The organism is Blautia sp. 1033sp1_1033st1_G9_1033SCRN_220408, from assembly GCF_040929965.1.
Taxonomy (GTDB): Bacteria; Bacillota; Clostridia; order Lachnospirales; family Lachnospiraceae; genus Blautia_A; species Blautia_A ammoniilytica.
This window is the reverse complement of record NZ_JBFKZO010000001.1, coordinates 346,028-403,698: the sequence shown is the minus strand read 5'-3', so window position 1 is coordinate 403,698 and position 57,671 is coordinate 346,028. Positions and strand designations below refer to the sequence as shown.

General features: G+C 42.8%; 46 protein-coding genes, 1 tRNA gene, 1 pseudogene and 2 riboswitches (2 of these 50 running past the window's edge). Of the genes and pseudogenes, 12 read left to right on the top strand and 36 right to left on the bottom strand.

Annotated features, from left to right (window positions below; all coding sequences use genetic code 11):
• Both AB5916_RS01830 and AB5916_RS01825 read right to left on the bottom strand, forming a co-directional pair.
• Positions 1-31, bottom strand: the 5' portion of a protein-coding gene (locus AB5916_RS01830; protein WP_158422423.1) for a cytochrome c biogenesis CcdA family protein. The gene continues 659 nt to the left of window position 1, outside the view; only the first 31 of its 690 coding nucleotides appear in the window; the start codon lies at positions 29-31; the stop codon falls past the left edge of the window.
• Complete coding sequence (locus tag AB5916_RS01825) at positions 3-527, bottom strand: shikimate kinase (protein ID WP_368189020.1); 525 nt, start codon at positions 525-527, stop codon at positions 3-5. The genes AB5916_RS01830 and AB5916_RS01825 overlap by 29 nt, the downstream gene beginning before the upstream one ends.
• Positions 528-721: 194 nt before the next feature.
• On the opposite strand from AB5916_RS01825, the gene AB5916_RS01820 reads away from it, so the two are divergent.
• Positions 722-2,362: an ABC-F family ATP-binding cassette domain-containing protein gene (locus tag AB5916_RS01820; RefSeq protein WP_158422425.1), complete on the top strand. Its 1,641-nt coding sequence runs from the start codon at positions 722-724 to the stop codon at positions 2,360-2,362.
• Between the two features lie 141 nt (positions 2,363-2,503).
• Here AB5916_RS01820 and AB5916_RS01815 read toward each other — a convergent pair whose 3' ends face one another.
• From AB5916_RS01815 to AB5916_RS01785, 7 genes are all read right to left on the bottom strand, one after another.
• Complete coding sequence (locus AB5916_RS01815) at positions 2,504-3,340, bottom strand: hypothetical protein (protein ID WP_368189019.1); 837 nt, start codon at positions 3,338-3,340, stop codon at positions 2,504-2,506.
• A gap of 48 nt (positions 3,341-3,388) precedes the next feature.
• Positions 3,389-3,865: a Cys-tRNA(Pro) deacylase gene (ybaK, locus tag AB5916_RS01810; RefSeq protein ID WP_368189018.1), complete on the bottom strand. Its 477-nt coding sequence runs from the start codon at positions 3,863-3,865 to the stop codon at positions 3,389-3,391.
• An 88-nt stretch (positions 3,866-3,953) separates the two neighbouring features.
• Positions 3,954-4,826, bottom strand: a complete 873-nt coding sequence (locus AB5916_RS01805; RefSeq protein ID WP_368189017.1) for a DUF4203 domain-containing protein — start codon at positions 4,824-4,826, stop codon at positions 3,954-3,956.
• Positions 4,827-4,844: 18 nt separating this feature from the next.
• Positions 4,845-6,065 carry a transglutaminase domain-containing protein gene (locus AB5916_RS01800; RefSeq protein WP_368189016.1) on the bottom strand — a complete coding sequence of 407 codons (1,221 nt, stop codon included), beginning with the start codon at positions 6,063-6,065 and terminating at the stop codon, positions 4,845-4,847.
• 54 nt (positions 6,066-6,119) lie between these two features.
• Positions 6,120-7,634, bottom strand: coding sequence for an ATP-binding protein (locus tag AB5916_RS01795; RefSeq protein WP_368189015.1), 1,515 nt, complete (start codon positions 7,632-7,634; stop codon positions 6,120-6,122).
• Between the two features lie 5 nt (positions 7,635-7,639).
• Positions 7,640-8,977 carry a VWA-like domain-containing protein gene (locus tag AB5916_RS01790; RefSeq protein ID WP_368189014.1) on the bottom strand — a complete coding sequence of 446 codons (1,338 nt, stop codon included), beginning with the start codon at positions 8,975-8,977 and terminating at the stop codon, positions 7,640-7,642.
• 12 nt (positions 8,978-8,989) lie between these two features.
• Positions 8,990-9,871 (bottom strand): leucine-rich repeat domain-containing protein, encoded by an 882-nt coding sequence (locus tag AB5916_RS01785; protein ID WP_368189013.1) that lies wholly within the window; start codon positions 9,869-9,871, stop codon positions 8,990-8,992.
• Between the two features lie 95 nt (positions 9,872-9,966).
• Between AB5916_RS01785 and pduL the strand changes: the two genes are divergently transcribed.
• Positions 9,967-10,605 carry a phosphate propanoyltransferase gene (gene pduL / locus AB5916_RS01780; protein WP_368189012.1) on the top strand — a complete coding sequence of 213 codons (639 nt, stop codon included), beginning with the start codon at positions 9,967-9,969 and terminating at the stop codon, positions 10,603-10,605.
• Positions 10,606-10,698: 93 nt separating this feature from the next.
• On the opposite strand, the gene AB5916_RS01775 is transcribed toward pduL, so the two are convergent.
• Positions 10,699-12,831, bottom strand: a complete 2,133-nt coding sequence (locus AB5916_RS01775; protein ID WP_368189024.1) for an NlpC/P60 family protein — start codon at positions 12,829-12,831, stop codon at positions 10,699-10,701.
• Between the two features lie 207 nt (positions 12,832-13,038).
• Positions 13,039-13,623, bottom strand: coding sequence for a zinc dependent phospholipase C family protein (locus AB5916_RS01770; RefSeq protein WP_158422435.1), 585 nt, complete (start codon positions 13,621-13,623; stop codon positions 13,039-13,041).
• 402 nt (positions 13,624-14,025) lie between these two features.
• On the opposite strand from AB5916_RS01770, the gene AB5916_RS01765 reads away from it, so the two are divergent.
• The 6 genes from AB5916_RS01765 to AB5916_RS01740 all read left to right on the top strand — a co-directional run bounded on the left by AB5916_RS01765 (position 14,026) and on the right by AB5916_RS01740 (position 19,028).
• Complete coding sequence (locus tag AB5916_RS01765) at positions 14,026-14,712, top strand: helix-turn-helix domain-containing protein (RefSeq protein ID WP_368189010.1); 687 nt, start codon at positions 14,026-14,028, stop codon at positions 14,710-14,712.
• Positions 14,713-14,909: 197 nt separating this feature from the next.
• Positions 14,910-15,365 (top strand): transposase, encoded by a 456-nt coding sequence (locus tag AB5916_RS01760; RefSeq protein ID WP_368189009.1) that lies wholly within the window; start codon positions 14,910-14,912, stop codon positions 15,363-15,365.
• 76 nt (positions 15,366-15,441) lie between these two features.
• Positions 15,442-16,644: a tyrosine-type recombinase/integrase gene (locus AB5916_RS01755; RefSeq protein ID WP_368189008.1), complete on the top strand. Its 1,203-nt coding sequence runs from the start codon at positions 15,442-15,444 to the stop codon at positions 16,642-16,644.
• Positions 16,641-17,606, top strand: a complete 966-nt coding sequence (locus tag AB5916_RS01750) for a tyrosine-type recombinase/integrase (protein ID WP_158422699.1) — start codon at positions 16,641-16,643, stop codon at positions 17,604-17,606. Before AB5916_RS01755 ends, AB5916_RS01750 begins: the two co-directional genes overlap by 4 nt.
• Complete coding sequence (locus tag AB5916_RS01745) at positions 17,596-18,621, top strand: tyrosine-type recombinase/integrase (protein ID WP_368189007.1); 1,026 nt, start codon at positions 17,596-17,598, stop codon at positions 18,619-18,621. Before AB5916_RS01750 ends, AB5916_RS01745 begins: the two co-directional genes overlap by 11 nt.
• Positions 18,622-18,797: 176 nt before the next feature.
• Positions 18,798-19,028 carry an IS3 family transposase gene (locus tag AB5916_RS01740; protein ID WP_334298004.1) on the top strand — a complete coding sequence of 77 codons (231 nt, stop codon included), beginning with the start codon at positions 18,798-18,800 and terminating at the stop codon, positions 19,026-19,028.
• Between the two features lie 229 nt (positions 19,029-19,257).
• Here the strand turns inward: AB5916_RS01740 and AB5916_RS01735 are convergent, their stop codons facing one another.
• From AB5916_RS01735 to AB5916_RS01715, 5 genes are all read right to left on the bottom strand, one after another.
• The gene (locus tag AB5916_RS01735) at positions 19,258-19,404 is read right to left on the bottom strand and encodes a Uma2 family endonuclease (protein WP_368189006.1); all 147 of its coding nucleotides are present in this window, start codon (positions 19,402-19,404) and stop codon (positions 19,258-19,260) included.
• Positions 19,376-19,885: an SHOCT domain-containing protein gene (locus AB5916_RS01730; protein WP_368189005.1), complete on the bottom strand. Its 510-nt coding sequence runs from the start codon at positions 19,883-19,885 to the stop codon at positions 19,376-19,378. The genes AB5916_RS01735 and AB5916_RS01730 overlap by 29 nt, the downstream gene beginning before the upstream one ends.
• Positions 19,886-19,911: 26 nt before the next feature.
• Entirely contained in the window at positions 19,912-20,262 is a 351-nt protein-coding gene (locus tag AB5916_RS01725; RefSeq protein ID WP_368189004.1) for a hypothetical protein, read from the bottom strand.
• Between the two features lie 335 nt (positions 20,263-20,597).
• On the bottom strand, positions 20,598-20,750 hold the full coding sequence (locus AB5916_RS01720) for a hypothetical protein (protein WP_368189003.1): 153 nt from the start codon (positions 20,748-20,750) through the stop codon (positions 20,598-20,600).
• Positions 20,751-20,893: 143 nt separating this feature from the next.
• Positions 20,894-21,526: a hypothetical protein gene (locus AB5916_RS01715; RefSeq protein WP_368189002.1), complete on the bottom strand. Its 633-nt coding sequence runs from the start codon at positions 21,524-21,526 to the stop codon at positions 20,894-20,896.
• An 83-nt stretch (positions 21,527-21,609) separates the two neighbouring features.
• Positions 21,610-21,689, bottom strand: a riboswitch (cyclic di-GMP riboswitch).
• Positions 21,690-22,278: 589 nt separating this feature from the next.
• On the opposite strand from AB5916_RS01715, the gene AB5916_RS01710 reads away from it, so the two are divergent.
• Entirely contained in the window at positions 22,279-22,509 is a 231-nt protein-coding gene (locus AB5916_RS01710) for a helix-turn-helix domain-containing protein (protein WP_368189001.1), read from the top strand.
• Positions 22,510-22,785: 276 nt separating this feature from the next.
• On the opposite strand, the gene AB5916_RS01705 is transcribed toward AB5916_RS01710, so the two are convergent.
• The 6 genes and pseudogenes from AB5916_RS01705 to AB5916_RS01680 form a co-directional block, all read right to left on the bottom strand.
• A complete protein-coding gene (locus tag AB5916_RS01705) occupies positions 22,786-23,535 on the bottom strand; it encodes a PBECR4 domain-containing protein (protein WP_368189000.1) in 750 nt (249 codons plus the stop codon).
• Between the two features lie 535 nt (positions 23,536-24,070).
• The gene (locus AB5916_RS01700) at positions 24,071-24,286 is read right to left on the bottom strand and encodes a hypothetical protein (RefSeq protein WP_368188999.1); all 216 of its coding nucleotides are present in this window, start codon (positions 24,284-24,286) and stop codon (positions 24,071-24,073) included.
• Entirely contained in the window at positions 24,283-24,786 is a 504-nt protein-coding gene (locus tag AB5916_RS01695; RefSeq protein ID WP_368188998.1) for a hypothetical protein, read from the bottom strand. Before AB5916_RS01695 ends, AB5916_RS01700 begins: the two co-directional genes overlap by 4 nt.
• Before the next feature lie 567 nt (positions 24,787-25,353).
• Positions 25,354-26,295: a homoserine O-succinyltransferase gene (gene metA / locus AB5916_RS01690; protein ID WP_368188997.1), complete on the bottom strand. Its 942-nt coding sequence runs from the start codon at positions 26,293-26,295 to the stop codon at positions 25,354-25,356.
• A gap of 215 nt (positions 26,296-26,510) precedes the next feature.
• Positions 26,511-28,475 (bottom strand): NAD-dependent DNA ligase LigA, encoded by a 1,965-nt coding sequence (gene ligA / locus AB5916_RS01685; RefSeq protein ID WP_368188995.1) that lies wholly within the window; start codon positions 28,473-28,475, stop codon positions 26,511-26,513.
• A gap of 88 nt (positions 28,476-28,563) precedes the next feature.
• Positions 28,564-29,217: pseudogene (locus tag AB5916_RS01680) on the bottom strand (pseudouridine synthase); the annotation flags it as partial.
• A gap of 218 nt (positions 29,218-29,435) precedes the next feature.
• Between AB5916_RS01680 and AB5916_RS01675 the strand changes: the two are divergent.
• Positions 29,436-30,827 carry a polysaccharide deacetylase family protein gene (locus AB5916_RS01675; RefSeq protein ID WP_368188994.1) on the top strand — a complete coding sequence of 464 codons (1,392 nt, stop codon included), beginning with the start codon at positions 29,436-29,438 and terminating at the stop codon, positions 30,825-30,827.
• Positions 30,828-30,936: 109 nt separating this feature from the next.
• Here AB5916_RS01675 and AB5916_RS01670 read toward each other — a convergent pair whose 3' ends face one another.
• The 9 genes from AB5916_RS01670 to AB5916_RS01630 form a co-directional block, all read right to left on the bottom strand.
• The gene (locus AB5916_RS01670) at positions 30,937-31,860 is read right to left on the bottom strand and encodes an SH3 domain-containing protein (RefSeq protein ID WP_244092915.1); all 924 of its coding nucleotides are present in this window, start codon (positions 31,858-31,860) and stop codon (positions 30,937-30,939) included.
• A gap of 54 nt (positions 31,861-31,914) precedes the next feature.
• Positions 31,915-31,986: transfer RNA gene (locus AB5916_RS01665), tRNA-Arg, on the bottom strand.
• A gap of 194 nt (positions 31,987-32,180) precedes the next feature.
• Positions 32,181-33,758 (bottom strand): Na+/H+ antiporter NhaC family protein, encoded by a 1,578-nt coding sequence (locus AB5916_RS01660; protein ID WP_244092917.1) that lies wholly within the window; start codon positions 33,756-33,758, stop codon positions 32,181-32,183.
• A gap of 190 nt (positions 33,759-33,948) precedes the next feature.
• A riboswitch (Lysine riboswitch) is annotated at positions 33,949-34,137 on the bottom strand.
• Between the two features lie 61 nt (positions 34,138-34,198).
• Positions 34,199-34,990, bottom strand: coding sequence for a hypothetical protein (locus AB5916_RS01655; RefSeq protein ID WP_368188993.1), 792 nt, complete (start codon positions 34,988-34,990; stop codon positions 34,199-34,201).
• A 10-nt stretch (positions 34,991-35,000) separates the two neighbouring features.
• On the bottom strand, positions 35,001-36,044 hold the full coding sequence (locus AB5916_RS01650; RefSeq protein WP_173727078.1) for a DUF6077 domain-containing protein: 1,044 nt from the start codon (positions 36,042-36,044) through the stop codon (positions 35,001-35,003).
• A gap of 1 nt (position 36,045) precedes the next feature.
• Entirely contained in the window at positions 36,046-38,334 is a 2,289-nt protein-coding gene (locus AB5916_RS01645; protein WP_368188992.1) for a xanthine dehydrogenase family protein molybdopterin-binding subunit, read from the bottom strand.
• Positions 38,331-38,807 carry a (2Fe-2S)-binding protein gene (locus tag AB5916_RS01640; RefSeq protein ID WP_368188991.1) on the bottom strand — a complete coding sequence of 159 codons (477 nt, stop codon included), beginning with the start codon at positions 38,805-38,807 and terminating at the stop codon, positions 38,331-38,333. The genes AB5916_RS01645 and AB5916_RS01640 overlap by 4 nt, the downstream gene beginning before the upstream one ends.
• Complete coding sequence (locus AB5916_RS01635) at positions 38,785-39,615, bottom strand: xanthine dehydrogenase family protein subunit M (RefSeq protein ID WP_368188990.1); 831 nt, start codon at positions 39,613-39,615, stop codon at positions 38,785-38,787. Before AB5916_RS01635 ends, AB5916_RS01640 begins: the two co-directional genes overlap by 23 nt.
• Before the next feature lie 20 nt (positions 39,616-39,635).
• Positions 39,636-41,363 carry an alpha-glucosidase gene (locus tag AB5916_RS01630; RefSeq protein WP_368188989.1) on the bottom strand — a complete coding sequence of 576 codons (1,728 nt, stop codon included), beginning with the start codon at positions 41,361-41,363 and terminating at the stop codon, positions 39,636-39,638.
• A 339-nt stretch (positions 41,364-41,702) separates the two neighbouring features.
• Here AB5916_RS01630 and AB5916_RS01625 point away from each other — a divergent pair, with 339 nt between their 5' ends.
• Complete coding sequence (locus AB5916_RS01625) at positions 41,703-42,299, top strand: AAA family ATPase (protein WP_368188988.1); 597 nt, start codon at positions 41,703-41,705, stop codon at positions 42,297-42,299.
• Between the two features lie 193 nt (positions 42,300-42,492).
• Here AB5916_RS01625 and AB5916_RS01620 read toward each other — a convergent pair whose 3' ends face one another.
• From AB5916_RS01620 to AB5916_RS01610, 3 genes are all read right to left on the bottom strand, one after another.
• Entirely contained in the window at positions 42,493-43,653 is a 1,161-nt protein-coding gene (locus AB5916_RS01620; protein ID WP_368188987.1) for a DUF362 domain-containing protein, read from the bottom strand.
• 32 nt (positions 43,654-43,685) lie between these two features.
• Complete coding sequence (locus AB5916_RS01615) at positions 43,686-45,041, bottom strand: sodium-dependent transporter (protein ID WP_368188986.1); 1,356 nt, start codon at positions 45,039-45,041, stop codon at positions 43,686-43,688.
• A 211-nt stretch (positions 45,042-45,252) separates the two neighbouring features.
• Positions 45,253-53,685, bottom strand: coding sequence for an Ig-like domain-containing protein (locus AB5916_RS01610; RefSeq protein WP_368188985.1), 8,433 nt, complete (start codon positions 53,683-53,685; stop codon positions 45,253-45,255).
• Positions 53,686-54,155: 470 nt separating this feature from the next.
• On the opposite strand from AB5916_RS01610, the gene AB5916_RS01605 reads away from it, so the two are divergent.
• The gene (locus tag AB5916_RS01605; protein ID WP_368188984.1) at positions 54,156-55,961 is read left to right on the top strand and encodes a helix-turn-helix domain-containing protein; all 1,806 of its coding nucleotides are present in this window, start codon (positions 54,156-54,158) and stop codon (positions 55,959-55,961) included.
• Here AB5916_RS01605 and AB5916_RS01600 read toward each other — a convergent pair.
• Both AB5916_RS01600 and AB5916_RS01595 read right to left on the bottom strand, forming a co-directional pair.
• Positions 55,882-57,546, bottom strand: coding sequence for an alpha-glucosidase (locus AB5916_RS01600; protein WP_368188983.1), 1,665 nt, complete (start codon positions 57,544-57,546; stop codon positions 55,882-55,884). The two genes, AB5916_RS01605 and AB5916_RS01600, sit on opposite strands and share 80 nt — an antisense overlap.
• Before the next feature lie 71 nt (positions 57,547-57,617).
• Positions 57,618-57,671 carry the end of a TPM domain-containing protein gene (locus tag AB5916_RS01595; protein ID WP_173727067.1) on the bottom strand. 771 nt of this gene lie beyond the right edge of the window, so 54 of the gene's 825 nt are visible here — the last part of the coding sequence; its start codon lies off the right edge, out of view; it ends in the stop codon at positions 57,618-57,620.

Genomic DNA, 57,671 nt, shown 5'->3' with positions numbered 1-57,671 from the left:
AATTAGTTATGGTTTCCAATATTCCATTCATTTATAATCTCCTCACATATCTGTCTGTCACTTTTTCCATCGGTTGCTATCTGATAATCTGCAGCAGCCTCATATTTGGGGCGGCGTGCTTCCATCAGTTCTTTAATTGCCTCTACGGACTTTTTCCCTTCCAGAAGAGGGCGGTCGTGATTATTTTTCACACGTCTTAAAATGGTTTCCGGCTGAGCCGTAAGAAGAACTATTTTCCCATTTTTCTTCATGATCTCTACATTTCGAGGCTGCATTACTGTTCCTCCTCCACAGGAAACCACCACATTTTCCTGATCCTGGATCTTCTCAAGAAATTCCGTTTCTTTTTTGCGGAAATATGCTTCCCCTTTCTCTTTAAAAATCTGGGATATCTTCATTCCTTCTTCCACTTCGATCTGGCGATCCATCTCAATTTGCTTCATATTATAATACCTGCAAAGGCATCTGGCCACTGTGCTTTTACCAGTCCCCATAAACCCGGTGAGATATAGCTGTCCTGTTTTCATTTTTTATCAACTCCGTTCGTAAATTACCCTGTTTTCCAGGTCAGGCTTTCACACATTATAGCAGTGGTTTATTTTTTTGTAAAGAAATGCATAGAAAAACCAAAATAATTCTTACAAAATTCACAGTTTACGATAGGAAGGAAATCGGCTATACTAGAGAACAGTGAGCAAATCGACTATATTCGGAGGTAAATATGATTTCAGCAAATAACATCACACTGCGTGTTGGAAAAAAAGCGCTTTTTGAAGATGTAAACATCAAATTCACAGAAGGCAACTGTTACGGTCTGATTGGTGCCAATGGTGCAGGAAAATCCACATTCCTTAAAATCCTTTCAGGACAACTGGAGCCCACCAAAGGAGATGTGGTGATCACACCTGGTCAGAGGCTTTCCTTCCTGCAGCAGGATCATTTCAAATATGATGCCTATCCTGTACTGGATACTGTAATCATGGGAAACGCCCGTCTTTATCAGATCATGAAAGAAAAAGAAGCCATTTATGCAAAGGAAGACTTTACAGATGAGGATGGTATCCGTGCCAGCGAACTGGAAGGTGAATTTGCAGAAATGAATGGCTGGGAAGCAGAATCTGAGGCAGCTACCCTGCTGAACGGACTTGGTGTAGATACAGAGTACCATTATTCACAGATGGCTGATCTGAACGGAAGCCTGAAGGTGAAAGTTCTTCTTGCCCAGGCATTGTTTGGTAATCCGGATATCCTGCTTCTTGACGAGCCTACCAACCACCTGGATCTTCCTGCTATTGAGTGGCTGGAAGAATTCCTGATCAATTTTGATAATACGGTAATCGTGGTATCCCATGACCGTTATTTCTTAAATAAGGTATGTACCCAGACTGCTGACATTGATTATGGCAAAATCCAGCTTTATGCAGGTAACTATGATTTCTGGTTTGAGTCCAGCCAGCTGCTGATCAAGCAGATGAAAGAAGCAAACAAGAAAAAAGAAGAAAAGATCAAAGAGCTGCAGGAATTTATTTCCCGTTTCAGCGCTAATGCTTCCAAATCCAAACAGGCTACTTCCAGAAAACGTGCTCTTGAAAAAATCCAGCTGGATGATATGCGTCCTTCCAGCCGTAAGTATCCATATATTGACTTCCGTCCAAATCGTGAGATCGGTAATGAGGTACTAATGGTAGAAAATCTTTCCAAGACCATTGACGGCGTAAAGATCCTTGACAACATCTCCTTTACTCTTGGGCGCAATGACAAAGTGGCTTTTGTAGGTGCCAATGAGCTTGCCATCACCACCTTCTTCAAGATCCTTACCGGAGAGATGGAGCCTGATTCCGGTAATTATAAATGGGGTATTACCACCTCCCAGGCATACTTCCCTAAGGATAATACCCAGGAGTTTGACAATGATCTGACCATCACGGACTGGCTGACCCAGTATTCTGAGATCAAGGACGCTACCTATGTCCGAGGCTTCCTTGGACGTATGCTTTTCCCAGGAGAAGACGGTGTAAAACGTGTCCGTGTTCTTTCTGGTGGTGAGAAGGTTCGCTGCCTTCTTTCCAAAATGATGATCTCCGGTGCCAATATCCTGCTTCTGGATGAGCCTACCAACCATCTGGATATGGAGTCCATTACTGCACTGAATAACGGACTGATCAAATTCCCAGGTGTGATCCTTTTCACTTCTCATGATCATCAGTTCGTAGAAACTACAGCCAACCGTATCATGGAAATCCTTCCAAATGGTACATTGATTGACAAGATCACTACCTATGATGAATATCTGGCAAGTGATGAAATGGCTAAAAAGCGCCAAGTATTTACTGTGAATGAAGCGGACGCATCTGACAACTGATCTTCCCTGCTGCACTGACAGCTACAATATCAAAACCAATCTTGAAATCACAAAAGAGGAAACTGCATCTGCAGCTTCCTCTTTTATAATGTAGCATATGATAATACAGACAGGATCTTCAAAAGCCTAATACAATGATGCTCATCTTACCTGAACCTTCATTCCAACATAATCAGATGGATAACAGAAAGTAATTGATGTATTCACACTCTGGATCCAGTTGGTTGTACGCTTCGGTGCATTCATCAGCAGATAGCGAAGACTGGAATACGTATTGGTGTATGCCTTGTTCCGGCTGTAAGAACTCATCAGCTTGCCCTTATAGTATACACGGTATGCCACTGCACTATTCTCAAAAGTGTACTGCTCAAAGGAATTATTGCTTCCAAGAGTACGTCTTGCAACTGTACCTCTCTTTGCAGACATAATCACAGGAGCACCTGTAAGGTTACTGCCGGTCATAGTGAAGTTCACACTTCTGCCCTTAGCTGCCTTCACAAGTTTCATCGGACGGTGGGATGCTCTCTGTTTCACAAAAGAAATCCCCGCCTTGCCTGACTGCGTGGTATAATCCACACGGATCGTCACACTTCCCCGATTAACACGGATACAGGAAAGCATTCCTGAATTACTGCCCGCACTTTGTTTGATAAATGTACCAGCTGCGTTGTTCACATAAACGCCCTTATTCGTGCTGCGCACCATATACTCGGTAGGCTGACTGCTCTTGCCTCTTGGGTAAGATGCGATCACTGCATCGTATCTGGTTCTTGTATTGGCCGGAGTCACATAAACCGTATAGGCTGTGATCTTGTTGGTGCCAATGCTTTTGTTCAGCACATGATAGGTCTGTCCTGCAGATATGGTAAGAGTAGCTCTTCTTCTTGTGGCTGCTGATGCAGGTACTGTTGCTGTGATGATCGCAGCTGCTGCTATCAGCGCTGCCGCAAACCATTTAAAAACTTTCTTCTCTCTCATTTTGCCTCCTTAGCCGCCTTTTACAGGCCTTTTTGATTTTCATTCTCCTTACATGGTTATGGGAGCAAGCTTGCCTCCTGTAACTTTCAGAAGTCCCTCCAAAGGTGCTTTCAGTGTAAGACCGATCCTGCCGCCACTAATATATATCTCCTGAAACTCACCGGCAGACTGATCAAATACCACCGGATAGGGCTTCTTCATCCCGATAGGACTGCATCCGCCTCTTACATAGCCGGTGATCTTTGTGATATCCTTCACATGAATCATATCCACTGCCTTCTCGCCAACAGCCCTGGCTGCAGACTTACGATCCACTTCTGCTTCGATAGGAACCACAAATACATAATACCCACCGCTCTTGCCTTCCATTACCAGTGTTTTAAATGACTGCTCATGAGGTGCCTGGATCATATCTGCACAATGGATACCATCAATAAAATCATCGCATTCATAAGTAAATGCCTGATAAGGTACCTTCTGTCTCTCCAGCATCCGCATGGCATTTGTTTTGGTTTCTTTTGCCATTTCTGTCGTCCTCCTAAAGATGCATTTATATTATAATACCTGATTTATATTAATCCGTAATATCTATTTTCCTTTTTCTGGTTCTTCTCTAACTCTGCTGTTTCTTCTGTTCCCACATCTGGCTGTGGATGTCCTGTGCTTTTGCCCCGTCCGTCTTTTTAGATCCCGAAACTCTTTCATCCTTGGCCAGATCCAGCTTTCCAGTAAAATAATCCTCAAAATCATCCTCATCCAGCAGCTCTTCTTCCAGAATTTTTTCTTCAAGTTCTTCCTGATCTGCCTCATCCTCCAAAACTTCTTTCTTTTTGATTCTCTCCTCAGATGATCTGCGATCCAGCTGTTCCTCTCTTCTTGGTGCCTTCGCTGCCCTTGGCTTATTAATAGCAAACTGGATCAGCATTCCAAGAATAGCAAATGCAGCACCAAAAAGGATTCCGTAGGGAATCTGGTCCATAGCCAGAAGCTTTGCAAGAGACAAGCCTGCAGTTACGCCTCCAAGAAAGCTGGTTCCCACAATAATCACTTCCCTGTCATAACGCAGAGCCAGCACACCAATCCCAACTCCGATCAGAATACAAAGAAAAAAGGAAAAAGAACTGGTGGGATGGATCAGATAAATACTTAAAAACAGGCCAAGTCCTGCGCCCAAGATAAAAATACCTGCCCGGTAAATCATAAAAGCCAGAACTGCCATCACAACACCGATCCCAAGCATAGCCGCCATATAATATGCCTTTTCCTCAGTATCTATACGATACACCAGGAAAAAGCCGATTCCTGCCCCGATACAGAAACCAAAGATCATCATCCAGAATCGCAGCAGCCTGTATCCAAGGATACAGTTAGTCAGCCCGAAAACAAATACGATCCCAAATACGATGATCATGATCCCAGATAGCACCTGAATCCCCAGGATATTATCCATCATTTGCCCAAGCTTATTAAGAATCTCCACATTCATAATCATTTCCTCCCACTTTCAGAACATGAAATACATAGTCTTCATATTTTCAAGTACCCCATAATGGTACTCAACCTGTTCCACTCCCTGTAAGTATATATAATATAAAGCAATCTGCTGTATTTTCTTATTAGCGATCAAATCCTGATATGCCTGCTCATATCCTTTCTGCGTACTGAATTTGAACCGAACAACGGCAGCACCATTGTCAAGTCTCATTTTACAATAATCATAAACACTTTGCCAGTCATAGCTGTCAAAACATCCCTGATTCAGCACATAAAAGTTCTTGGCAGTAGCCGTGCAGGCAGGCACCTTAAATTCTGCCGATGGTGTGTAGGTCTGTTCATATTCATCCGGAAAAGGACAAAGATAATCATAGATCGTGGTCTTATGCTCTGCCAGCTGCACAGCATCCCCTTCCAGAAATTCCGGCTGATCACCATTGGTGGCATCCAGATAATAATACTCTCCCTCCAGCTTGATAATATTCCAGGCATGTCCCTGATCACTGTTCTTTGTATCACCATCCACATAAATACAGTAAACGCCCAGATGATCCAGAAGATACTGGGCCGCTCCTGCATATCCTGCACATACTGCCTGCTTTTTCCAGAAAACTCCGGCAATACTCTGATCATCCTCAGATTCCTGGTAACTGGCAGTATCGATCAGATACGTATAGGCCATCTGTGCCTTAACATAATCATCTGCCCCCTGTGGGATCAATGCGTCCAATTGCTGACAGGCCTGACTCATTGCCTGAAGGATCTGTTGGGTTTCAGTCTCTGTATAGCTGTAGCTGGGGGAAAACATACAATAATCCCCTTCTCCATAAGTAGTTTTTATCACCTGGTTCCTGTTATGCATCCAGAAAAACTCCGGATGATCTTTTAAAACAGCATGATAAACCCTGTCTACCGATTCATTGTCACCAATCGTAAGATAAAACTCTTTTTCTTTTTTCTTTATGCCGGCTTCCATCTGCCTGTAGGCCCGCTGCTCCTCTTCATCAAGCAGAGAAAAATAGTATTCAACCTTTCCAGGCTCTCCCCCGGAAATCTCCTGTTTCCGCAGCTGCTGCACCTCCTGTGGCTCCATACCAAGAAGACCCTGCAGCAGTTCCTGGATCTTCTCTGTCTGCCTCAGCTTTTTCACAGCAGACAACACCAGAAGTACTAGAAACAGAAGGATCAGAAAAGCTTTAAGAAATTTTCGCTTTCTTTTCTTTTTCTTCATGTAGCACCTTTCTGTTTGTTTTTCCAGATTATTTTTAACTCACTAAAAAAACTCTTATTCACCCAGTTCCTGGATCCGATGGAGGATGTCGTTTGTATTTTCCCTGAAAAGCAGTTCTTTATTATATCTGAAATAGCGCTCACAGGAATACTCTCCCAGAAAGCGAACTCCATTCTCGCTTCTGTTCAATTCGGAAATAAAGACTACCAGCTCCTGGCCTCCTGGAAAAACAGCTTCCATAAAGTCAAATGCATATTCCAGCTTTAAAGATGTCTGTTCAAAAGAATTATGATACTCATCCTGCTTTTCCTGGAATAAAGCTTTCAGCCTTTCAAAAACCTGTACTCCATCTCCATTGTCTTCTGACCTTATAAGTCCTAACCACTTTTCAAGGGTTTCCCCTGCTTTCCGATAGCGGTAATCCTCTTCCCTGGTGAAAAAGCCAGCCTTTTTCTTCATCGCATAATCCATTTCAAAGCTGTTTTCCATATCCTCCAGATAGATCATCGGCTGATCTGCCGAAGGACCTGTAAGTGCACTTTTTGCACCTTTTAATAATTCAAATAAAATTTCCAGACCTTTTTCCTGCTCCACAGTTTCATCAAAGGCCAGGTTTAACTTTGAAAGCAGAAGTCCTGTCACACTTAACCTTTCATCGAAGGAAGCATGTGCAGCTTTCTTAACAAGAATATCATCAATCTGTCCGTCCAGTACCCGGTCGATCTGGTAATCTGTCCGATATTTATAATACAGTTCCAGATAATTTGCAAAATCCCTGGCGATTCTTGGATGCTGAATATACTGAATCACCACTTCCCTGTCAAAGGATTTGTCCAGCCTTTCATATACCTGAAGCATTCTTGACAGATCTTCCCATCCTCTTGGGGTAGCAAATACTCTGCCATCTACTGTGCTTTCCATGGAATAAAAATTCTCAGGGTGCATATTCAGGTAAGAAAGTACAGCCCCGTGCACACCGGCCTGATATGCATATTCCTTCCATGCCTCCAGATCAGGCTCCACCAGGATTTTCTTCACCCTGTCCATAGTAACCACATCAAATTCCCTAACAGACTTATTATATTCCGGAGGATTACCAGCTGCAACGATCAGCCATCCTTTGGGGATCTGATGGCTTCCAAAGGTTTTGCACTGAAGGAACTGAAGCATTGCCGGCGCCAAAGTTTCTGATACACAGTTGATCTCATCTATAAAAAGAATCCCTTCCCTGACACCTGTTTCCTGGATCTTTTCGTAAACAGCGGCCACAATCTCACTCATGGTATATTCTGTTACTGCTTTTTTCTGCCCGTCAAATTCCTTCTGGGATATGAAGGGAAGTCCAATGGCACTTTGCCTTGTATGGTGGGTAATAGTATAAGACACCAGTCCAACCTTGCATTCCCTTGCGATCTGTTCCATGATCTGGGTTTTACCGATGCCCGGTGCTCCAATAAGAAATACAGGTCTTTGTGCATTTACCGGTATTTCGTATTCACCATATTCGTCTTTCAGAAGATATGCCTGAATGGTATTTTTGATTTCTTCCTTTGCACGTTTAATATTCATTGCTTCTATCTCCTTTTCCCCTGGGACTGCTCCAGATCCTCAGGGTCAAGGATCAGCTTTATGGCCCATGGTGGAACGTCCACATCCTGATAATCATCTTTCATAAACACAAAGGCTGTTTCATAGGGTGGCATCTTCCCCGGAAAAATACCATATCCGTCAGTAAAATAGATCAGCCCCCGCAGCCTGGTAAATTTCTTTTCTTTTTGAAGCTTTTCCACATAAGCAAAAGGCGGACGGAAGTCTGTACCTCCCTGTCCTTTTACTGTAAAATGATCCATATAATCTTTCAGCTTCTGTCCATCTGTGATCACAGTATCTGACTGGATCCGGTCATCGCACTGGATCATATGTACATGAATACGCCTGAAAAAGCTTTCTGTTTCACTTAAAACACTGTATGTTTCCTCAAGAAATCTCTTCACCAGATCTCCCTGGCAGGACATGGAGGTATCGATCACGATCACGAAATCTTCTACCTTCTGTTCTTCTTTTGTTTCCAAGGGCTCGATAAGCGGCATATTCCCATACAGGTTCATCCCGTAATTATAAAAGATATAGTCAAAGGTGTCCATATCTACCTTCATTTCTTCTTTCAAAACAGCAAATTTCCGCAGAAATTCCCGATAATCATATTTTTGTCTGTTCTCAACATTCAGCTGATCCATAAGACTTTTGCTGCCTTTTGAAGCTTCTTTTGAAAAAGTCTCCATTTCTGTCTGCATCTTATTACGCAGATCTTCCCATTTTTTCTTCTGCATCTGGGACTGGCTTTTATTCTTGCCTGAATCGTACCATTTCCTGTGGTCATCCAGAGTAAATTCCCTTTTCAGCTCTTCTATTTTGGCCTTTGCAAGATGAAGACTGCACAGCCTGCGATACACTTTCTGGGCTGTCATCACCTTTCCTTTCTCCAGAAGAAGGGCTTCTGCCTGGCGGCGCACCATTGTTACCGGCCTGTGCACACATTTCACATACAAACCATCTATAATTTCTTCCACTACTACATCACAGGCCAGATTCCAATATTCCTGATCTACTTTGTTATCTGGATAAATGTGGCAGAAAATACAATGAAACAGAGTATGAAGATATAGGCGGTTCACCTGTTCCCTGCTTTTTTTAAACATTGCCATCAGTTTCTCTGGCTGATAATAAAAAAGATCTCCGTCAGATCCGGCTGGTGACATCTCCATATCCCCTGCCGGATACAACTGTGCCAGTGCATTATCCAGAAACCGCATATTCAGATACAGCTGGTTTCTGGTATTTTTCAAAATATCTTCACAGATCTGTTGGGCACGAAGTGCCCTCTCCTGTGTATCATGAACAGCGTTGATCATTTGCCGGTCCTCCTAAAGCATAAAGGAAGGTCTTCCTGCCGGAAAGTGTATCCTTCCATATTCCATCAGCATACTGACTGTACCTTCATCTCCAGTCTTGCCAGCCATCCCCAGAATGTGATCATATACAGCCTTTTCTGATCTGTCCAAAGGATACGTTTCCATAAGAAAAGCCAACTCTTCCTGCCTCTGCCCGCAAATCAGCAGCCCAGCCAGCTGCTCATAATGTGACTGAATATATAACTCATACTGTTCTCTTGCATTTTGCCCCAGTTCCCAGGGCGATTTCAGCCTTCCAAAAGCCAATTCCAGCAGAAATTTCTCATTTTCCTGGGCACAGGCCATTTCAAAACGCTTATCATACTCTTGATAATTAAACCGCTTCCCTGCAAAACAATTACGATAATACAGCCCGCTTCCATGGATCTGCGTCATAAGGATCCTGGCAGGTGTATTCTCAACTCCTTCTTCGTAATATTCAGGAAACCAGAGAACAGCTTCCACACTGCCAGATAAAACCACTTCCAGTTCCTCTCCAATCTCCGAAAGTATCTCCTTAATGCCGGAGTCTTGTCCCTCCATATGCACATACAGCTTTTGAATATTGTGACACCCTGTAAAAGCACCGCTTCCTATATCCGTAAAGCGGCTTCCAAACCACATGGTATGCAGGCTTCTGCAGTTATAAAATCCATATCTTCCAATCTTTTTTACAGTATCCGGAAGGCACAAAGTCTCCAGACTTTTTCCTGAAAACAGGTATTCTTTTAATTCTGTTACAGGCAATCCATCCAGCATACCTGGAATCTCCACTACGGATGGATCTCCCTTCAGCGCTGTAATCACCACATATCCATTCTTTTTTTCATATTCAAAACTACTGTTTTCTTCCATTGTATGATTCCTTTCCCCAGAGAAAAAGGTTGCCTTTTTCCCTGATCGGGCTTAAACTGAAAAGCAAACACAAATGTTCATTGGAGGTATATCAAATGAGTATCAAAATCCCTATTGAGACCTCAGCCCGGCACATCCATCTATCCGAAAGGGATTTCCATCAACTTTTTGGAAATGATGCCCAGCTTCATAATATAAAAAGTCTCAGCCAGCCTGGACAATACCTGTGCCAGGAACGAGTGACCGTTACCGGTCCAAAAGGCTCTTTTGAAAGCATGGCTGTCCTTGGGCCATTCCGATCAGAAACCCAGGTAGAGCTTTCTCTTACAGATACACGGAAAATTGGTATTCCCGGAGAGATCAGACAGTCTGGAGATACAACAGATACTCCTGGCTGTACATTATCAGGTCCCTTGGGGCAGATCACCATCCCCTCCGGTGTGATCGTTGCCAAACGTCACATCCATATGACCCCTTCAGACGCAGTAGCACTGAAAGTCCAGGATAATGATGAAGTATTCGTGCTTACTAAAAGCTACGGAAGGGCACTGATCTATGCGGATGTGGTTGTACGTGTAAGCTGGGATTACCGTCTGGCCATGCATGTTGATACAGATGAAGCAAATGCCTTTTCCAGTGATAAGGACGCTTATGGTGTAATCGTTCGGTTCTTTGACCGTAACTACAATACAGATAAATGGATTGAAGATGTTCTATCCGGGATCAATCGATAGCCGCATTTCTACAGAAGGCTACGTCAGTTAGGAAATCATCTGAGATTCGATATAATATATCAGGGCAGCGTTCATATGGACGCTGCCCTGTTCTTATTTGGTCTCAGTAGAAGTTCCTGTATCCAACACATTTTCCAAAGAGTTATCTACATACACCTCACTGATAAATGCAGGTATACCTGCTTCCTCTGCCTGTTCCTGATCACCGGAAGGCCCTGCTGCCGCCTCATCTTCCGGAGGATAATACTCAGCAATTACATCAAATACACTTTGTCCGCCTGCTTCTGTCTCCTCCAGAACTGTCTGGGACTGAAGAAGATCTGAAAGTGCATTATTTACAGTTACATCACTGACTACTACCTGTGCATTACCTTCTGATGTAAATGGCTGATTGGCAGGATCATATACATTCTGGCTTGCCTTTATAATATCCTGAAGCGTATTCGTCACTGTAACATCTGTAACAAAATACTGGGCATTGCTATTCTGTGCACCCTGTGCTGCCATCTGAGCTGCCTGCTGGATCGTAGGATAGAAAGAAGGCTGACGGATATACCGGAAACTGGCACTGTATGCTTCCCCTACGGTAACGCCATTCTGGCTGGCAGAGCAGTGAACTGCGATCCAGTCGCCTGCCTCTGTCTTGCCGCAAAGAATACCAACATGGTTATTCACGCCTGCTTCTGGTCCCTTCTGGAATACCAGATCTCCTGGCTGCGCATCTGCCTCACTGACTACATTGGCCTTTCCCCACTGATCAGAAGTGCCATTCCCTACACTTGCTTCCATAGCCTGGTTCTGATAGCCATTCACTACTGCCCAGGTAACAAAACCACTACAGTCAAGGCCATATGCACGCCTGGTACCGGTACTTTTGCTGCCCTCTGCAGTAACAGTCTCAACGGTACCCCAGCTTGGATCCTCTCCAAGCACTAAAGACTTACCACCCCAGAAATAACCAACTTTACCGATCAGGGAATAGGCAGAAGTGATCACATTTACTCTCTCTTCAGATACACTATCGCCAACGCTCTCTCTTACAAATCCTTTTGCAGCAGTAACTACTGCACACAAAAGGCTGCAGTCTGTCTCTGTATACTTTTTCAGCACTGCTCGCTGATCTTTGGGAATCTTATTTTCTTTAATATAGTGGTTGATATGGTAATTACCATAGGAAACCTTGGTAATATCACTGGAATCCCGGATCACAGGATTCATTCTTGAAAAGATATCTGCCAGGGCTGCCTTGCACGATCCATCAAGTATATAGGAAGTTACTCCCTGCTGACTCTGCTCATATATGTACACTGCCAGAATATCCTGCCAGTTTCTTACCAGCAAAGTATCTGCTGAGGAAGTCACTCCACCTGTAGTATCTGAAACATCGGCAAGCTTGTTCTTTGCCTTATATTCTTTCTCGATTTCATCCATCACAGAAGCAAAATCATCTGAAAAGCTAAGCTGATAATTGTCCTGCAGACTGTTCAGGTAAAAATCCTTGCCTGCATGGAGATTAGAAACCATATCTGTATAATATAGCGGATCTCCCTCGATTGCCTCTGCCTCTTTTTTTTCTTTTTCTTCTTTTTCCTTTGTATCTTCCAGCTTCTTCAGCTTTTTCTCCATATTAAGGAAAAGCTGATAATTGGATACAAGAGACTTTTCGCTGTCTGAAAGTGCATCATATGCCTTACGGATCTTATGAATCTCATCCTTCTGATCCAGTGTAATATCCTCAAGAAGAGACAGGGCATCAATCCTGTCAATAATATCCCTCACTGCCTCTGAAACTGGTGCTTCCGACGGAACCGGTGTTGATGTAATCTCCGGTGTATCTGTAGTTCCCGGTGTAGGTGTAGCCTCCGGTGTCTGAGTCGGCGTGGCCGATGGTGAAGACGGTGTCTGGGTAGGCGTAGCTGTAGGACTGTGAGTAGGCTTCGGCGCCTGAGTTGGCTCTGCCGGTGCCTGAGTTGGCTCTACTGGAGCCTGTGTTGGCTCTACTGGAGCCTGCGTCGGCTCTGTCGGCGCCTGGGTAGGCTCTACTGTTGGCGCCTGAGTTGGCTCCGGTACCGCAGTAGGCACAACTTCCCCATAACTATCATCAATCTGTTCTCCTGACTCAAATGCTCCGCCATCACTGGCTGCAAAAACTGCAGCTGGTCCGGACAGTACCATTGCTGAAATAATCGTCATGCATAAACATTTTGTCAGATATTTATTCTTCATATTTTTCAAGATGCTCCCTTCCTTGCCATGAACATCCCTTTACTCCCCTATATAAAGGTCTGATACGTGATAAAACGGTTCGCTTAAATATTAACTTTGTCTATTGTATCATAATCTTTTTTTCAAATCAACCTTCAAGAAAATATCCATTCCCATTTTATCCAATTTTCACTTTCTCTTCACATTATGTTAAGGAACGCAGACCTTTTATGCAAACGCAGCCATATTCTCCTGTCTTCTGGTACATAACTGTACAATTCCCTGGATCACCTGATAGCAGACCATCAGGATATACTGGATATCCTCTGTGATATTTCTCTTTTTACGAAGATAACTGGTGTGGCTTACCTGTATGAATTCTGTAAGCTCTTCCAGGTTTTTAAAATAGACATCCCTGAAAACATAGGCTCCGGCAGCACCACTTTTAATGCAGATCTTCAGTCTTTGCTTCAGGATCTTTTCATACTGGCTGTGCTCATACAGGCTTCCAGTATACGTCCTGTTGTGAGGAAATGTAAAATAGTCTGCCACATAATGCAGCACTTCCCCAAAATTCCTCCAGTAGACACGTTCCTTCCCTTCCAGGGGACCATGCTCCACCAGCTGAAGCATCTTTTCCTGAATCTCTCCAAAGGTACTGAAATACTCATGCTTCTTCACAACAAAAGATGGGCGTATATCCGGAAGGATACTCCCCAGACAAAATGCCTTTCTGTGAGACTGCAGGCTTTCATCTACAGTCAGCTGATCTGCCAGATATCTGGCAAGTAAAATATGCGATTTCTTACGCAATCGATCCCTCTGCTTTCCTGCCGCTGGCCTTTGTAATGGTTACACGGCATATATGGCGAAAACATTGTAATGCTTTCTTATCTGTATTGTATTTTGGCTTATAACTGTATACACGCTGAATAGTTATGTATTCTGATACTATCTTAGGTTAGCGGCCTATACATCATACTATAACAGATATGCAGAAAAACTTCAAATAAACTTCCAATAAACTTTACATAATATTTTGTCAAAAAAAGCTTATGCTTCCGTTCAAAATGCACAAGTATTTGTCTCTTGTACACACCTTCTCAAGGTGCCAGTTTATTATTAATCTTCTTAACTGAAGGGCTGCCGGTCACATTGATATGCTACCCTCATATAGGACAATGAAATATAAAAGTCCTATATGGGGGTATTTTCATGTCCAGAAAAAGCAAAATAGATCCAATAGTAAAGGTAAAAATAGTTGAGCAATATCTTGATGGAGAGATTGGATTGGGTCAGGCAAGTAAAAACCTTGGAGTCGCTTGCCAGAGTATTAGAAAATGGATTTCTATATACCAATGCAATGGACCAACAGGTTTACTTAATCAACCCAAAAACAAAAGTTACTCAAAAGCACTAAAAATATCTGCGGTAAATGATTATCTTAATGGAGCTGGTTCTCTTGATGATATTTGCTTAAAATACGGAATCCGGTCACACACACAACTTTTAAAGTGGATTCAGGTGTATAATTCTGGTGGAATATTAAAAACATCCACTGGAGGTGCTTGCATGAAAAAAGCAAAATCAACGACTCTTGATGAGCGATTAAAAATAGTTACGGAATGCTTGGCAAATGATAAGAATTATGGAGCAATGGCTTTGAAATATCAATGTTCTTATCAACAAGTTCGTAACTGGGTAAAACGATACGAAGAAATGGGAAGTAAAGGTCTGGAAGACCGTCGTGGTAGACGAGTCGGATCATTACCAAGTCGTACATCTGAGGAAGAATTACGTGATAGAATCGTTGAGCTTGAAAGAAAAAATCTTGATTTACAAATGGAAAATGATCTGTTAAAAAAAGTCAGAGAACTAGAAAGGAGGGATCACTATCTTTAGTTCACCGTTTAGCCGCATATAAGGCAATCAAAGAATTATCTTCTGACAAGGGATATCCTGTAGATAAACTTTGTAAGTATCTTAATATTACACGCTCTGCATACTATCACTGGCTAAAACATCCGAAAAACAATAATGAACTGCAGAACGAAACGTTATCTATTGAAATTCAAAAGATACATAAAGAACATCCGGATATGGGATATCGTAGAATCCGAGATGAATTAGATGGACACAAAGGAATTCATGTGAATGATAAACGAGTTCTCCGCATCTGTAGAAAATATGATATAAAGTCAAATATTAAATGGAAACCCAAAAGCTGTACCAGAGGAGAACGAAATCCCGATCACATTGTCAAAAACTATTTACATCGAGATTTTCATGCGGATAAACCGAATGAGAAATGGCTCACCGATGTATCCGAGTTTAAATATTACAGCGGAAATGAAGTGCACAAGATATATTTGAGTGCTATTTTAGATTTATACGATCGAAGAATTGTAACTTTTAAAATAAGTGACCATAATGATAATCCATTAGTTATGAATACTTTTGATGAAGCAGTTTGCTTGGAACCTGATGCACATCCGCTCTTCCATTCTGACTATGCCGAAGAAAAAACTATGCCGAAGTTTTTCACTTTTGCCTGATATTACTTCGATTAAGAATAGTTTTTCGGCATAGTATTATATAATTGAAGCATCATTTTTAAGGAGGTGCTTCAAGATGGATATTAATACTGTCTGCACATTGCTCATCGAAGCTTTGAAAAATGCTGGATATAACGAATCCACCATTTTCAACTACCAGGGTGCTGTCAGAAGATTTAAGGCATTCTGTAAAGAACACGGAGTCACTGAATACAGCTATGAAATCGGCAAGCTTTATGCTGACGCTGTAATCAGTCCCAAAATCGGGAAATTCAGTAAAGAGCGTTATCATCTTCAAGGCCGCTTCTTCCGTTTGATTGAATCTTATGTTAATACTGGGCAGTTTGATTTTTCTGTTACCACAAGAGCAAGAGTACAACCATCCGGGGAGTATTACGGCAAGGTATACTCGGACTACTGTTACTATTTAAGGGAGAGATATGATAACGAGAACACACGGCATTTTTATGAGTATGGCATGTACTCATTCCTTTCTTTTCTGGAAAGAGGGTATGATGTTTGTCCATTGGAATCATTGACAACCTCTATAATCCTCGACTATGTTAAGTGTTCAAAGCCTGAGCGGCAGCGTGGAATCCTTTGCGAACTCAGGAACATTTGCCGATACCTTGATCGTAACGATCTGTTGATGGCATTGTCAGGCATTCATGCCCCCGGACATCATCGTATCATTCCTGTACTTGAAACAGAGGAACAGGAACGCATCAAATCCATTACAGAAGATAATGAAACCCCTCTGCGCGATTCAGCCATGATCCTTCTTGGGTTAACTACTGGTATCAGGGCATGCGACATCATCAAGTTGCGTTTGACGGATATAGATTGGCGGAACGATACAATCTCTTGGAAACAAAGTAAAACCGGAAATCTTGTCTGTGTCCCTTTAACTCCGGCAGTAGGCAATGCGATTGCCAGATATCTGACCAGACAACGACCTGATGCCCCAAACGACTACCTGTTTGTAAGACTTATCGCTCCTTTTGACCCGCTTTCATGCCATTCCTCATGCTACATGATGGTAAAGCGTATTCTTGAAAAGGCACATGTATCTAAAGATGAACGCATACTGGGAATGCATATGCTCCGGCATAACGCCGCATCGACAATGGTCAGGAATGAAGTTCCTGTTGAAACGATTGCTGCCATACTTGGACATTCAGACCCCGATACCACCAGTATCTATATCACTACTGACGAAATAAGGCTGAAGGAGTGTGTCCTTCCTTTTGGTGACATATCGAAGGAGGTGCATTCATGAACGCCTTTATTAGCAAACTTGGTCCGGCTATGTCCGAGTTCCTTGATTATAAACGCGCATTGGGTATCAAGTATGCAGCGGCTGCCACATATCTTAGTGAATTAGATCGGTACAATGCCGCCCATGGTGACCATCACACTCTGGTTAAGGAAGTTGTAGACGGCTGGGCTCTGGAACATGCACAAAAATCAACCACTGCCGATAGAAGTTGGGTATCTCCGATACGTGAATTCGGCCGATATCTTGTGATTTCTGGAGATAGCGATGCGTATGTGTTGGATAATTCATTCATCATTCAGCGATATCATCCGGATGTCTACCTGATGACAGAGACTGAAATACAACGCTTTTTTAATGAATGCGATCAGTATGTCCTCCGACACAAGGCTCCAGGCAGGGCATATGTTTTTCCGGCGCTATACCGTTTCATGTATTGCTGCGGCGTCAGGTCAGTGGAAGCAAGGCAGTTGAAATGCCAGGATGTTCATCTGGACAAAGAATACGTCGATATCCTGTGGGGCAAGGCCCATCGTGACAGGCGACTGTTTTTATCAGAAGAACTGACTCAGTATCTTATAGATTATAACGCTGCCATAAGAAAGATATTTCCAGAAAGAGAATACTTCTTCCCTGGCGGGCACGGAGGAATTTGTTCCAGTACTGCTTTATCTGTTAACTTCAAAAACATCTGGTTGGCAGCCGGTTTAAAAAGAGACGGAAAAGTAAAACCCCGGGCTTATGATTTGCGACATCACTTTGCCTGTGCAAACATCATGCGTTGGTCATCAGAAGGAAAGGATATCCACGCAATGCTTCCATATCTGATGAGATATATGGGGCATTCTTCATTGGATAGTACTTATTATTACATACACCTAATTCCTGATTTCTTTCCTCAATACCGTTGCATGACTGCCTCCACAGAAGAACTGATTCCGGAGGTGGATGCTGATGAAGTATAAAAGGAATAAAGATAAAGATTTCTGGCAGATGGCACGAGCCTACCTTCATGATTTTATGCCTGCGGTGCGAAACCAGTCGGATAAATCTGTTGCAGCTTACAAGCAATCCCTGAACTCCTATCTTTCATTTTTAGAAAACACGAAAGGGCTCAAGGAAGACCAGGTGACATTTGAAGCATTCAGCCGTAGCAATGTTAAAGACTTTGTTGAATGGCTTCATGAAAAAAAGTACGCATCCAAAACAATCAACCTGAAGCTGACTGCAATCCGCTCTTTTCTGAAATACTGTGCAGATGAAGACTTTGAACTCCGCGGTATCTACAATGAAATTTGTTCAGTCAGGAAGGTCAAAGAAGAAAAGAAGCCGATGGAATACCTGCAGCTGGCTGCAACAAAAGCAATACTGGCAGCATACGATACCAGGACGGCAAAGCACCGCCGTAACAGGATGATCCTGATTCTTCTCTACGATACAGGAGCAAGGGTACAGGAGCTTTCAGATCTGTCTGTATCGTCTCTCCATCTAGATATGCCCAACCCCTATGTCACACTGACAGGAAAAGGACGCAAAACCAGAAACGTATCCGTTATGAAGAAAACAGTGCTTCACCTAAGAAAGTATCTTGAAGAATTCCATCCTGATTTAACTGAGGCACCGCTATTCTATAGTCATCTTGATGGAGTCCCTCACCAGCTTTCGACTGACAGCATCAGTCTGATACTCAAAACAGCTGCGAAGAAGGCTCGAGACACATGTCCGGAGGTACCAGAAAACGTTCATTGCCATTTGATCCGTAAGACAAAAGCGATGGATCTGTATCGTAACGGAGTGCCGCTTCCTTTTATCACGCAGCTGCTTGGTCATGAGAGTATGTCAACGACATCCGGTTTTTATGCATTTGCAACGCTTGAAATGATGAGTGAAGCAATGAATAAAGCCGCTCCGGCATTTGATGAAAGCGAGAAAATCTGGAAAAAGTCAGACATAAAAAAGCTTCTCTACTCCTTGGATTAACCTGGAATACTATGCCGAAGATTATTTCAAAGTTGAAGAAAATTCAGGCAATAATTTAAAACTTCGGCATAATTTTTTATTCGGCATAGTCAGAATTATACCGAATTCAGGATAATTCTGATCGTGGATTTCAATATACAAGTGCACAATTCTGCACCCGGTTAAAGAAACATCATATGAAACAAAGTATGTCCAGAGTTGCCCATTGTATTGATAATGGACCGATGGAAGGGTTTTGGGGGATTCTAAAACGAGAGATGTATTACTGCCAACATTTCAATGATAGAACTACCTTAATTGCAGCTATAACCGATTATATCCATTATTACAATAATCAACGATTGCAAAGAAAGTTAAATGTGATGACACCAATGGAATATCATGATCAATATATAAAAGCAGCCTAAAAATATCGCCAGCCATAAATCGGCTGACGATACAAAAATTTATTATTTTTTATTGTCCTATTGACAGGTAGCACACCACATCCCAGCAGCCCTCTTTTTTGTATCATCAATCTACATTTGCAAATATCTCTGTCAGAGTCAGGCTGATATTAGGAAACTCTTTTAATGTAATTACAGTATCTGCATTATAATGAGCTTCTTCTGGATCATCTTGTAGAATATAACACGCTTACAACTTATATTTTCCTGATACCAAATAATAAATTTCTACTGCTCGTTCTTTGGGTGACACAATCCAATACTCGTTTACGCCTGCTTCCTGATAAATATCTTTTTTATCTGTTTTATTACAATAATTCTTTTTTCTTCTTATCAAATTCTTCCTGTGTTATGGCTCCCATGTCCAATAATTCTTTCAGTTTTTTTATAACTTCTAAATTATCATTTACATTTTCATTTTTTTCTTCCTTGAATGATGTATTTGTTTTTTCTCTACTGCTATTGTATGATTCATTTTTAGTTTTTCCACAAGCACAAGTTCCAACATAATTATTATTCATTCTACCACAAAATGAGCACTTCCACATACCTTCTTCACGTGCGGATGAAGAATTATCTTGAAACAAAGAACTTCGACCATAGTTATTATTATAGTTGTAATTTTCAGAATCTAACGAATTATAATCATACTGCGATCTTTTATTTTCCGGCTTAGTTAATGCCACAATAAGTGCAATGAATCCAAAGAAGAACCCCCACCAGAACCAATTATCATCATATCCCTTATTATTGATAACAGCTTTTGTAGCATAACCCCACACAATTCCCCAAATTATAACTCCAATAATGTATGCCATATTTCTTTCCTCACATAATTGTTTTTTTACATTTTCATTATTACAAAACCGAATATTGCACAAATCGCTCCGCCTATGCAAAATGCAATAGACTGAATACGAAATTCCCACATCTTTTTCTCATCATCTTCTGCCATTTTCTCATAACTAGATGCAATATAGTCATATGTAGATGTGAAATATCCGCTATAGGAATTTGGATCAGTTATCGTATCATTATATCCGTCCATGCACGTTTCATAATGATCTTTATAAAAGGAATAATCTTCATTATTCACATTAGAGTATCCCAATATAAAGCATACACAAGCCAATATTAAGAGACCAATTCCTGCAAATTTTGTATTTTTATTCTTAACTTTTGTTCCTTCTTCCACTCTTTTTTCCCTACGCTTCTATAATCTTTTTTTCTTCTCCTGGTACTCCGCTTCAGTTACATATCCTTCCTTTGCTTATTAGTTCGTTCAAATCTTTCAACTGCAATTCTGTATTTGCCATATAGTCTGTATTCGCCCGGGTTGCTGTGCTGTAAAAAACAACCTTCGGTGACTCTTCTTTTTTTGGTTCTGTTATTTCATTTGATGGTTCAGTTTGCAATTGAAGCGGTTGCCATTCTTAAGCCTGTTTTTGATTCTCTGGTTTTGTTGCCGCTACTATAGATGCTATGAATCCAAAGAAAAATTCTTCCATTATCTCATGCTCCTAGCTCTTTTTAATCAAAATATAACAAGCATTCATTAACTTCACTTAATGTATCTAATATCTCGTCACTTAATATCAAGAACCAATCACTTGCAATTATTTTACCTTTACCATCTAATTTATGTGCTAAATTCCTGAATTTCTGTGCAATCTCTTTTTGCAATTCCATTCCTTCTTACATTTTTGTGCATCATCATAATGATATTGTATTCAAGTCGAGCAATGATTTAAGTAATACTTTTCACGTTCAATTGCAACTGATTCGCAAAGTTAATTGCCATTATTCTTGCTGCTCTTTCAATTGCTTTAAAAATCATCTGAATAGTCAACTTCTCCAGCGTCTATATCGTTACTTCTAAAATCGATAGTGGTTGAAATGTTGTAGTTATCCGCAGACATTTCCATAGAAATATATGTTCTTTCCAGCTGCCATGCTGTAAGATAATCAAGATATCCATATTCCAATGCAGTTCCTTTTCTATCCGCATAATATGATTTTTTCCCATCGTCCGACCAATTTTCAAAATCATAATCCGGTTCATCATATTTCTTAGTGAGGGCTTCCCGGATATCTTCATAGTCATCAATAAACAAATTTTCATTACTATGTTCTTCGGACAAAATATACCTTGTACAAAATAAACCCTCATCGCAAAAATAATAAGCCAATACAGCATCTTTTCCTGCAACAGTAGTTTTATAAGCAACATAATGAGCATCCTGTGCTGTCATGTCATCTTCTAAAAAAGGTTCTCCCTCAACTTCCTCGACCTTCTTCTGACTATCACCCCAATTAAAAGTTTTAAAGTCATAAGCTACTTCATCAACATTTTCTGTGCTTTCTTCTTTCTGCACCTCGCTAGCGGCTAATGCATCCATCGGAACGCTCATTGTAACTACACCACATATTAAAAGTGCCAATATAGTTTTCATCTTCATATTCTTCTTCCTCCGTACTAAGTAATATAAAAAAGCATTACAATTCCTTATAACTGGAAAAGCAATGCTCTCTTATCATGTAAAATTGCATCTGGCTGTCATACATATGCTTAGACCCTGTATTTTGCGTCACCGGATTTCTCCGACCATGCCGTGTATTCTTTTGTTTTTATTTTTCTTATAGCCAAACATTATTATCCAATAAATAAAACCGCCACACATATAAGCCATTATATCATATGGATCCGATATCGTATCTGTTCTAAATAAAGGTGTAATATATTCCCAAAAGATTCCACACAAAAATAGAAGTAGTTCTATTCTCCATAGCTTATATAGCATACCTCTATAATAATAAAAAACACTATTACAATATGCTATGAAAGTAATCCCACCTACCAAATCATTAAAATAACATGTCATAAACCATTTAAGCCACGGTATTGAAATATAACTTTTTAAATATTTATTTAGCAATACTGTAGTCAAAGTTATTAACATGATTCCATAATTCTTTTTCATTAGCCATCAATTGAGAAAATGATCAATGCTAACAGTACAGCTCCAACAACACCCAAAAAACTTAATCCGTTATTATTATTACCTGACATAAAAATTTCTCCTTCCTCAAATCCTTTTTTGGCATATTGTTTCTATCTAGTCACAATAATAGCACTAAATCTGAATATAATCAATACAAATGTTTCTAATAGGTGACATTTTATAGTATTATTTGCCATAGGAGTGCTGCCATGCAATATATCTTAACTGATCTTCCAATTGGACATAACATCCAAACTGTACGCATGAATAAAGGTATGACACAAGAAGAAGTTGTTGCAAAGTTACAGCTTATGGGAAGTCGTATCTCCCGGAGCACTCTTGCTAATATTGAAGTTGGACGCAGGAACATAAAAGCAAGCGATCTGAAAGCTTTACGATTACTGTTTGATGTTGAATATGAAGAATTTTTCAAAGAGTGAAGCTATCGGATATGGTCTGATCCAGTAGCTTTTTGTTGTAATCTGAGCAGTTAGAATTATATGCGTGTAGATTCAGTTTCCACAGATAAAAAATACTACTCTACTACTGGGGCATACTTATAAACTATATCCTTTTCCCATACCCGGTCTGTTTTGCAACAGTATATATACTGAAATTTTGCTTCTACTTCGGCAGCAGGACGAAAAATAGGGCAATTACACAGTTTCCTGTGTAACTACCCTATAGGTGTTACTAATCATTAATATATGTATATATTACTGTTGCTCGGATGCTGTCTGCTCGATTGTTACGGCTACCTCGCGTATAGCAATTTCAATTTTTGAAGTACATTCTTCTTCATTTTCCTTTAATCCTAATACACTTTCATCTATCAGCTTTTGCACTCCTTCATCAAAATTAGCTTTATGAATTATGTCTTCTGTTATTTCATAAAAAATATTAGAATATTTTTCTTCATCTCTAGCTTTAGTCATAATTAAATATATTGTTGCAACACTTGAGCAAAATTCAAATATACTTCTGTTTAATACCGTCACAGGAATTGGTAAATAACCTTTTCTTTTATCAAACCCCATGATACTTTGATTATTTCCAAGCGCTACAGAAAATTTAACATTTAAAGTTATTAAATCCTTCTTTCCTACTTTGTATGCTTTTGCTTTCTTCAAATCTAATACATCAGGCAAAACTTCTATTTTTGATGATGTTGTTTTAATGTCTCGCTTTACAACAATCTCTTCTCGTTTTAATAGTCGTGTATCATCCAAGCATCTATTCCAAAACCATTCAGCCCCGTTTGGAGATTTAACACCTGCAAGATGTTGAAAGTTTTCTTTTCCAGCCCAGAATTGATATGTGTAAAATGGACCGCTTTTAGATGTAGCAAACACCAGTAAAACTTCTTTTTCAGCATACTCAGAATACTTTCTAGCAGCTTGTCGTACTCTTTTTATTAATATTTTGTCAGACAGTATATCTCTGTCGTATCTACTATATTTACTCAAATGCTTTGTCCTTTTTATTCTGATATGAAAAAAGCTATCTTCACGAGATAGCTTCTTTCACAATAATTTAATTATATGCGTAGTTACTTCGCTGTCCGCCAGCTATCCTGGCTAAACCAGGAAGAGCATTATTTGCTTCCGCTCAGTCGGAAGGTTCCAGTCCTAACACTGTATGATGAATCACGGATTCTTTTACATCGGCTACGCACGAATAACTCTGAAGCACTTGGCAACTATGTTATTCTCCGATGGCAGACGCTCCTTATCTGCGTAACAGAATATTTCTATTCTGGGCAATCAAGAAAACATTAAGTTTTCTTAACTATACGGTACCATATCATTACTAAATAGTCAATTCATTATATCAATAAAATTAATACTTTCTATGCCTTCCCTCATTTATATGATACTCTACATCCAGCAAAATTACCACTACCAGTTTTTGTAATTAAACAAAAGCCCAGACACTGCATACCAAACGCACCCAGTCTTTATAAAAAGCATTACTTTATTTACTTCTTTATTGTTTGTATCCTTATTCTTCAATTAGTTCTTCCGTTGGTTTCGGCATGGTCATAAGCTCCTTCAGCTCTTCTATTGTACAACCGTTAGAATCCATGAGATCTGCAATGGCTGTAAGCTGTGCTGCACGTTCAGCCTTCTTCCGTTTCGCATCCATAGCTTTAGGAATCGCCTTGTAAACACACAGCCCTGTAATTCTTCGTCCTGTTTCATAATAACTACCTTTCAATCTGTGATCTCAATTTTCCAATTCATCATAGCCTCGTACACGCTATATGGAATCTTGTCCTTGTATCTCTTTGCAGTGTCCTTAATGTATTGTTCCTTATATACGCCCAAAGGAAGTTCATCCCTGTTCGCTTTATCATTCGTAAACAGTGTATTGATAAATCCTGGAACTAAGCAACAATTTTCAGGACCATATTTCTTATTGCCCTTATAAAGAATATCCTTATCCAGATTCAGACTGCTGTCTCCATAATTACTCCTTTCATGCCAACATCTAAAATTGCTGAAGTTTTTCCATTCATCTGAAACCGAACAACCTTTATACTCAGGATATTTGTTATATATTTTCTCATTGTAACAACGATGCAGCATATCACGCCATTTGCCGTATGCCGTAGATGTTGAATCAACATTTTCACAGCCCCAATAACTAACTTCACACATAGTTGGCTCATATCTTTTGGCAGACCAGGCTTTGCTTTTGTATCGGATATCATTCATTACATGTACAATATATTCTTCAGAATCCTCTCCGGCTTAATCTGCTTATATAGTCTCCTGTAATCAGTCAGATATACTGACTGCCCTTCTCTGCCTTGGCTTTATTTATTAGTGCTGCCAGGTGACACTGATACATATTACTCCATAAAATTTTGATATTAAGTTAACTCTACAGCAACGCTCTAAATCACACTATACGGCTCAAATTTCGGTTTTAATTATATTAGTGGATAAATTATAAATTGTTGTTTAAAGTATAAGAAACCGAAATTCAGCCCATACACAGCGTTATTTGCTGTGCATAGGCTATACAAGGAAGAAAAACAATATGTTTCGTGTCCGTAAATGAACACAAAAATAAGCCCACGAGTAACACATCATAAACTCATGGACTTATTCAGATATTCATTAATAGATATAATGGATTTACAAGAAAAATCTTCGTTCATACACCACTGCTCAATTATCTTACTACACCATTTTCAGGCAGTTACTACACCATTTTTACTCCTTTTTCGTAACAAAAAACGTGAAATTATAACAACTTACGTGAAATGCCACACCCTCTCAATCCCTGGAAATACTTGAAAAATCAGGGGTTCCGTAAAGGTCATACGGAGTCATCTGGTATACGTAATAATTCAGCCAGTTTGTGTACAGGTTATTGGCGTGAGCCCGCCACAAAAGAAGAGGCCTGTTTTCAGAATCATTGTCCTTATAGTAGTTCCTGGGAATATCAATAGGAAGACCCTTGTTAATGTCACGCTTATATTCCCCATCCAATGTAACACGGTCATATTCCGGATGGCCCATGATAAAGATCTTACGTCCGCCATCTGCCATGGCCAGGAATAAACCTGCTTCCTCAGACTCTGCAAGCACAGTAAGTTCCTTACATGCATGGATATCTTCAATCGGAACCTCCGTATGTCTGGAATGAGGGGCAAGAAATACATCGTCAAATCCACGTACAAGAGGAATCTTACGGTTAAGCACCTTATGCCAGAAAAGGCCAAACATTTTCTTGGGAAGCATTCTTTTCTTTAGGCCATAATGATGGTAAAGGCCTGCCTGTGCAGCCCAGCACAAATATAAGGTAGATGTTACATGGGTCTTGGTCCAATCCATGATCTTTACAAGTTCGCTCCAATAATCCACCTCTTCAAATTCCATCTGTTCTACAGGGGCACCTGTAATGATCATCCCGTCATATTTCTGATCTTCCAGTTCAGGAAAAGTCTGATAAAATTTGTTCAGATGGCTTTTAGATGTATTTTTAGAATCATGGCTTTCTACAGTCATAAATGTAACATCGACCTGAATGGGCGTGTTGGATAAAGAGCGGAGCAGCTGAAGTTCCGTTTCTTCTTTTAATGGCATCAAATTCAGGATCAGGATCTGAACTGGACGGATATCCTGATGCAGTGCCCTGTTCTCATCCATTACAAATATGTTTTCTTTTTCAAGAATCTCCTTTACCGGCAGATCGCTTTGTATTTTAATTGGCATTTATGTCCCTCCTTGTTGTTAATAATATTTCAAGTCGAGCAGCCGCGAGACTTGGCGCGTGATTCTGGTCAGCGTAAGCTGACATATTCTTTACAGAATCACTGCGCATCCTCGCGGAGCGTTTATCTCAGTCGGAGATTGGACTCCCACTGAGACGAACTTGCAGTTACTCACCACCTGAAAGAGGTAGGAGTCTTCTCAACTGAGATGAATGATCATGCCTCTTCCGGATGGACCAGCTTCAGAAATTCTTCTTCAGAAATGATTGGAATCCCAAGCTCCTTGGCCTTTTTATTTTTAGAGGAATTTGACATTGTATCATTATTGATCAAATACGTGGTTTTTCCTGTAACAGAGCCTGTGACTTTGCCGCCAAGAGACTCTATCAATGCTTTCATCTCGTTACGGTTAGCAAAATGGGTCACAGAACCAGTGATCACAAAAGTCACTCCTGCAAAGATCTGTGTCTGGGAAGCCGCTTCCGCATGGAGTATAAGAAACCCCATCAGCCGGTCCAGCTTCTGGTTGTTCTCTTTATCATGAAAATAAGAATAAATATTCCCTGCTAATACAGGACCAATGCCATCAATAGCGCTGATCTCCTCCATGGATGCCTGACGAACAGAAGAAAGATCATCTTTAAAGTGACGGCAGATCACTTTGGCATTAGCAAGTCCGATGCCAGGGATCCCCAGACTGTATATCACCCTGGAAAGAGTGGTATTTCTGGCCTTATCCAGGCTTAAGATCAGATTTTCATAGGACTTTTCGCCAAAGCCTTCCATCTCGATAATCGCATCTTTGTGTCTGTCCAGCTGGAAAATATCCGCAAATTCATGAATAAAACCCATGGCAATAAACTTTTCCAAGGTTGACTGGGAAAGCCCATCAATATTCATAGCATCTCTGCTGGCAAATAGTGTAAAACCTCGGATCTTCTTGGCTGCACAGTCAGGATTCATACAGTACAGCGCTTCTACATCATTTTCTTTGCAGACATGCGCTTCCCCGCCACAAGCAGGACAAGTATCCGGGATCACAAGATTATCACTGCAGGTAAGATTATCTGCAATCTGCGGAATGATCATATTAGCCTTGTAAACACGGATGATATCTCCAATACCAAGCTTCAACTGTTTCACAATACTGACGTTATGCACACTTGCACGGCTTACAGTAGTGCCTTCCAGTTCAACTGGTTCAAAAACAGCCACCGGATTGATCAGCCCGGTACGTGACGGACTCCACTGAATTTTCAGCAGATGAGTTTCCCGTATCTCATCTGCCCATTTAAATGCAAAAGCATTTCTTGGGAACTTAGCCGTCCGGCCCAGTGACTCCCCATAGGCAATATCGTCATACAAGGCCACCAGACCATCGGATGGAAAATCATTCTTTGTAATAGCTGTAGAAAAATAGTCCATCGCCTGATCTAAAGTTGAAGCAGTTACCACCCGATATTCCACCACATCAAAGCCCTGCCCCTTTAGCCAATGAAACTGATTCTCATGAGAATTGTCAAAATCCACTTCTGGTGCACTTACAAGGGAAAACGCATAAAATCGTACATTCCTGCTGGCTGTAACCTGATTATTCAACTGGCGCACGGAGCCGCTGCAAAGATTACGAGGATTCTTATAACGTGCATCTACGTCCTCTATGGATTCATTGATCCTCTGAAAATCTGAATAAGTGATAATAGCTTCTCCTCGCAGTACAAGACGTCCCTGATACGGAATCTGTAAAGGAATATTCTTAAAAACCCGGGCATTGTTGGTGATTACCTCACCAACTGTACCATTTCCTCTGGTGACAGCCTTTAACAGCCGGCCATTTTCATAGGTAAGCACAATGGTAAGGCCGTCCAGTTTCCAGGAAAGCAGGGTCTTTCGCTGACCAATAAACTCACGAAGCACCTCCCGGTCCTTGGTCTTATCCAGGGAAAGCATTGGCCTTTCATGGGTTTCCTTAGGAAGTGCATCAACAGACTCATATCCTACGGAAATGGTTGGACTGCCTGCCAGAACTGTGCCTGTTTCCTTTTCCAGTTCTATCAGCTGATCGTACAGGGCATCGTACTCCAGATTGCTCATGATCTCCCTGTCTTCCTGATAGTAAGCCTTGGATGCCTGATTCAGTTTCTGGGCTAATTCTTTCATTTTGCTTAAAGCTGCTTCCATGATTTCCTCCTGGATCTGAATTATTTCCGGAAGATGAATCCCGGATCATAAGAGTTAGCTTATTATATTCTTCTTTGGTGATCTCTCTGTAGCTGCCAGGTGCAAGACCCTGAATTGTAAGATTCATGATCCTGATCCTTTTTAAGGTACGGACCTGATATCCCAGATATTCGCACATCCTGCGGATCTGGCGGTTCAGCCCCTGTGTCAGAATAATCCGAAACGAACATTTACCTGCAGCAAATACCTGGCATGGCCGGGTCACTGTATCCAAAACCGGAACTCCTGTACGCATATGCATCAAAAAGTCTTCTGTTATAGGGTGATCCACAGTTACCAGATACTCCTTCTCATGAAAATTTCTGGCACGCATAATGTGATTGACAAGACTTCCCTGGTTAGTAAGCAGAAGAAGTCCTTCTGAATCCTTATCCAAACGGCCCACAGGATAAATGCGAACCGGATACTTCAGATATTCCGTAACCGTTGTCTCTTCATATTGCTTCTTAGTACTGCACACCACTCCTCTGGGCTTGTAAAAAAGCAGCAGCACCTTTTTCTCTTCTTTTTTAACCGGTTTACCATCTACAAAAACCCTTTCCTCAGGAGAAACCTTATCTCCCGGACAAAGGGTGCGGCCGCCGGCTGTAATGCGGCCGGCCGAAAGAAGACGGTCTGCCTCCCTGCGGGAGCAGTAACCGGATTCACTTAAATATTTATTAATTCTGATTTTTTCGCTCATTGCTATATTATATAGTCTTTTTTCTGTGATATCAAGAAAAAGCTTCACGATCATCCCCTATTTGTGATATGCTTCACGATCATCTTTTTATGATAAGCTTCGCGGTTATCTCCCTATTTGTGATTGCACGAAAATGAAGTGTGTGGTAAAATCTATTTTATGTTGGAGATTTTTTTCTCCAATCTTTTATTGATTTACTGACACAAAGGAGGAATCATATGTCAGGCCGTAAACAACGGACCAACCGGCCTCTTCTTATAACTGCTGTGATCCTTTGTCTGGTGTGCGGTATACTACTTACCCGTACCTCTCCAGGCTCTGGATCTATGGATGATAAAAAGCAGCCGGATATGTTCGTAGCAGAAAATACAGATACTCTAACCCCACCGGCTCAGGATACGGTTTCCGGTGACACACCAGAGGTTACACAGCCCCCGGAAGTGCTGCCAACCGATACCCCAGTTCCTGAACCAACTACAGTTCCGGTTGATGATGCCAGCGCATCCCAGGTTTCTCCGGAAGCAGCTTCAGGAGTGTGGACATCCAGTGGGAGCAACTGGTACTTTATGGTGAATGGTGCTGCCCTGACCGGATGGCTTACAGACACAGATAACAAACGGTATTATTTCGATTCGAATGGCGTAATGCAGACCGGATGGCTGGATGATAATGGCAATCGCTATTACCTGAATGGAGACGGGGTGATGCAGACTGGCGATGTGATCGTTGACGGACAGCTTTGCCACTTTTCTTCAGATGGTGTGATGAATGGGAATCCGTCTCCTGTTTCAGATCAGACAGAATCGTCTCCTTTACTTTACTACATAAACCCTAATCCTGAGAAAGCAGATGCAAGCTCAGATGCCGATCCTGCAGCAACAGGTGCAAACTCCGACCAGGTTTCAACGCCAGATGCTGCTACAGATGCAGCTGCACCTGTAGCACAGAACAGCACAGATGTACAGACACTTCCTCAGGATACACCAGTTCCTACACCCACACCAGCTCCTGACAAAAAGATAGCTCTTACCTTTGACGATGGTCCCAGTGATTATACCGCCAGGCTTCTTGACTGTCTGGAAGCAAACAATGCTAAAGCCACTTTCTTCCTGGTTGGAAATATGATAGATTACTATTCTGAAGATGTTACACGTATGGAAGCCCTGGGATGCGAACTGGGCAACCATTCTTATGATCACACAGATCTGTCTACTCTTTCTGCTGAAGAAGTATCCAATGAGATTGGACAGACAGATCAGCTGCTGAACAATCTGGTGGGGCATGGAGCCACTGTTGTACGTCCTCCTTACGGAAATGTTAATGATACAGTAACTTCTGTGATTGCAACTCCTATGATCTTGTGGACCGTTGATCCAGAAGACTGGGATGAAGGAGAAGATGTTGACCGTCTGGTAAACGCAGTTCTCGATAATATTACAGACGGCTCTATCGTACTGATGCATGATATTTTCAGTTCCTCTGTGGATGCAGCAGAGATTCTGATACCAAGATTGATCCAGGACGGTTATGAACTGGTTACAGTCCATCAATTAGCCGAAAGCAAAGGGATCACTCTTCAGGGCGGAGTGCTTTACAGTTCACTAACATAATTCTAGTACAGTGAATATTAAGTAACCACCATATTGACTGGCCTTAATTCTCACTGTACTAGTTCAAAAAAACAGCTGCAGATCTGATCTGCAGCTGTTTTTTTACCCTTTATTCAGTTTTTTCTTCCAGAAGTCCACTGTAAATATATGCAGTCTGACCTTCATACTCCACCTGGATCCAATCTCCTTCAGAACCAAGCTTCTGAACTTCCTCACCAGCAGAAAGACCACCAATAATATCTGCATCACTGCTGGCAGCAGCACGCACATTACAGTCTTCTGTCACTACCAGTGTAGTTCCATCAGATACAATAGATGAATCACTGGTATCCTGGCCAAGGCCATCCAGAAATGCTGTCAATGCAGGATCACCTGCCTGCGCATCCTCAAGCTGCTTGCGGATATCAGAGTAAAGTGTCTTTACATCCTCATCTGCTTCCAGCCCATCAGTATAGGCAGAAATCTCTGTATCCTCTACTGCTGATGCATCGATCTTCCACTGGCCTTCGCTGTCCTTATATACATAAAACTGACTCAATGCCGGTACTTTCGTATCAATATCCTTGCAAATATAGTAAAAACTTGCATAGACCACATATGAGTCATCCTTCAGCCCCTTTTTCACATAAACATCCCGCACTTCATACCCTTCAATATAGTCCTTTGCGTTAGTGATCTTTGATTCATCGGACGGTGCAAGATTGTCTACATACGTTTTAAGCGTTGCAATATCTTTGTCCCCCAGAGCCTTGTAATAGCCCGTAATTAATGCAGTAATCTCTGCATTGCCTTTTTCCATGGGATTGGCGTCTTTCTTCCCGTCAGTCTCCCCATCTTTTGCCGGAGAAGAAGGAACATTTCCCTGGTTATCCTGCGATGCTGTCTGCTGATCTCCCTGCCCCTGATCGGTACCCTTCTTACCTTTAACACAGGCATGGATTCCAAAAGCCAAAGCACCAACGATTAACAAAATCGCTCCGCCTAACATAAAATAGCGAAGGTTATCTGATAACCATTCTCTAAAATTGTCCAAGTTCTTGTCCTCCTTATAAAACAACGCACCGGAACGCTGGGTCGTTCCAGGCAACACACCTGAAGGGAATCGAACCCCCGCACATGGTACCGGAAACCACTGCTCTATCCACTGAGCTACAGGTGCTTAAACTTACTGTTGAATTATCAAAGTACACTACTTCAACTTTAAAAAAGTATATCACAATCTGCATCAGATGTAAAGTTTTTTCTTTTGGTTGAAAATTCATGTCTAATGCGGACAATTCAATGATATCAGGATACCAAAACCATGCATCCACCTAAGTGGTTGTACAGTCCTGGCATCCTTACATAGAATCATTATTCCTTTTTCAGATCGCAAAAACGGGTTTTCACCACAGTCAGTACTCCCATCATCAGCACCACACCGATCACCAGGCATAGCGGGCTCTGGATAAAGCCAGCAAATATATAAGTGATAAAGGATACCACTGCTGCCACCACAGCATAAGGAAGCTGTGTAGACACATGGCTTACATGGTCACACTGTGCACCTGCCGATGCCATAATAGTGGTATCAGAAATAGGCGAACAATGATCTCCACATACAGCTCCGGCCATACATGCGGAAATAGAAATGATCATCAGATCTCCGGGTGTGTTTTCAAACACATGTACAACAATAGGAATCAGGATGCCAAAGGTTCCCCAGGAAGTTCCTGTTGCAAAAGCCAGGAAGCAGGCAACCAGGAAAATAATGGCAGGCAGCATGTTTACAAGACCGGAAGCAGAAGATTTTACCATTTCAGCTACGAATTCATCTGCTCCAAGACTGTCTGTCATGCTCTTTAAGGTCCATGCAAAGGTAAGGATCAGGATTGCAGGAACCATGGATTTAAAGCCATCCGGAATACATGCCATACAATCTCTGAAGGATAATACCTTCCGCACCAGGTACAAAAGCACAGTGATCACCAGACCAAAAAAGCTTCCAAGTACAAGTCCCACAGATGCATCACTTTGGGAAAAAGCAGTTACAAAATCGGTGCCGTCAAAAAAGCCGCCGGTATAGATCATTCCGATCACACAGCAGATTACAAGGGAAATGATGGGAATCAGAAGATCCATTACTTTCCCCCGGGGATTCACCTTTCCATCTTCTTCAGCACCTGCATAGGGCCTTGCAGCTGTAGTAAACAAGTCGCCTTTTAATGCATTAGATTCATGAATGCCCATTGCACCAAATTCTACTCTCATTAAAACCATGGATACCATCATTACAATAGTAAGGAGCGCATAATAATTATATGGAATGGCACGTACAAATACAGACATTCCGTCTTCTCCCGGGACAAACCCACTAACAGCTGCTGCCCATGAAGAAATAGGGGCAATGATACAAACCGGAGCTGCTGTAGCATCGATCAGATATGCCAGTTTTGCCCTTGAAACATTGTGCTGATCTGTGATGGGACGCATAACGCTTCCTACTGTAAGACAGTTAAAATAATCATCAATAAAGATCAGTACACCTAAAAGAATCGTTGCAAGCTCTGCTCCAACTCTGGTACGGATATGCTTTCCTGCCCAGCGTCCGAAAGCCGCAGAACCTCCTGCCCGGTTCATCAAACATACCATGGCACCCAGAATTACAAGGAATACCAGAATACCCACATTGCTGCTTGAAGACAGAACACTGATCATTCCTTCAGAAAAAATATGATTGACTGTGCCCTCAAAATTACCTCCTGAATAAAGGATTGCACCTACCAGGATCCCAAGGAACAAAGAGCTGTATACCTCTTTCGTGATCAATGCCAGGACAATTGCCACAACTGGAGGTATCAGAGACCAGAATGTGGCATATACAGCCGGTTTTGCAGCTTCTTCTGCAGCCAGCACAGTTACCGGACAAACCATCACAAACCATGTGATCATTGCCAGAACTACGGATACTTTGTTACGATTGTGCTTCATTATTGATTTCCTCCCTCATTTTGAACCCGGGCAATTCTGACAGATCATTAACAGGCTATGGTCTTTTGTGCCTTTAATTACGCAAAAATAGCCATGAACACTTCCCCGCTATGGGACACATTCATGGCATTTATTCTTTCACAGGATCCACACCTTTGATAGCGCTCCACAACAAGTGACAGTCTGCCGCATATTCTGCGTCAGCCCAGAACCTTCCTGTATGGCATAAGAAAGCTCTTCGGCGGTCTTCCCTTTCTCTTTGGCCAATCTGCCATGGACTGGATATCTTCTCGTATCCGCAGCCAAAAATACTGATGAACCCCGCACCTCTATCATTATTTCCCGTATTCAGTTTCCTTTAACCATGGTAGCAGTTTTCCCTAATAATTGCAACCTTTTTTTTATAGATGCTCTTGTTTGAAAACTCCGTACTGATTCACAGTGCCGATCAGACGATATCCTTTGCCTTCCAGATATTCCTGTTTCTCCTGAGACGGAAGTGCAAAGACAAGGTAATTACATCCTAGCTTTCTTACCGCCTTCACCACTCTTTTCAGATCAGGATCAGGAGAAGAAAGCTCCTGATAAAGCCGCATGGATGAATAGTGCTGGGAACCTTTTCCTGCTCTGCTGTAAGGCATGTAAAAAGAAGGCTGGTACACTCGGATATAAGCAGCCAGGTAATCATCTGCTGCCACGCATACCTCTTCCTCTTCCTCCTGCTGATCACTGATCAGATTACACACCTGAGTCACCTCATCTGGAACCTTCTGGTAATTGTGTACCTGTACATAATTATCCTCACTCCATACAGATTTTCCTGATATGCCAATCACTCCTATCAAGAGAATCAGCACAAGCCCCTGCAGCTTATGCCCACCCTTTCTTGCCTTAAGGCCAGCCTGCTCTGCCAGGGCAGTACCGGTATACGCAAGAAGTACAGTAACAGGAAGAAGCCAAAGTACACGCCAGTATACATCACTGCCAATACATTTCTGTATAATTCCCGCACTCAGGGGAAAGAAAAATAGCACAAGCAGGATCCCCGAATATGCAATAAGAAGTCTTGCCTCTTTTCTTTTTCTGAAAAAAAGCAAAAGCAACAATACCGCCAAAAGGATCAGATACTGATAATACCCGCTTCCCCAGAATAAAATCCAGGTATCCAACATTCCTTTGATCATTTCTTTCATAAGCCACCTCCTACTGTATGAAAAAGTAAATACAACCAAGTGCCACCGGTGGAAGGCAGCAGATCACTCCATACAAAAGCCTTCTCAGATCCCGCTGTTTGTACAGGCTGATCAAAAGAAAGATCCCGGTAAGGACAGGCGCCAGTATGATCCCCATAGAAGATAAAAGACAACAGGCCAGTTCTGTTAAAAACAGACTGATCCATGGATATTCTCCTTTTTTATCCACCAAAAGTTCCATACATAAGAAGAAAAGAAAAGGGAGAAAAACACCAGTAAGTAAAGCTTTCCCCTGCCAGATACGAACCATCTGGAAATTACCGCTGCTATATACAGAATAGCCGGAAAACCAGATTACAACAGCAGAAAGAAGCATAAAGATCCATCTGCTTTTCTCATTATCCTGAAACCATTTTTTTCCATAGCCCCAAAGTACAGCATAGCCTGTCAGCAAAAAGACCGGTGGAAACACAGTATGGGCCATAATTGCCGGATGGAGTTCCCCGCACAGCTGGCTGACAACAGCCAGAAATACAGGAAACGGAGACAAAATGTACCTGCTTGGAATCTTTGTATAAGCATAGCCTGTATATGGACTGATAGAAAAAATAGTATCCGTATGAATATCTGTTACTGCTGTTCCCACATAAAAGGAATCATCTGCATCCATATGTGCATAGCGCACTACCACATACATCTGCAACAGAATCAAAGCCAATGCCAGGATCATAGGAATAGAAAGACGGATTTTCCCTTTTTTCAGCCTTCCCATATATGCATCTATTGCATCCTTTTTCAGCAGACACCACATCCCCCACCATACCATTATGATCCCCAGGCTTCCATAGCATACGGTCAGGATATGAAGGGGCAGCCCAAGCCAGATCATCAACAGGGTAAGAACCTCCATAACTGCAAATAAAAAAGCATAGCCTGTGAGAAAACAGTTTCTCACAGAATAAATCTCTTTTTTCTGAAAAAACGGTGCTCCTGCTGCAGCAGGCACCACCAGAAGCCAGAAAGCGGCCAGTATCATTTTGATCATAAGACCCATCTTATACCTCCTGCCTTCCTTTGGCGATTCCCATTGCAATCTTTTCAGGTGTAATCGGCAGTTCCCGGATCCGGACCCCCACTGCATTGTAAATTGCATCTGCAATGGCCGGGCAAGGGGTATCGATCACCAGTTCCCCAATGGATTTTGCCCCAAAAGGACCGCTTTGTTCATAGCTGCTTTCAAATTCCACACGGATCTGTCCCACATCCATTCTGGATGGAATCTTGTACTGCATAAAGGAATTATTCCGGATCCTGCCGGTATCCGTATACTGTACCTCCTCTGTAAGAGCCATACCGATTCCCTGTACGATCCCGCCTTCTGTCTGTACTCTGGCAAGATTGGGATTTACCGGTGTCCCACAATCTACCACAGCCACATAATCCGTCACTTCCACTGATCCGGTCTCAGGATCTATCTCCACTTCAGCCAAGCCTGCCATATAAGGCGGCGGGGAGATCATGGAGGAAAATGAGGCAGTTGCCTGCAGCTCCTGAACATTTCCACAGGTGGCCTGTACAGCGATCTCCGTAAGTGATACCTGCCTTCCCTGGCCGGTTACACAAATACCATCAAACGTGGTATCTTCCACAGGAAGTTCCAACATTCCAGCGCCAAATGCCTGGATCTTTTCCCTCAGCATACTGCAGGCTTTAAGCACTGCATTTCCGGTGGCATAGGTAGTGGCAGATGCGTAGGATCCGGAATCATAAGGTGAAATGTCTGTATCTACTGCTCCAACTACCACATTATCCAGCTCTGTATCCATACAGTCAGCTGTCATCTGGGACAAAATGGTATCACAGCCAGTACCCATATCTGCACAGCCCAGGGACAAGGTATAAGAACCATCCTCATTCAGCTTTACAGTGGCGCCTCCCACATCCACACATGCAATGGAAGAGCCCTGGAGAGCCAGTGCCATACCTGCTCCTCTGATCTTTCCGTTTGGCATTACCCTGGAGGGATATCTTTCATCCCAGTGGAACATTTCTTTTGCTCTTTTCAGGCACCTGTCAAGGGAACAGCTGGTAGCGGTAGGGCTGTTTCCATCATAGCCATGTAAAGGGCCGCCTTCTACAGGCATATTTTTCTCTCTAAGTACCACTGGATCCATACCCATCTGATGGGCCAATTCATTGATTGCAGATTCTACTGCAAAAATCCCCTGGGTAGCTCCGTAGCCTCTGTAAGCCCCGGAAGCCTGCACATTCGTATAAACCACATCATAAGAAAAATGATAGGCCTGAAGATGACGATAAAGAGCCAGTGCCTTATGTCCGGTCAAACCTACTGTCGTAGGCCCGTGATCCCCGTAGGCTCCTGTATTGGAAAGCACCTTTATATCCAGTGCCTTTACAATCCCCTCCTGGTCTGCCCCTGCCTTTACCCGTACCTCCATTTCATGTCTGGGAGAGGCACAAATCAGGGACTCATATCTGGAATAAACGATTTTGGAAGGGCGTCCTGTGATCCAGGTGACCAATGCAGGATATACTTCGCATACTGCCGTCTGCTTTGCACCAAAACCGCCTCCGATCCTTGGCTTGATCACCCTTACCTTTGAGGATGGGATCCCCAGTGCCCTTCCAACGATCCTTCGTACATGAAAGGGGATCTGTGTGGAAGTCAATACATTCAGTCTTCCATAGCAATCCATATAGCAACAGGTACGGAAGGTTTCCATCATACACTGCTGATTAGCTTTCGTATGGTACGTCTCATCTACCACATAGGCACAGTCGGCAAAAACAGCATCCACATCCCCACTTATCTCATCTCCGGATGCAGCCAGGTTCCTTTTATTATCTGCACCTACCGGGACTTTGGCTTCCCAGTCCTCTTCCGGATGTACAAGAACCGGGTTATCCTTTGCCTGATGCATGTCCAGTACAGCCTTTTCAACCTGATAGCTTACCTTGATCTTTGCCAGAGCCTGATCCACGGCAGCTTCTGTTTCTCCGGCTACAATCGCCACCGGATCCCCAGCAAACCTTAAATGTACATCCAGGATCTTGCGGTCATAAGGGCTAAACTCCGGATAGGTCTGCCCTGCAACAGTAAAACGCTGATCCGGCACATCCTGATATGTAAGCACACAGACAATGCCCTCTACCTTTTTTGCTGCTTCAGTACGGATCTCACGAACCCAGGCATTTGGGTGGGGACTTCTTAAAAGCTTTACCACAAGACAGTCTTTCGGTGCAAGATCATCAGTATATACAGGTTTTCCTGTCACAAGGGCCATGGCATCCTTTTTAGGAACCGGATGATTTACATATTTCATTCCCTGTATTCTCCTTTCCTGTCCTGTTTATATCTAAGGTATTTCAGAATACTTCTGGTCTGTCCCACAAAGCCGGAGCAGCGGCACAGATTGCCCGCCAAATATTCCCGGATCTGTTCTTCATCCGGATCCTGCAGCTCTTTTAACATTGCAAAAACATTCATAATAAACCCTGGATTACAAAAGCCGCACTGCTCTGCCCCCTCTCCTGCAAGAAAGGCGCCAAACTCCTGGGCTTCTTTTTCCATGCCTTCCAGGGTAACAACCTTTTTCCCCTGTATGCGAAGAGCAAGCATAGAACAGGAAAGTACCGGACGTCCCTCCAGAAGCACGGTACAAAGACCACAGTTCGCTGTCTCACATCCCCGTTTTACACTAAAACATCCCATCTGGCGCAGCAGATCCAGTAAAAGAGTATCCGGCTGCACTTCAGCTTCCCTGTGAACATTGTTAAGCCAAAAATCCATTTTCATTTACCGTTCCTCCTATATCTGTCCATGCTCTTCTTGTAAGTACCTGTACCAGATGGGTTCTGTACTCCTTGCTGCCTCTCATATTACTTTCAACAGGCACATTCTGAGCAATCCAGGCACTGTAGCTGTGGATGGCATCCTTTCTTTTCTCCGGATCCATGGCACAAAGTCCCTTTAAAATGCCCTCCGGATCCTGCAGAACCATTGCCTTTCCAGGCCTTGCCCCGATCACTGTCCGCACATCCTCCCCTGCCTTGGAGGCGCAGCAGGTAAGCACCGGAAAATCTGTCTTTGTATTTCGCTGGCTCAGATAACAGATCTTGGTTTTCTTTTTCCTGATGATCAGGCGCAAAAGGATATCTCTGTCCTTTTCCATAGAAACAAATTCCGAAAGGGGAATCCTGCCTCCTTTATACAATTCCACCCAGGTATCCATAGCCAGGAACAGGGTAAGCACATCTGAAAAACCATATCTTCCCCAGATGCTCCCCCCAACAGTAGCACAGTTGCGGAACTGCACCCCTACGATATGACGAAAACATTCCTTTATGGCTCCCCCTGTATAGTGAAGAAGGCCTGGATGCACCTCCAGATCATGAAGAGGAGTCATGCATCCGATCACGAATTCCTCCGGATCTTCCTGTATCCCGCACAGATCCAGTCCTGAAAGATCTATGGCAGTGGACACTCTGCGGTTTCCCATTTTCAGCCATACCATTCCTCCCAGGATCACGGCTGTTTTTTTCTGGTTCAGTTCATAGGCCTGCTGGAGGCTCTCTGCTTTTACATAGCTTTTAATCTTCAGCATGTCAAAAAAATACCCTTCCCTTAGTCTTCAAGCTCCAGGAGCACATACTGGAAGCCTGATAATTCAATTTCCATACCTCTTGTATCTTTGCGGAATGTCCCCTGCTCACCGTTATCCCTTGGACATCCCCAATTCACACTTTCTTTATTGTTCAGCACCACTTTTTTTGCAGGTGCAGGCAGCTGTACCTTTCTTGGATCCTTCTGAAAGTTAGCCAGAACCAGAAGTGTTTTCTCTCCTTTTCGGAAATAAGCGATCAGATTCTTTTCTTCCTCCAGATAAGGGATCAGCTGGCTGTAAACAATGGTTTCTTTATATTCTTCACTTTTACGAAGCCTGGTAAGCTTTTTGTAAAAGGCAAGCACTGAATCCTCATCATTTACCTGTGCCTGTACATTGATCTGTTTGTAATTAGGATTTACCTTAAGCCATGGCTTTCCTGTGGTAAAACCGGCATTTGCACCATCATTCCACTGTACCGGTGTACGTGCATTATCCCTGGAAAATGCACTGGCAACCGAAAGTGCTTCTTCATCACTAAGTCCTGCCTCCCTGGCAACCTTATATTCATCCAGGGTACTGATATCATCGATCTCATCAATAGTATGGAAATCCAGATTTTCCATGCCAATCTCCTGCCCCTGATAAATGAACGGAAGACCACGGAGCATGAAATAAACGCCTGCCAGAAGCTTTTTAGCGTCTACGCATCGATCCTGGGGCTGAATATAATAACATACTCCTCTTGGCTCATCATGGTTCTCAATAATATTTGACACCATGCCCATGTCGCCGATCTTTTTCTGTGTTTCAAAAATACAATGCTTATATTCATCCGGTGTAAGGTATCTTTGGGAAGCATACCATCCGTTAAGACTTTTCCCGAAAATATGGCTGTTAAAGTCAAACATGGAAGAGAAATATCCCTCATCCCCGATAAAATCCTTCAATTCATCATCCTTTACATTGAAAACTTCCCCAACCGTAAAGGCATTATAGGGGCGGAACGCTTTATTGGCCATCTCTCCTAAGAATTCACCGATCCCATGGGCATCTGCCAGCATATTCCCCATATTGGACAGACCATCCTCACGGTCAGCGGGATAATCCTGGAATGGAAGCTTTTTCTTAATGTTGATAATAGCATCAATACGGAAACCGCCCAATCCCTTCTCCATCCACCACCGGATATTTTTGTAAACCTCTTCCCTGACCTCCGGGTTCTCCCAGTTCAGATCCGGCTGTTTCTTATGGAATACATGAAGATACTGCTTGTCCGGGTGACCTGGCAAAGGCTCCCACACCGGGCCTCCGAAATAGCTTCTCCAGTTGCAGGGCAGCTTCTCCCCTTCCTTTCTGTCAGTAATATAAAAGAAATTTCCATATTTTCCATCTGGATCCTGGATTGCCTTTTGGAACCACTCATGCTCATCTGAACAATGGTTTACTACCAGATCCATCAGAATATACATCTGGCGTTTCTTTGCCTCATGAATCAGATGCTCCATATCTTTCATAGTGCCAAATCTTGGATCAATGCTGTAATAATCCGAAATATCATATCCCTGGTCTGCAAGAGGTGATTTATAGATAGGGGAAAGCCATAAAATATCTACACCCAGATCCCTGAGATAATCCAGCTTTTCTATGATACCAGGTATATCCCCGATGCCATCTCCGTTAGAATCATAAAAGCTTTTGGGATAAATCTGATACGCTACTTTATCATGCCACCACTGTTTCTTCATAACCAAGTCCTCCTTATAAACACACTGAAAAGAGGATGTTGTATAAGCCTGTTTCCTGACAGCCGGCTCATACCACAGCCTCTTTATTATTTGTAACTGTTAGCAGCTCTGCAGCAGTTGTCTGCAGGGCAGTTATCTACCATATCTGATATTAACCTGAATATCCTAATGCGTCAATAGATTTTTTCCTAACTATGTCAGTTTTAGCAAGACTTTTTCGTCATATCGCTATATATTTTCAATTATTATATTATTATTTATAGATTTTTCACAATTATTGTGCTATAATACTTTCAAATCTATAAAATATTCTGTAATTTCCGGAAGGAGGAATGATTCATGAGCAAGCAGATCATTACAATCAATCGTATGTTTGGCAGCAATGGGCGGGTGATCGGCAAGGCAATTGCTGATGCGCTTGGATTAAAATTCTATGATAAGGAACTGATCGAGATTGCCAGCCGGGAAAAGGGCGTTCCTTTCGATGAGTTTGCCAAGGCAGACGAGAAAAAGGCAAGCCAGTGGCGCTATTCCGTAGAATACGATATCCAGATCGACAGAGAATATCATTTTACTCCTATCAATGATGTACTTTTTGATGCCCAGAAGGAGATCATCCTGAATCTGGCAGACAAAGAAGACTGCGTGATCGTTGGCCGCTGTGCCAATTATATCCTGAAGGACAAAGCACTCAGTCTCTTCATCTATGCTCCTTTTGAAGACCGTCTGAAGACTGTAATGGAGCGTACAGGCAGAGAGGAAAAAAGCGCCCGGAAAATGATCAAGAAGATCGACAAGGATCGCAGGGCTTATTATGAGTACTTTACAGATGAATATTGGATGGATCTGCTTCATTACGATCTGTGCATCAACAGCAGCCGTTTCACTACCCAGCAGATCATCTCCATGGTAAAACAAAGCCTTTCAGACAGATAAGCTTACAGCATAAGCCATAAGTGGCACATAGAACAGGGGCAGCTGCATTTTCATATACAGCTGCCCCCTTATTTCTATTTCTGGTGTTCCATCATATTCAAGAATGCCTCTGCATTCTTGTTGCGAGGTGCGCGTCATGCAATTGCATGACATACTTCTCCAGCGCACCTCTGCAATCCTGCCGGAGGCTATATCAGCTGGGGGATTGACTCCCACCACTGATACCAGCTTGTTTCTCACCACCTATAGAGGTGGGAGTCATCTCCCAGCTGATGTACTCTTTCAGGAACTCATAAATCTGCCCTTCTGTAGGCGGACACCCATCCAGATGGTGGGTAAACCCTCTGGTACAGTGGCCGATTCCCAGTTCTCCACTCTTTTCCCTGTATCCCTGACCAATACAGATCTTTGTTTTTAGTCGGTCAAACAATCCTTCTTCCCTAAGCCTGTCAAGGGCAGGGATCAGATATCCATAACAGGCACTACAGGATTCTACTTCTTCGACTGCATCTTTCAGTTCCACAACTTTTCTTGATCTGGGAATTTCCTTAGCTGCTTCCTTATCCAGCATTCGGATCTCTGCCTTTATAATGTCACTGCATCCCACGCCTAGCTTTCCGGCCATTTCCACATAAGGCACCTCCCAAACCTGATAATGCAGCATCTGGCACACATATGCATCTATCAGCACCGGATCCCTTCCGGCAAGAACCCGGTTCATAACCACTGGATGTCCTCCATCTTCAAAGTCAAGATCCCCACATATATTATCCACAACAATAAAATCCTGATGAATGCCAAGGCTTAAATGGGCAATGGGATCATGCAGACCCATTGCGTGAAATCTGCGTTTCTCAGAGTTTGGGATCAATCCTTTCATATTTTTCAAGGCACAGGTGATCTTTGTCTGGCAATGTCCTTTTAACACCGGCACATTGATCAGGAAATCAAGATCCAGTACCTTCTGACACACATTTAAAGTCATACCGCCACACTCTACAGCAACGCCCTTGTCTTTTTGCATATCCCAGAAAGGAACCTGATACTTTTGGGAAAGTGCCTCAAAACCACACACCTGATAAGCCTCCTGTGTACGGTCGCCCACCCATGAGCCTTCCAGCATAACGATCTTATGAAAATCATATTTCTGAAGATACTCAATGATTCCGGCAACTACCTCCGGATGGGTAGTACCACCCCAGGATGCTTCTACAGGAGATACAAGATTAGGCTTGATCCCGATCAGTTTCTCCCTGTCCTCAATCTGACCGGCAAGATCACTGTCCTCCAGAAGAAGCTTCGTCATTTCTTTATAATCTGTACCGCATCTGATAAAAATCTGATTTTTATTCATCTGCAATCCTCCTGAAATCTTCTGTTTTTGTATCATACCAGCCCAAGAATAATAATGATCAGGATCAGCACAGGAAGTACAAACTGAAGATATGGCTTCAGTATCCTGGGAAGCTTCAGCCCCTCTCCTGCATTACATTCCTTGTAATAGTTATCAAATCCCCATCCGAATCTGGTCACGCAGAACAAAAGATAGATCAGTGATCCAATAGGGAGAAGCAGATTGCTTACAAGGAAGTCTTCGCTGTCCAGTACATCCCTGCCGCCGATCAGATGCAGATCACTCCAGATATTGTACCCCAGTACACAGGGAATGCTGGCAATCAGCACGATCACTCCATTGATCAGTACGGCTTTCTTTCTGTCCACTTTGTACATATCCAGGCTAAAGGAAATAAGATTCTCAAAAACCGCCATAACCGTTGAAAAGCTTGCAAATGTCATAAACAGGAAGAATAAAGATCCCCAGATCCTTTCTCCTGCCATATTTACAAAAATATTGGGAAGAGTAACAAAGATCAGGGATGGTCCGGCATCCGGCTGTACACCGAAAGAAAAACAAGCCGGAAAAATGATCAGTCCGGACATAAGTGCCACAAAAGTATCCAGTGCTCCGATCCGAACAGCTTCTCCGGTAAGCGTATGCTTCCTGTCCATATAGCTTCCAAAAATCTCCATAGCTGCGATGCCAAGGCTTAAGGTAAAAAAGGCCTGGTTCATAGCTGCCGCGATCACATTCCAGATACCAACCTTAGCAACCTGTGCCGCATCCGGTATCAGATAGAATTTGATACCTTCTCCTGCTCCGGGAAGCAGCATGCAATGCACTGCCAGGATCACGATCAGAAGCAGAAGCGCAGACATCATATATTTACTGATTTTCTCCACGCCTTTCTGTAATCCCTGACTGCATACCAGAAAGCCCAGTACAACCGTCACTGCCATCCATAGCCCCATCTCTTTTGGTGAAGACAGCAGGCTCTGAAATACATTTCCTACACTTTCTTTATCCATACCGGAAGTAAATTTACCTGTAGCAAATTTAAAAAAATAACTAAGCATCCACCCTGAAACTGTTGTGTAATACATCATCAGCACATAGCATCCGATCATACAGAACCATCCATGAATATGCCATTTATTACCAGGCTTCTCCAGTGCCTTATAAGCCAGCACTGCACTTTTCCTGCTTGCGCGCCCTACTGCCAGTTCCATGGTAAGCACCGGCACTCCCATCATCAGCAGGAAAACCAGGTAGAGAAGCACAAAAATGCCTCCTCCGTTCTGTCCTGCCACATAAGGAAAGCGCCACACATTACCAATACCTATGGCGCATCCTGCACTTACAAGTAAAAAACCCAGTCGTGATTGAAAATTTTCTCGCTTCATAAAAACTATTTCTCCTATCGTTCATGTCCAGTCAATTTTAACACACCAGACATAACAGGGCAACCATAGTTTCATTTAGCAGAAATTTGTATGCACCACCATTTCATTTAGCGAAAGTTTGTCCAAGACGCAGAAAAAGCACCGCCCGGTAGGCGATGCTCTTCCTGTTTTATGGAAGTATCTGATTATATCTTACTTGCAATACCATATCTTACTTACGATATGCTTTTGTGTAAGTATTTGTGGTATTTACATAGGATTTTATTCCTGCTCCAAGAAGCTTCAGAGCCTTAACCGGAACGTATCCTGTCACACCATTTGTAAATACTACCTGATAATAGCCATTGATCTTCGCACTGTTAAGAACCACTTTGGCCTTGCACTGGATCACACCGATCCTCTTGCCCTTGCCGGTAGCGTCTGCATAAACGCCGGTTCTCTTTGTTGTTCTGGCAACACGGTATACTGTTATCTGTGGTGTACTGCTGAACTTCTTAGTTGCAGTGCCGGTTCCAAGGTATGTTGTCTTTGTTGCAACACCATACTTAAATCCTGCATCCGGTCTTACGCAACTCTTCAGTACATATCCGCTGCCAACACTACCTGTACCATAACGTACTCTGTAGTAATTGCCTGTCTCACCTGTGATCAGTACTCTTGTAGCTACAGGAGCAACTGTGTTAGCACCTGTACCAACGCCTGTATAGATCCATGTAGTGGTGGAAATCTGACCATTGGACTTCACTGCTGTACGTTTTGTCAGTGCACCGCTGGTAATTTTTACATAAGCTGCACGAACATATCCATATCCGCCGTTAAACTTGATCTTATACCACTCATCTACAGTATCCACGATAGTAACAGCTGTACCTCTGCCAAGCTGTCCGATCTGAATACCCTGAAGGCTGGCAGAATTTCTTACAAACAGGGCACTTGCAGTTGTTACACCATATTTTACAGTGTATACTTTCTTGCCAGGTTTTACTCGCAGATAGCATTTTGCAACATGTCCGTTTGCTGTAATAGCTGTGATCATGGTTGTACCGGCTTTCAGACAGGTAACAACACCAAATTCGTCAACAGTAGCAACCTGAGGTCTGGAACTGGACCAGAAGATGGTACTTCCAACTCCCTTAGCCGGAATTGCGGTAGCCGTCATCTTGAACATGTTTCCAACCTTCTTGGTCAGCTTCTTAGCACAGATGGTAACGCCTGTTACCTTCTGTCTTACATTTACCTTAACCTTATCTGTGATAACACCATGGTGAGTATCATTTGCTGTAATAGTGATCCAGCAGCTTCCTGCACCCTTCATCACGATCTTGTTGGTATAGGTATCATAGTAAGCAACATCTGCATTATTGGTAGACCATGTCACACCAGTCTCTGTTGTATAGTCCGGAGTGAATGTGTAACCAATATCATGTTTCTCTCCTGCAAATCCAGAGATCACTTTCTCACTAAGCTTAACGCCGGTAGGTGCTGCAATAACCTTTACAAGCATCTGTGCTCTCAGCTTATTGTAGGAGTATGCAGAAATCCATGTAGTTCCAAGCTTGTTTGCATGGATCTTACCGTAGCTGTCAACAGATACGATAGAAGAATCATCGGATGTCCATGTAATGCTTGTATCAGATGGTGTAGTAGCACCGTCATTGAAGATCGGTGACAGATAATCATCCTCATCAAGATAGATGGTCATTGCATCTTTCTCGAATTTCAGGGAATTAACATCTGTCTTGATGTACAGCAGTGCTTTCGCTTCCTTTTTAGTAATACCATCTGCAAATGTCATGGTTGCTGTGATATTTGCAAGACCGGCTTTTGCTGTCTTGGATACCATGGCAACGCCTGTAGAATCGATCACAACATCCGGATTGTCACTGCTCCAGGTAAGTTCACCTGCGTATGCTTCTTCCGGTGTAAGTGTAGTTGTGTACTGCACATTCTCGCCTGGATATACTTCGCTTCTTGTAGGTGTGATATCCAGCTGGATGTCATCCTTAGCACCTACAATGATCTTGATCATGCCTACTGCCGGTGTGCCATTACCATCTGTGCCATAGGTGCCATTCATGCATTTCGCATAAATATAAGTGGTACCCTTGCCAACGGTAGTAACCTTACCATTCTGGTCAACAGTTGCAATAGCTTCATTCTCAGAACTCCATGTGAGAGCCTTATCATAAGCTTCTGCAGGTGTGATCACTGCTTTCAGCTGGATGGTCTCGCCACGTTTCTTAGCATAAATATCATCATTTGTATCTGTATCTACCCGTCTCACTTCTACAGATTTAACAGGTGTCTTCACAAATACCTTTGCTCTTGCAGATGCAGTCTGATTATCGCCATCTGCATCCGTCCAGGTAATGGTAGCTGTGATATAGGTTGTGCCGCCCTTCTTAGCTACGATTCTGCCGTCTGTACTTACAGTAGCGATAGTATCATCATCAGATGTATACTCCACCTTTGTATATTTTGCATTGGCAGGATTTGGTGTAGCCTTGATAAATGCGATCTCATTTACCCAAAGCTCATAGTTCTCCTGAGATAAGGTTACGCCCTCAACCTTTGCGTCTACGATCACAAGGATCTTTGCACGCAGGCCATTGCTTGCCTTTGCATATACATAAGTACGGCCAACGCCTGTTGCAGTAACAACACCTGTATCATCTACTGTTGCAACAGAAGCGTTTCCTGTGCTCCAGGTAAGACTGGTATCATAAGGTGTTGTCAGATCCTCATTCCACTGGATCAGGGATGACAGATCGTCTGTATCACCAACGAACAGATTTATCTTGTCCTTAGTAAATGCAACCTTTGTTACTTCCTGCTGTGCGGTCACAACCAGCTGTGCGGTTGCTCTCTCACTGTTTACCTCAGCAGTTGCTGTGATCACAAATCTGCCTGCTGCAAGAGGAACAAAGCTGATCTTCTTACCATTTACAGAAAGTGTATAATCTCTGCCTGCTGCTGCCGTATTACCATCCAGTGTTACTTTATAATCTACTGCTGCATCTTCCGGATCTACAGTAACATTTGCCTGAACAACTTCACCTGTAGGTACAGATACGGAATCTTTATCAAAGCTGATAGCTGGAGATGCATAAACTGTTACCTTAAATGCAAGCTCTGAACCATTTGGAGCTTTTGCGATCACATAGGTAATGCCAGGTGCTACTGCTGTCACACTGTCACCAGTGATCTTTGCAATAGACTCATCTGCACAGCTCCATGTAACCTTGCCTGCAGTTGCTTCAACCGTCGTCGGAAGCTTCTTGGACATCTTCTTCGGAACACCAACCTGAAGTATTGCTTCCCAGTCTGCTTCATATCCCGGTTTGAATCCGCCTGCAGATACAGCTACGATAAATACTACCTTGGATCCATCTGGAGCTGTAACTGTTACAGTAGTATTGCCAACTGCCTGTGCACGAACAACGCCGTGGGAAATGGTAGCAATATTCTCATCAGCAGATACCCAGTCAAAGGTTGCAGGATCTGCGCCCATAACTGTATCTTCTACTAATTTTGCAAGATCCTTATGACTTTCATCATCAGATCCGTCAAGAATCAGATTTACAATGTTGCTCTCGCCTGCCTTCAACTGCACGCTGGAGATATCTTCTGCATCTACAGTGATTGTAAATACAGCCATACTTCCATCCGGTGCTGTTGCTGTTACTACTGCCACACCTGCGGATTGGGCAACTGCAACGCCGCTGTATACCTTTACAACAGACTCATCAGAGCAGGTCCATGTAAGCTGGCTTAACAGAGAATTTGTACCAACAGCCGGAGCACTGCCGCCGCCCAAGCCTGGTGTTGTAAGACCTCCAATCAGATCAACTGTCAGTTCTTTTGTCAGGTCATGAGTCTCATCCTGACCCATCTTAAGGGAAATCTCATCCTGCCCAGTAAGCTTAACTGTCACAACAGGCTCAGCCAGAACCTTAACAGAAACACCAACGCTGCTTCCATCCGGTGCTGTAGCAACAGCTACGGTATGGCCAGCCTTCAGTCCTTCTACTTTGTTGCCTGCGATTCTTGCTATATCTGTGTCAAGAACCTTCCATGTAACAACACCGCCGTCAGACTTGATCTCCGGAAGAGCTGCTGTCTCTTTATCTGCAACATTCAGCTGAAGAACAATCTGTTTCAGATTATCCGGTGTCAGTGTTGTCTGATCAAAGCTGCCAGCTGAAACACTTACGATAAAGGATACGCTTGATCCATCCGGTGCTGTAACTGTTACCATTGCAAGCCCTGGATTCACAGCCTTTACAGTACCATTAGCAGCAACTGCAACATCTGTATTATCACTGCTCCATGTAAATCCTTTAACATCTGCGGTTGGAACGGTAGTTGACTCCACCAGTTCAGAAAGGTCTTTGCTTGCATTAACTGCACTGTCAAGTGTAAGGTTAATTACATTTGTACCTGGTGCTTTCAAAGCTACATTTGCAAGAGCCTTTGGATTCACTTTAACAGTAAAGGTTACATAATAGCCATCAACTGTGGTTGCTGTAATTACAGCAGTACCTGGTTTTAAGCCTGTAACAACACCACCGTCAACCTTTGCAACAGAATCATCATTACTGCTCCAGGTCACGCTTGTGATATCTGCCGGTGCTCCACCCTTAGTCAGTTCAATATAATCTACCAGGCTGGTAGGATATGCTTCCCCTTCAGTTACTTCGATTGATTTCTCAGCTGTAGCTGTATAATCAATCTTAACAGGATCCGGTGTTGTGGAATCTGTGATATGGAAGGTAAAGGTGATCACCTGTCCTTTATACTCAGCTTTCACATTGGTGGTTCCTGTACCGTTAAAGGTAACAACACCATCTGGTCCAACGGATGCGATCTCATCTGCGGATGCAGTATAAGTTACATCTGTATCAAGCTGATCTGTTGTATTCAGAAGCTTCAGGTATGCCTTCAGATCCAGGCTTGTCTGCTCTGCTCTGTCAATATCAAACTCTGTCTGAGACACTTCCATCTTAGGCTCTGCAAGAACAGTCACCTTAAATGTTACATAGTAACCATCCTTGGTAGATGCGATCACAGTAGTTTCGCCTGCTTTCACACCTCTCACCATACCATTGGATACGGAAGCAATTGATTCATCCAGGGATGTCCATGTGATGTCTCGGGTGTCACCGCCATTGGTCAGTTCCACTCTGTCACGAAGATTTTCATCGAATACTTTTCCCTCTGCAACCTCTACAGTGGACTCAGCATTTGCTTTAAAGTTGATCTCAACTGGTAACGGAGCTGTGGTATCTTTAATAATGAAGGTAAAGGTAACAGTCTGTCCGTTAAGGTCTGCCTTAACTTCAGCTAATCCTGTCTTCTTAAAAGTAACCTTGCCTCCTGTAACTTCAGCGATCTCATCTGTAGATGTGGTATAAAGCACATCATTCAGTGTATACTCATCTGTTGTTCCCGGCTTTGTCTCCGGATTTGTAATATTCAGATAAGTATTCAGATCTACTGTCTTATTATCTTTCAAATCTACTGCAAAGGCGGTCTGTGTAGCATTCAGCTTCATAGCGTTCTTTACAGTCACTGTGAAGGTTACATAATAACCATCTACCGTTGTTGCAGTGATCACTGCTGTACCGGCTTTCACACCTGTAACAACACCGTTATCAACTTTTGCAACAGAATCATCATTGCTGCTCCAGGTCACATTTGTAAGATCTGTAAAAGCACTGCCCTGTTTTACTTCAATGAAATCACGCAGGTTCTTCTCATAAGCCTGTCCTTCTTTCACTTCAATATTCTGCAGAGCATTTGGTGCATAGTTGATGGTGATCGGATCCGGTGTAGCGGAATTCGTTACATTGAACGTAATGATCACATATGCATCCGTATTCTTGATCTGAGCACGTACATAAGTGGTACCTGTAGCGCCCATAAAGGATACATGTCCTTCAACACCTACTTTAATAATGTTCTCGTTGAAGTCTGAATATACGACATCATCCATCTTTGCATTCTTCACTGTAAGAAGAGGGGCAATGACATAATCCTCAGGATCCAGATTCTTGTCATTCAGATCTACGTCAAAGGTAGATATCTCTGCGGAAATCTGTGCCGGTGCAACTGTAACAGTGTAAGTAGTATAATTGCCATTCGGCAGAGTGGCTGTAATAACAGCTGTACCCTGACTTACTGCAACGATCACACCATCTTTAACTGTAGCAACTGCTTCATTATCAGAAGTCCACACAACGCCTGCACTGCCATGTTCAAGCTTTGTACCATCAAAATCCATCACAGTCAGTGTCTTATCTGCATTAAAAGCATCCCCGATTTCGGAAAGCTGAACATTCTGTCCACCGCTGATGCTTGCACCAGCTTCCTGAACTGCTGAAGTAACATGGAAGATGATGATATCACTTGTTGCTGCGTTTGCATTCTCTACAGCACTTACCGTATAATATCCAACTTTTTTGAATTCAACTGTACCTGCTGTCGGATCAACAGCTGCATTTGTGCTGTCAGAGGACTGAAGATCCACATCTGTCCAATCCAGATTGGAAAGTGTGAAGTTTGCCTTCAGATTGTAAGTAACAGTCTTGCCGCTGGCAAGTGTAATATTTACTTCTTTCTGCTTTGCAGTAATTGCAGGTTTAGCTGCTGCTTCCTTAGTAACATGGAGTGTAACGGTTACAGACTGGCTTCCGCCCTTTGTAGTAACAGTAGCCTTTACTGTATACTCGCCTGCTGCCTTTATCTCCACTGTACCATCAGGATTAACCTTTGCATTTGTTGCATCAGAAGACTGAAGATTTACATCTGTTGTCCAGTCTGCATTCGTAATAGACAGAATAGATTTCAGATTATAATCACGTCTGTCTTCTTCTGCTCCAAGGTGAATATCTACATCCGTCTGGTTTGCTGTAATGGTTGGTGCCGGAACGCCCTTCTTCGTAATATGGAAGTTAATGGTAACGCTGCTGGATTCAATATAAGCCCGTACGGTGTATTCGCCGGCCTTCTTGAATGTAGCTGTTCCGTTCAGTTCAACCTTCGCATTTGTCTCATCAGAAGACTCATACTTTACATTTGCAAATAGTCCATTCTCAACGGAAAGAATAGACTTCAGATTGTAGCTTACTTCAGCAACATCTGCAGAATCCAGTTCCAGAGAAACATCTGTCTGGTTGGCTTTGATAATCGGTGCCGGGACACCCTTCTTTGTAATATGGAAGTTGATAGTAACGCTGCTGGATCCAATATAAGCCCGTACTTTGTACTCGCCTGCTTTCTTGAATGTAGCAGTTCCATCAGGTGTAACGTCAGCATTTGACGCATCAGAAGACTCATATGTTACCCATGAGATATCTCCATTCTCAACAGAAAGAATAGACTTCAAATTGTATTTCGCTGTTGCGCCATCAATTGCATCCAGTTCCAGAGAAACATCTGTCTGAGATGCACTCAGTTCAGTCTTTGCAGGCTCAATGTCCTTAACAGTAATCACAAGATTCAGTACCTTCTGGTAATTCTTGCCTGTCTCCTGATCGAAATGTTTGGCGCTTACTGTAATAGTAGCTGTACCAGCCTTTATACAGGTGTATGAACCATCTGGATTCACCTTAACCACAGAATCATCAGATGTACTGTAGGTAACCTTTGCGCCCACTGGCTGGTTGCCAAGATACGCAGTACCAGCAGCACTGCCGCTCTCACCTACAGTGTGTGTTCTCTGCAGCTCGCTGATCTCATATGTAAAATCCTCTGCTGCGGAAGTCTTCTTGGTTACCTCAAAAACAACCTGCATGTCCTTCGTTGCTGCAGTGCCATCACTGTTTTTCCCTGTTGCGGTAACAGTAGCAACATACTTGCCAGCTTTCTTAAATGTGAGCACCCCTGAATTATCCACAGCTGCTGCGTCTGCTGCAGCTGCGTTTCCTGTAGCTGCATCCTTCAGCGTATAAGCTGTAGCGTTAGCATTCTCTACTGTCACATTATTCTTAAGGTCATAAACAGCAATAGCATCTGCCTTTGCATCCAGTTCTACGGATACAGTCGGCTGCTTCACTGTCACGGTCAGCTGCGGTTCTGCATCCTTTGTAACAGTAATGTTCAGTGTCTTAACTGTCCGATAAGTCTTTGGTGAATAGCTGGAAGCAGGATCAGTGTACTCCACAGTCGCTGTTATAGCAGCTATCCCCTCTGCCTTGCACTCGTAGAATCCTGTAGACTTATCTACTGCGACCACTGCCGAGTTGGATGAAGCATAGGAAATCGCTGTGGGAACAACTACACTGCTGTTCAACATAGCTGTACCGGAAACACTTCCTGTATCTCCAACCTTCAGTGTTTTCTCTGTCTCGCTGAGTGTGTAGTTAAAATTCGGATCCGCACTCTGCACATCTACTGATGCTTCCTCGGAAACAACATCCGCTGTCACCTCACTGCCGGATGTAAAGTCTGCTGTCTCAACAGCATCGTCCACTGCATCCGCGTCAAGTGGTGTGATATCCGCTTCGCTTGTCTTTCCGTCTGAGAACTCTTCTGCTTCTGCTCCATAAACAGTAAGCACATCCATAGGAAGAGAACCTGGAACCATTGCTGTAGACAAAAGGCAGGCCAACGCCCGAGCAGGTATTTTCTTCTTATTTGCCATATCGTTCCTCCTTTTATAAAAATAACCATTTTGACCCTGATGTTATCTAATGAATGTGTGAATACATCTGGGCCTATGATCTTCATCCTAAGTAAATCTTCACAAACCTTCCATAACTGTGCCCGAATCACAGGGCCTGATTCAATACTTTGTCCAAAGATCATAATTGGTCTTTGTATATTATACCATATAATTCCAATCTTTTGGCAAGTCATTCACGTAGAAAAACATGTTTTTCGCGTATTTTTATGGCCCGTATGCGAATTATTTTTCATTAATCACAACTATTATCTACCAGGACGCTCAGTACGTAAGTTTGACTGACCTGCTGATTTTATATATAATGATTCCAGTATCAAAAGGTCTGATCCCACCTGTGCTTGCACAAGGGAGGGGAAATGACTTTGGGACACGCCCCGATATAAGCATAAAAGAGGGATGTGTTGATTTCTATAGGGAGGTCCATAAATATGCCAGCTTCATTTAAAGAAATTCTGAACCAGTACATAGATGCACTGGGCTGTACAGCCAGCCAGCTTTCCCGTTATTCCGGCATCTCCGGTGCTACCATCAGCCGTTACCGTTCCGGTGAGCGCACCCCTTCCCCGGATTCACAGCATTTTGAACTTCTATGCCAGGCAATTTCTCAGCTTGCTGTCGAAAACGGTCAGAGCGATCTTACATTTCAAAAAATTGCAGATTCTTTTTCCACTGCTGCAGATATGAATCCTCAGTTGGAGAACCGGTTTTCCCGTAATTTTCACGCCCTTTTATCAAGTCTTTCTATCAGCGTATCTGATCTGGCCCGTACACTGAATTATGACTCATCTTATATTTCCAGAATCAGAAATGGCCAGCGGACGCCTTCCGATCCCCGGCTTTTTGCTGAAGGAACCGCCCATTTTGTAGTAAAACGATATCCGGAAGCCTCCCACCGTACTATGGTTGCCCGCCTTACCGGCTGCGATCCTCAGAAGCTTATGGATGATACTGCATATTTTGAAACTCTTTCCCAGTGGCTGATACAGGGTGAAAATAAAGAGAAAGACGATCTTTCAGGTTTTCTCCGAAAGCTGGATGAATTTGACCTGAACGAGTACATCCGTGTGATTCATTTTGATAAAATGAAAGTACCCTCTGTACCTTTCCAGTTTCCCATTTCAAAATCCTATTACGGTCTGTCTGAAATGATGGACAGCGAACTGGCTTTTCTGAAAACCACAGTTCTTTCCAAATCCATGGAAGCTGTGACCATGTACAGCGACATGCCTATGGAAGAAATGGCAAAAGATCCGGATTTCCCGAAAAAATGGATGTTTGGCATGGCCATGATGTTAAAGAAAGGACTGCATCTAAATCAGATCCACTGTCTGAACCGATCCTTTACAGATATGATGCTGGGACTTGAAAGCTGGATCCCCATGTATATGACCGGCCAGATCTCCCCCTACTATCTGAAAACTCCTGCCAACCTTACCTTTTCCCATTTATTGAAGGTATCCGGCAGTGCGGCTCTTTCCGGCGAAGCCATTACAGGTTTTCACGAAAATGGCCGGTATTATCTTACCAATAATAAAGAAGAAGTTGCTTATTATAAAAAAAGAGCAGAGCACCTGTTATCCAAGGCTCTGCCCCTGATGGAGATCTACGGAAAAGATTCCCGTTCTCTTTATCATGCGTTTTTACATTCGGATATTGCTTCTGGCGGCAGCCGGTATGGGATCCTGTCCTCACTGCCTCTTTACACAGCAAATGAAGCCCTGCTTTGCCAGATCATGGATCACAATCAGGTTACCTCCAAAGAGCGGACGCAAATCCTGTCCCATGCCAGAGAACAGCTGGAAATGGCACTGCAGATCCTTTCCAGAGATACCATCACAGAGGAGATGCCCCTTCTTACCGAAGAAGAATTCCACAGATCTCCCATGCGGCTTTCTCTGTCAGGTATTTTCTGCGAAAAAGATATTTTCTACAGCTGGGATGACTACCAGAAGCATCTGCTGCTCTTAGAAGGATTCCAGGAATGCCATCCCAATTATACCTGCCGCCTGACCACAGAAACTGCTTTTTCCAATATCCAGATCCAGATCCACAAAGGCAGCTGGGTTATGGTTTCCAAAAACAAAGCTCCTGCCATGCACTTTTTGATCCGTCATCCGAAAATGCTGCATGCATTTGAAAATATGGTCATTCCGATCAGCGATACAGCACAAACGCCTGATACGGCTTCAGCTGCACCTGCTGCTGATCATACTGACCCGGAAGATTGGAAATAAGGCATTTGCCATTTACAAATTCTTCCGGCAGCTGAATGCTTTGTTCTTTGCCTGAAAAATTGCATACAACCAGAAGCTTCTCCTTCTCCAGTTCCCTGGTATATACGAAAAGATCCGGATCATCAGGGAGAAGCAGCTGGTATTTTCCATATACGATCACCGGATACTCTTTCCGGAGCTGGATCAGTTTTTTGTAATAATAGAACACAGACTGGGGATCCTGAAGCTCTGCTTTGGCATTGATCTCTTTGTAATTAGGATTTACAGGCATCCAGGGTGTCCCGGTGGTAAAGCCTGCACTTTGGCTGTCGTCCCATTGTACCGGAGTACGGGCATTATCCCTGCTTATAAAGGTAAGGCATGGCCAGAATATCTCATGGCTTAAGCTTCCGCTTTCACACCATTCCCTGTATGCATTAATGCTTTCAATATCATGAAAATCTGCCGGGGTCTTGAAAGGATAATTGGTCATTCCCAGTTCCTCTCCCTGGTATATATACGGCGTTCCCTGCATCATATGAAGGCAGGTAGCCAGCATCTTCGCAGACACTTCTCTGTACTCCTTACTGTCATTGCCATAGCGTGATACTACCCTTGGCTGATCATGATTATCCCAGAAAAGACTGTTCCATGCTTTTCCATAAAGCTGGGTCTGCCATTTTGACAGGATCTGTTTCAGCTCTGTTAATGGCTTGGGTTCATCCGTCCACTTCCCGTATTTGCCTCCGTCCACATGTTCAAACTGAAATACCATATTCAGCTCATGCTCATCTTTGCCAGCATACTTCCTGGCTTCCTCAACAGTAACTCCTGCTGTTTCCCCAACTGTCATAATATCATATCTGGAAAGCACCTTTTCATTCATTTCTTTCAGATATTTATGCACATTTGGGCCATGGATGCAATATTTCCCAAAGTCTCCATACTTACCGCCGTGGGTTTCTCCATCCGGCATCTCCTTTGTCTTGGAAATCATACTGATCACATCCATGCGAAAACCATCGATGCCCTTTTCACACCACCAGTTCATCATATCAAAAACTTCTTTTCGCACCTGGGGATTGTCCCAGTTCAGATCTGGCTGCTTCTTTGAAAAAAGGTGCAGGTAGTACATCTGCCGCTCTTCATCATACTGCCATGCAGAACCCCCGAAAACGGAACCCCAGTTGTTAGGTGGAAGGTTTCCCTCTTTTGCAGGTCTCCAGATATAATAATCATGATAAGGATTGTCTTCTTTCTTACGGCTTTCCACAAACCATTTATGTTCATCAGAGGTATGGTTCACCACCAGATCCATCAGGATCCGGATCCCACGCTTGTGAGCCTCCGTGAGCATTTCATCAAAATCCTCCATCGTTCCAAACTCTGTCATGATCGCCTGGTAATCACTGATGTCATATCCATTATCATCATTTGGGGATTGATAAACCGGTGATAACCAGATCACGCTGATCCCAAGCTGTTGCAGGTAATCCAATCTGGATGTAATCCCTTTGATATCTCCGATCCCATCTCCATTGCTGTCCATAAAGCTTCTGGGATAAATCTGATAAACAACCGCTTCTTTCCACCATGCTTTTTCCATTTATATTCTTTTCCTTTCTGTTTTAGTAATCTTTAAGAATGTCTTTGGATAAGAATCGTACTGCAATTCTCTTAGAATTTCCCGCTGGATCCTCCATGGGTTTTCCCCTGGGAGGAAGTATGTGT

What these genes read in the sequence shown, in the direction of transcription:
- AB5916_RS01825 (WP_368189020.1), bottom strand. Translation starts at nt 527, where the DNA reads ATGAAAACAGGACAGCTATATCTCACCGGGTTTATGGGGACTGGTAAA.
- AB5916_RS01820 (WP_158422425.1), top strand. Translation starts at nt 722, where the DNA reads ATGATTTCAGCAAATAACATCACACTGCGTGTTGGAAAAAAAGCGCTT.
- AB5916_RS01815 (WP_368189019.1), bottom strand. Translation starts at nt 3,340, where the DNA reads ATGAGAGAGAAGAAAGTTTTTAAATGGTTTGCGGCAGCGCTGATAGCA.
- ybaK (WP_368189018.1), bottom strand. Translation starts at nt 3,865, where the DNA reads ATGGCAAAAGAAACCAAAACAAATGCCATGCGGATGCTGGAGAGACAG.
- AB5916_RS01805 (WP_368189017.1), bottom strand. Translation starts at nt 4,826, where the DNA reads ATGAATGTGGAGATTCTTAATAAGCTTGGGCAAATGATGGATAATATC.
- AB5916_RS01800 (WP_368189016.1), bottom strand. Translation starts at nt 6,065, where the DNA reads ATGAAGAAAAAGAAAAGAAAGCGAAAATTTCTTAAAGCTTTTCTGATC.
- AB5916_RS01795 (WP_368189015.1), bottom strand. Translation starts at nt 7,634, where the DNA reads ATGAATATTAAACGTGCAAAGGAAGAAATCAAAAATACCATTCAGGCA.
- AB5916_RS01790 (WP_368189014.1), bottom strand. Translation starts at nt 8,977, where the DNA reads ATGATCAACGCTGTTCATGATACACAGGAGAGGGCACTTCGTGCCCAA.
- AB5916_RS01785 (WP_368189013.1), bottom strand. Translation starts at nt 9,871, where the DNA reads ATGGAAGAAAACAGTAGTTTTGAATATGAAAAAAAGAATGGATATGTG.
- pduL (WP_368189012.1), top strand. Translation starts at nt 9,967, where the DNA reads ATGAGTATCAAAATCCCTATTGAGACCTCAGCCCGGCACATCCATCTA.
- AB5916_RS01775 (WP_368189024.1), bottom strand. Translation starts at nt 12,831, where the DNA reads ATGAAGAATAAATATCTGACAAAATGTTTATGCATGACGATTATTTCA.
- AB5916_RS01765 (WP_368189010.1), top strand. Translation starts at nt 14,026, where the DNA reads ATGTCCAGAAAAAGCAAAATAGATCCAATAGTAAAGGTAAAAATAGTT.
- AB5916_RS01760 (WP_368189009.1), top strand. Translation starts at nt 14,910, where the DNA reads ATGGGATATCGTAGAATCCGAGATGAATTAGATGGACACAAAGGAATT.
- AB5916_RS01755 (WP_368189008.1), top strand. Translation starts at nt 15,442, where the DNA reads ATGGATATTAATACTGTCTGCACATTGCTCATCGAAGCTTTGAAAAAT.
- AB5916_RS01750 (WP_158422699.1), top strand. Translation starts at nt 16,641, where the DNA reads ATGAACGCCTTTATTAGCAAACTTGGTCCGGCTATGTCCGAGTTCCTT.
- AB5916_RS01745 (WP_368189007.1), top strand. Translation starts at nt 17,596, where the DNA reads ATGAAGTATAAAAGGAATAAAGATAAAGATTTCTGGCAGATGGCACGA.
- AB5916_RS01740 (WP_334298004.1), top strand. Translation starts at nt 18,798, where the DNA reads ATGAAACAAAGTATGTCCAGAGTTGCCCATTGTATTGATAATGGACCG.
- AB5916_RS01730 (WP_368189005.1), bottom strand. Translation starts at nt 19,885, where the DNA reads ATGGCATACATTATTGGAGTTATAATTTGGGGAATTGTGTGGGGTTAT.
- AB5916_RS01715 (WP_368189002.1), bottom strand. Translation starts at nt 21,526, where the DNA reads ATGAAGATGAAAACTATATTGGCACTTTTAATATGTGGTGTAGTTACA.
- AB5916_RS01710 (WP_368189001.1), top strand. Translation starts at nt 22,279, where the DNA reads ATGCAATATATCTTAACTGATCTTCCAATTGGACATAACATCCAAACT.
- AB5916_RS01695 (WP_368188998.1), bottom strand. Translation starts at nt 24,786, where the DNA reads ATGAATGATATCCGATACAAAAGCAAAGCCTGGTCTGCCAAAAGATAT.
- metA (WP_368188997.1), bottom strand. Translation starts at nt 26,295, where the DNA reads ATGCCAATTAAAATACAAAGCGATCTGCCGGTAAAGGAGATTCTTGAA.
- ligA (WP_368188995.1), bottom strand. Translation starts at nt 28,475, where the DNA reads ATGGAAGCAGCTTTAAGCAAAATGAAAGAATTAGCCCAGAAACTGAAT.
- AB5916_RS01675 (WP_368188994.1), top strand. Translation starts at nt 29,436, where the DNA reads ATGTCAGGCCGTAAACAACGGACCAACCGGCCTCTTCTTATAACTGCT.
- AB5916_RS01660 (WP_244092917.1), bottom strand. Translation starts at nt 33,758, where the DNA reads ATGATCACATGGTTTGTGATGGTTTGTCCGGTAACTGTGCTGGCTGCA.
- AB5916_RS01655 (WP_368188993.1), bottom strand. Translation starts at nt 34,990, where the DNA reads ATGAAAGAAATGATCAAAGGAATGTTGGATACCTGGATTTTATTCTGG.
- AB5916_RS01650 (WP_173727078.1), bottom strand. Translation starts at nt 36,044, where the DNA reads ATGGGTCTTATGATCAAAATGATACTGGCCGCTTTCTGGCTTCTGGTG.
- AB5916_RS01645 (WP_368188992.1), bottom strand. Translation starts at nt 38,334, where the DNA reads ATGAAATATGTAAATCATCCGGTTCCTAAAAAGGATGCCATGGCCCTT.
- AB5916_RS01640 (WP_368188991.1), bottom strand. Translation starts at nt 38,807, where the DNA reads ATGAAAATGGATTTTTGGCTTAACAATGTTCACAGGGAAGCTGAAGTG.
- AB5916_RS01635 (WP_368188990.1), bottom strand. Translation starts at nt 39,615, where the DNA reads ATGCTGAAGATTAAAAGCTATGTAAAAGCAGAGAGCCTCCAGCAGGCC.
- AB5916_RS01630 (WP_368188989.1), bottom strand. Translation starts at nt 41,363, where the DNA reads ATGAAGAAACAGTGGTGGCATGATAAAGTAGCGTATCAGATTTATCCC.
- AB5916_RS01625 (WP_368188988.1), top strand. Translation starts at nt 41,703, where the DNA reads ATGAGCAAGCAGATCATTACAATCAATCGTATGTTTGGCAGCAATGGG.
- AB5916_RS01620 (WP_368188987.1), bottom strand. Translation starts at nt 43,653, where the DNA reads ATGAATAAAAATCAGATTTTTATCAGATGCGGTACAGATTATAAAGAA.
- AB5916_RS01615 (WP_368188986.1), bottom strand. Translation starts at nt 45,041, where the DNA reads ATGAAGCGAGAAAATTTTCAATCACGACTGGGTTTTTTACTTGTAAGT.
- AB5916_RS01610 (WP_368188985.1), bottom strand. Translation starts at nt 53,685, where the DNA reads ATGGCAAATAAGAAGAAAATACCTGCTCGGGCGTTGGCCTGCCTTTTG.
- AB5916_RS01605 (WP_368188984.1), top strand. Translation starts at nt 54,156, where the DNA reads ATGCCAGCTTCATTTAAAGAAATTCTGAACCAGTACATAGATGCACTG.
- AB5916_RS01600 (WP_368188983.1), bottom strand. Translation starts at nt 57,546, where the DNA reads ATGGAAAAAGCATGGTGGAAAGAAGCGGTTGTTTATCAGATTTATCCC.